Source organism: Gilvimarinus polysaccharolyticus (assembly GCF_001187555.1).
GTDB lineage: Bacteria > Pseudomonadota > Gammaproteobacteria > Pseudomonadales > Cellvibrionaceae > Gilvimarinus > Gilvimarinus polysaccharolyticus.
In genome coordinates, this window is record NZ_LFIJ01000001.1 from 232983 (window position 1) to 289755 (window position 56773).

Sequence of the window (56773 nt, forward strand, 5' to 3'; positions counted from 1 at the left end):
CAATTGATGGTGAAACTTACGAGAAAGAACTGTTGGAATTGGCTAAAAAACACACCACTGGTCGTGGTGAAGGCAATATCTCTAAAGATGAGGTGTTGGATTTAGTCAAGTCGGCCAAAGACGGTCCGGGTGTGACCGAAACTGAGTTAAGAACACTGCATTATATCCGAGCTAATTTTCCGTTTACGGATGCTGCTGCGGCTTTATTTGAACAAGAAATTGCAAATCTTTAAAAAACGGAGAAATAAAGTACATGAGCTTATTAAATATGGCAGCCGAGCTGTTTTTAAGCCAGTTAGGAAGTAAGGGTAATGGCGTTGGTCTGCAACAGGTAATGGGCGGACTAAAGTCGTTATTACCTACCGAAGGCGGCGAACTGGACGTCCAGTCACTGCTTAAAATGGTGACTCAAAATGGTGGCGGTATAGCCGCGATGGCGCAATCTTGGTTGGGTGATGGCGAGAATAAATCGCTCAGTGGCTTGGATATTAAAAGCCTGTTTGGCACCGATCAAGTCTCTGAGTTTAGTGATCAGGTAGGTGTCGATACGGATACCGCTGCGGAAGGTTTGGCAGGTATGTTACCTAAGCTGCTTGATAAAAGCAGTGAAGGTGGCAATTTGCTGGGCAGTGTGATGTCTTCGGGTGCCGGCTCGTTGTTAAAAGGGTTATTTTAACCCAATAAAACCCATGCAGGGCGGCAACTTTATGGTTGTCTAGCTGCATGGGTTTGTATCTTTAATCCCCTCGTACGTACCGCTGGCCCCAGCGAGTTAATACCACAGTGGCGATTCCCGCCAACAACCACATTGGCGAGAGCAAAACAGCCAAGGCAACTCCATCTATAAGCCCCATCCCTGCAATCATCCATGGAATCACGGCAAACCCGTAACCTTTGGGGTAGCGGCTCTCGAGTCGTGCAACCACGGTGACCAGCAAGGTATAACCACACTGAATCAGTCCCAGCAGGATAACCGTTTGGCTTGCGCTGCCAGTAAGAGCAAGCGCCGCAACGATATAAACCCCTAAACGGGTGGAGGCCATTAGCAGTACAGTTGCCCAGTGGCGCTTATGCCATAAATCGTAGGCGATGATTAAGGCCAGTAAGCCGGTGGCGCCCAGCACCCCACGGCTGTTGGGCGCCAACCATAACACCACCAAACCGCTGGCAAACAACGCCAAGCTTAAGGTTAATACCGCTCGGGCGTTAATCGCACCTGCGGGAATAGGCCTAAAAGGTTGTCGCTCTGCGTCCCAGTGGCGGTCGCAGTAATCGTTAAAACACATGCCGCCGGCGTAAAAGCACGACAGCGCAATAATGATCAGTAAGCTTGTGGCTAACGGAAATCCTAAACCTAAAGCCGCGCTGGTTAACGCCAGGCTGGCTATGACATTCATCCATACAGTAGGTAAGTTGCTTACCCGCCCCAGTTTAAGGGCTGTGTTTATACCGGGGCTAAGCTTCAGGGGCATGCTGCGGCTCCTCGTGCTGTGGATCGCAAGCAGTCGGTTGCGGATCGTTAAAAATATGCTGCAAAATTAAATCGCAGACATCGGTGGCCGATACCTGATGCTCGGGCAATAGCTGCGGCGCGGTACTCATAAGTACCGGGGTGGAGTAATCGCTACCATCGTAAATACCGTGGGAGCCTTTTACTTGGGTCGGATCGGTGGAGATGACATCTAACACATAGCGCATTCCCATTTTCTTTTGTGCTAAGCGACGGGCAACTTTGAGCATGGGGAATTTTAAGCGAGGGTCAAGAAACAGCTCGCAGGGGTCAAAGCCCGGTTTGCGATGAATCTCGACTTGGTGGGCAAAGTCCGGCGCGCGGGCTTCGTCACGCCAATAATAGTAGGTAAACCAACTGTCAGGTTCGGCGAGTAGTATCAGCTCGCCGGAGCGCTCGTGATCCAGCCCGTACTCGGCTCGCTCGGCCCCTACCAGCACTTTCGCCACGCCAGCGGTGTTGCTAAAGAGTGCTTTAAGCTCGGCAATATCCTCGCTGGCCTGGACGTAAATATGGGCAATTTGGTGATCGCTCAGGGCAAAGGCGCGGCAGGTGTCGTAGTCTAAATACTCGCGGCCTAGGTCGACTTTAATCGAGAGCTTACCTGCATCGCGTAAAATGCGATTGGGGTGCACGGGGCGCGAGACGGGGACAATGCCGTATTCGGATAACAGCATGACCTGACAGTCGCGGGCGGTAAAGTAATCCAGTAGTTCGCCTACTAAATCGTCGATCTCGGTTAAGTCTTTGGCAATGTCGCCATCGGGCCCAACTTTTTGTAAGCAATAATCTAAGTGTGGCAAGTACACCAATTGCAGGGTGGGTTGGTGCTCGGCCTCTATGTGCATGGCGGCATCGGCAATCCAGCGGGTGGATTTAATACTAGTTGCCGGCCCCCAAAAATTAAATAGCGGAAAGTTGCCAAACTTTTCACTGAGGGTGTCGCGCAGCTCTAACGGATAGGTGTAGCAGTCGGGCAGTTTGCGGCCGTCGGCGCAATACAATGGCCGTGGCGTTAAGGTGTAGTCAGCATCGGTAGCCATGGCGTACCACCAAAAAGTGTTGCTGCAGGTAAAATCTTTATTGCGCGCCCGTGCCATATGCCAAATCTTTGGGGCTTGAATCAGTTTATTGCTTTGACGCCAAAGCCACACTTCGTTTTGTTCGCGAAAGTACCAGCCGTTAGCGACAATGCCGTGCTCGCTGGGTAGCTTGCCGGTTAAATAAGTTGCTTGGGCCGAGCAGGTGACGGCGGGGGTAACAGGTTTAATGGTGGTGCTGCGGCCTGCAAGCGCATTGATATTGGGGGTGTGTTCACCCAGCAGCGCGCGGGTCAGGCCGACCACATTGAGCACGACGGTTCTTTGCATTTTAGGCCTCGTATGGACAATGGGTATGACGGTTGGATGTTAAATGGTGGCGAGTTAATCGAGTGGTGCGCCTTAGTTATTTAGTAGTGCTTTAACCCATGATAGTTCGCGCGCAATACTTTCACTGACCCTGTCGGTACGTAGATGTTTAGGGATAGCCGCGAAGCTGTATGTTTCAACTTCTAGAGGGATATCTTGGTTTAGCCGCGGTAACAAGTCACGTAAAAAATCCTGTGTAGTGCCACACTCGCCGAGATGCTCGAGAAAAATAGGCACATGAAAATGCACTCGACACTCATCAAAGTACTGGCCTTGTTGCAGTGCTGTTTTAAAATCGGATAGGTCAGTAAAGCGGTATAAACTATTAGTGTGTTGGCACTGCGCAACGGCTTGATGTAAGTATACGGGCTCATCAAAATTAAGCAGGTTATACATTTCACTGCCGCTTGCTTTAAGTGCACTAGATACTTGGACTTTCCCGATAGGGATATTGGCGTCGGTTAATCGCTGTAAGCAATCTTGAGCATCTTCAAACTCTACCGCCTGATGACAGCAGTCAAAGCATAGTCCAACATGTTTGTGTAGTCGCTCGGGTAAGCCCAGGCGTTTAAAAAAGCTGATGGCTTCATCAGTGGTTTCAAGCACGCACATAGGCTCGGGCTCAAGTGCGAGCACAAGTAAAATACCGGTTTGTTGCTGCAGTTGGTAATAGTGCTCGGCAACCTCGCGGATGTTTGTGCAGACGACGTCCCACTCCTCATCGATGGCGCTATTAAAGGCGGGCTTAAACGCAATAGGAACCGTCGAAATAGAAATACGTTTAGTGCTCGGCTCAAGTTTTACCGCCAGATCCCCCAAACGTTTGCTGTAATCGACTCGTTCGCGGGTGCGCCAGTCGGGCAAATAGACTTGTTCTTTTACTCGACTATTGTGAAACGTGCCGTAGGGAAACCCATTGATGGTCAGCAGGTAACAATTGTGTTGTTCGCACCAAGCGCGAAATTCGGCAATGGCGTTGTCGTCAGCCTCTAGTGCCGCTTGCTGGGCAATGCGTAGCCCCAGTGGGAATGGGGCGTTGGAGTTAAGACGTTGTTTTACCTCTAGGGCGTGGCTGTCCAAGTTGTGCATGACATCAAGCCAGTGCTCACCGGGGTGAATGTTGCTGCAGTAGGTCAGCTCGGCCATGTGCCCCCCAGCAAGTATTGGCGGCAACGCTCCATAAGCTTGTGATCAATAGTATCGACCTCTTGCGCTGCGCCTTCGCGGGTGAGCAAGGTAATGCACAATCGGCCACCTAAGTGCTCACGAAAATCTTGCAGAGCTTTGTTAATGTCCAGCGATTCAAGTGCGCTATGGGTTAAGGTAAAACCAACGCCCTCTAGGGTGGTGCGAATACGATTGAGGCTGTCGAGTTCGATCATGCCGTTGAGGTACGAATAGAGCGAGTCGAGCGCAATGCCGATGGCGACGGCCTCGCCGTGACGCAATTCACTGGCCGAGATTTCCTCTAGCCGGTGCGCGCACCAGTGGCCAAAATCCAATGGCCGGGCGCTGCCTTGTTCAAACGGATCGCCGCTGGTGCGAATATGGTTTAAGTGTAACTCGGCGCAGCGGGTAATCATGTATTCGGTGGGTTTGGGGTTAAATGCGGCCAAACCTTGGCGATTGTCGTGCAGCCAGCTAAAAAACTCGCCGTCGCGTATTAGTGCGACTTTAATGGCCTCGGCAATACCTGATACTCGATCGCGCGGCGGCAGCGTGGTTAAAAAATCAAAATCGTTAATGACGGCAAAAGGTGCGGCAAAGGTGCCTAAATAGTTTTTTCGGCCGCGATAGTTGATGGCGTTTTTTACCCCAATACCGGCATCGTTTTGTGCCAGTACCGTGGTGGGCATACGAATTAGGCGAATACCGCGATGGGCGGTGGCCGCGGCATAACCGATGGCGTCGACTACGGCGCCGCCGCCAATCACCAAGGCAAAACTGTGCCGATCGATATTTTGGCTTTGGGTGCGTTGATAAAACTCGTCCACCTCGACCGGATCCGATTTGCTGATTTCGCCACCGCGCACAATCAGAGGGGGCTCGATCAACTCCACTGTTGCACCGTGGGAGTTAGCATACAGCTGTAAGCGGTCGATGATATCGGGGTGTGCCGTCAACACGTTTTGGTCAATAACCGGCAGTACCCGATGCGGGCCGTCGCCGGCGCGCTGCAAAATGTCCCGAAGCAATGGGTTTTCGGGGGCGAGTGTATTCCGGTCAAAACAGACCGGAAACTGATACGTCATGGCAAAGCTTTGATCAATCTGCAACACGGAACACGCTCTTGTCATTAATTTTTAACAGGCTCATCGACACGCGGCTGTTGGCCACGCAGTACGGAGTTGTCGCTGTAGGATTGTGATTGGTCGATGACGGCATCTTGCATAAGTGCCTCGACATCGATTTGCCCCGATTGCGCATAAGCCGCAAGTGCGTTACCCCAGCAGGTTAGCTCAATGGCGGCGGGGTCGATGCCGCGCTCTTTCATTAAGTGGGCGGTTTTGGGGACCGACAGCGGATCGCTTACGCCCCAATCGGCCGAGCTGTCGACAATAATGCGCTCGGGGCCGTACTGGCGAACGATTTCGGTCATGCGCTCGGAGCCCATTTTGGTGTTGGGATAAATAGTAAAAGCGGCCCAAGCACCGGCATCTAACACGCTTTGCACGGTTTCTTCGTTATTGTGGTCGATTACCAACTTGTGGGGCGGAACACCCATTTCGAGGGCGACATCAATACTGCGAATAACGCCGTTCTTTTTGTCACGGTGAGGTGAGTGTACCATCACCACCATATCGTGCTCGACGGCAAATTTAAGCTGTGCTTGGTAGATAAATTCTTCGGCTGGCGTGATTTCGTCGTAGCCAATCTCGCCGATGGCAACAACGCCTTCTTTCAGTGCAAAGTTGGGTAAAATCTCTAAAACCTCGCGGGCAAGCCCTTCGTTATTGGCCTCTTTAGAGTTAATGCCAATGGCGCAATAGTGGGCAATGCCAAACTGCGACGCGCGAAAACGCTCCCAGCCGACTAGGCTTGAAAAATAATCGACAAAACTACCCACGTTAGTGCGCGGCTGGCCCAGCCAAAACGCGGGCTCGATGACGGCGCGAATACCCGCGGCGGCCATGTTTTGGTAGTCATCAGTGGTGCGGCTGACCATATGAATATGCGGGTCAAAGAATTTCATAGCTCACTCTCGCTGTTGTCGGTTACTAAATGGGCAAATTGAGTTTGATTAAGTTGACCACCCAAAGCCGCATCAATAGCGTGTGCGACTTGAATGTCTGACTCGGTTTCGGCTAGCTGTTGTACCGCCGTGTACTGCTCGGCGCGGGCTAAGCCGAGCACGATCGCGGAGCGGCTGCTGGCATCGGCGGTAGGCCATAGACACTCAGCTAAGGCACGGCTGCGCTCGGCGTGGCTGGATTCAAGGCATAACCATAAATCGTGGCTAATCACGCGGCCAGCACTGGCTCGCTCATCGGCTAGATCAAGTGCAATACGGGTTAGTTCGGCGCTACGGCGCTCGTCTAACCCGATAACGCGATGCAGTGGCAGCTCTAAGAAAAGTGCCTTAATGACCAGCTGGTTCCAGCCGGTGGCGTCAAAATGTTTAACAGGGTAGGGGTTATCCAACGCCATCGCGCTAAATACGCTCACCATATTGCTGCGGCAGCCTTCACCCGCGCGCCAAACAAATCGTTCGGCAGCCGGCAGTAGCGCTAACGCACGATACAGCGCACAGGTTTCGCCCTCGTCGGCATACACAAATAAAGACTCAAAGCTCTCTGTGAAGCTCGGCTCGGTTAAATCGTTGCGGGCACAGATCAGTGCCACCCGTAGCAGCTCCAGCAAATTCCAATGCTGTGGCGCCCAATCGGGGGCGGCGTTTTTGCAGGCTGCCAGCTCGGGCTCGCTAAGCGTAAGTGGTACTCGTTTGGCGTGGCGGCTAGCCATGGAGATAAGCGCGCTAAAGCGCGAGTGTTCGGCGCCGGCGGCTATCTCGCGTTGTGACTTTTGCCAAAAATCGAGGGCCGCGTCGCTAAGCCGTGGTTCTAGTAATTGCGCAAGTAGTATTATTGTTTGATCGGTCATAGAATTTCGCTACTTTGGTGAAGCGTCGATTATACGTAATCGCCCGAGGGTTATCGAGCTACGCGAGCAAATGCATGTTCTGTATGTGGTAACGGAGCCTGCACTGTAAAGATATGTGGCTCAGATGTTAACGTCACGGAGTTCATCGGTGTTTGCTTAATAATGGTAAGCTTGCGCTTTATTAGCAATCTTATAGTCGAGGACTGCATGATCGGTAAGATAATGGGTGGCATATTGGGTTTTGTGGTTGGCGGGCCGTTACTGGCTATGCTGGGTGTGTTTATTGGCCATATGTTTGATAAAGGCTACCGCAATCAAGCTCAAATGGCTTCCCCTGAACAGCAGGCGATCATCCGCCAGTGTTTCTTTGAGACGACTTTTACGCTGCTAGGGTATCTCGCTAAAGCCGACGGGCGAGTGAGTGAGGCCGAAGTCGAGAAAACCGAGCAATTGATGACGCAAATGGGCTTGCCTCCCGAGCAGCGCCGTGTGGCAATTAACCTCTTTAAAGAGGGCTCAGATGCCGCGTTTAGCCCAGAGGCAGTTTTGTCGGCGTTTCGCACGCGCTGTGGCAATAATCGCAATTTGGTGAATGCGCTGCTGTCGTATTTGGTGAACTTGGCGCTAGCCGATGGCCAGTTTGATGCCGCCGAAGAGCGAGTTTTGCGAGAAGTTGCGGCAGCATTGGGTATTAACGGCTTTGCCTTTGAGCAGATGTTGCGCATGATTAAAGCGCAGCATTCGTTTTCGGCCGGTGGTGGCTATCAGTCGGCCGGTGGTGGCCAGCCCCGTGGCGGCGATTTGGCGAATGCCTATGCGGCCCTCGGGGTTGATGCAAGCGCGTCAGACTCCGAGTTAAAAAAAGCTTACCGTAAATTAATGAGCCAAAATCACCCCGATAAACTTGCAGGTCAAGGCTTGCCCGAAGACGCAATTAGGGCGGCCACCGAGCGCTCGCAAGAGATTCAGGTGGCGTACGATATGGTAAAAAAATCTCGGCAGTAGGATACACTTGAAACCTGTAATCTGTGAGCGGTAATCAACGGTGCATCACCGCTCATTTTTACGTGCCGATATGCTCAATTAATTCGACTAAATCATCGGCGTGCTCTTCTTCTTGCGCTAATAAATCCTCTAAAATTCGTCGTGTAGTAGGATCTTTTTCAGCAACAAAGTTAATCATCTCACGATAACTGCTTATCGCGATTCGCTCGGCCACCAGATCTTCTTGTAGCATTTCTAGGGTGGTTCCCCCCGAGTGATAATCGCTGTGAGAGCGGTTTGATAATTCATCTGGATTCATTTTGGGTACACCGCCGAGCTGAGCAATACGTTCGGCCAATTTATCGGCGTGTTGCTGCTCCTCTTGCGCATGCTCCCAAAATTCGGCCGATGCCACTTTAGCACCGCGTCCATGGGCTGTGTAGTAATGCGCTTTGTAGCGCAATACACAGATTAATTCGGTGGCTAAGGCCTCGTTTAAAAGCTCGATGATTTGATCTTTGTCTTGCGTGAAATCTTCGGTGACGGCGCCGTTCATCATATGTTTACGTGCTAGCGCGCGGCGGTTATCCAAGTCTTTGATAAATGCGCTGTGTGTCATGTGATTACCTCTCGCTAATTGATTGATGAAAGATTTTCCGGGCATTAATGTTCAATGGTTAAGTGGTTATGAACTCTAGCGATATCGGGGTGCTTAGTGACTATTGCTTCAGCCAGTTTGCTCTGAGCTTCGTGGACTACTGAGCCCGACAGCGTGACTTCATTAAGATGGGTGTCTACATTGATGCCAATGGCGTCAATGTTAGACGATGAAAGCAGCTCGGTTTTGATCGCGGCGGTGGTCGACATGTCGGAAATATATTCCACAAAATTCCGACCTGGCTCTCGGTTCTCGTTATCCACCTGCTCTTCATCAATAGTAATTTTATTGTCGACCTCGGCAATACCATCAATCCCCATAACAATGTTTGTTGCCAGTTCCTTGTCAATTTGATGGGCGACAGCACCTGTTAATGTTGCGGTTGACGAGGATACTGTGGCGCTAATGTTGAACGGGTTTAGGTGCTCGTTTAATGCCAGTACAGCGCTTAAGCGTCCCTCTAACCAGCCATCACGATACGCTGCTTGATCGGACTCCCAGCTCTGTCCTTGATCTTGGCTGAAGGCTTGCCAAAACTCAGCGGGGCTGGGTTTGTCGGCGTAAGGGCTTTTAGTGTTGGCGCCGATAGCCGTTGATACCGAAAATGCTGTGACTAACGCGGCAGAGGTTACGGGCACGATCATTTGAATAAATGAATTGGTATTAGGGCTGTGCATGAGATTTGCTCCACGGTGAAGTCTATGGTTTGTCGTAAGACAAAGTTCAAAATAAGTTGGTGACCTGTTATGCGTAAATCGTGCCAGCGACCTCCCAGTGTTTATTTCCAGTCGTGTGCTGGCCAGGGAGGTGCAGTCTCTACGCCGGCTGAAGCGATGTGGCTGTAGTCATGGCGGTGCTATTTAGCTCGGCTGTTGAATTTATTCTTGTCTTACGTTTTTACCGAGGTAAGGCGTTATGTGCAATTTTGTGAAAAATATACAGAAATAGAGCGTTGCGCCTAGCTGTTATTTAATGAACAGTCTTTTGCTTTGGTGTTATTTACGTATTTTTGAGCTGGTACGGTTTTCGCAACAGAGTGCCCTTTGTCTGGCCACCCTGTAGTTAGTGGCTATTTTTCCGAGATAGCCATAATGGCAAACACCTGAGGCACAAACAGTATGTCTACATCAAGCAAGCTTCCCGCAGCTACAGAAGAGTTTAATACGAGTGTTGTGGCCAATAGCGTCCGGTTAGCGCTTAAGTCGTTATCGGTTTTGGCGATACTCTACACCTTGTATTTTTCCCAGACATTATTGATTCCTATTTTTGTAGCGGCATTTATAGCACTTTTCTCAAGCCCAATAGTTAGGTTGTTGGGTGCTATATACATTCCCAAACCTGCAGCTGCATTGCTGGTGATAGGTGCTTTAATTGGCGGTCTTGGTTATCTGTTTAGCTTGCTGGTCGCGCCTGCCACACGTTGGCTGCAAGTGCTGCCAACATTGGCGGACAAAATTGCTAATGAAATGGGCGAGATGGGGGAGTCCTTCTCGGCAATTAAAAAAAGCGTGATGTCAGGGTCGACTAACGATGGCGATTCAATCGAAAAGGCTGTCGACTCGACTCTGCATTCAGTGGTCTCGGTGCTGGCTGAGACTACCGCTGCGTTTGCTGTCCAGGTGGGGGCGGTGGTGGTGATTACTTATTTCTTTCTGGTGTTTGGTGAGGAGCTTATGCGTCATGTCGTCAAAGCTCGCCGAACATTCAGTGCTAAAAAATCAACGGTCGTGGTGTTTCAGGCGGTACAAACCGATATCTCTCACTATGTTCTGGTGATTTCTCTTATTAATGTTGGTTTAGGCTTGGCGACAGCAGGTGCTATGTATCTGTTGGGGGTAGAAGATGCGCTGCTGTGGGGGGCGCTGGCGACGCTACTAAACTTTGCCCCTTATGTCGGGCCAATGTTGCTGGTAATTATTTTAACGGGGGTGGGCTTTATGGAGTTCACAAACTGGACGAGTGTGGTATTGGTTCCAGGTGCTTTTTTATTGCTTAATTTTATAGAGTGTCAGTTGGTAACGCCTACTCTATTAGGGCGTCGTTTTAATATGAACCCGCTTTTGGTTGTACTTTGGATGTTTGCTTGGGGTTGGTTGTGGGGTGCTGTGGGAATGTTAATTGCCATTCCGCTACTGGTTTTTAGCCGTATTCTAGCCTCTCACCTCGACTTGATGGGCGCGTGGGTTGGGGTGCTTGATGGCGGTTATGATGAGCCCTCTAGTAATGGGCAGAGTACCTCTGCATGCGCACCGGCTGTGTCCAGCACTGCAGAAAGTGAGCCGGTAGAGTCGTAATGCTGGTCGTGGGGTTGCGTGAATATTTATGTGTAAAAACTGCTGCGTTATGTGCAGATGTTGCAAGTAATTTAGCCTGCGATCAAAGCGGAGGCCTTTTAATTTCCAGTGTTCTCTCTGCAGGCCAATGTAATCAAGGGGTTTACAAGTTGGCACGTTGTTTGAGTTATAAACACTGTAAGCTGCTAAAAACGATCTTTGGTAACGCAGCATTAACCGTAAAGGAGAATAGCTATGTTAGGTTACGCAATTTTATTTTTTGTTATCGCACTTGTGGCCGCGGTGTTTGGCTTTGGTGGCATAGCCGGTGCCGCTACCGGTATTGCACAAATATTATTTGTCATCTTTTTAGTGCTGTTTATTCTGTCACTTATTTTCGGTCGCCGTCGCAAGCTTTAGTATTTTAATCTATGACGGCGTAGTGAGTTATTGGCAGTGAGGGGCGTTGCCCAATCAGTAATGATCCCGCTGCCGTAAAGTTCGCAAGATCAAGAGGAATTTGAAATGGCTACACAAACCAGTAAGTCGAGAAAATCTAGTAACAGCCACGCAGAGGAGGTCACTATGTCTGAAGCAATTGATCAAATTAAAGATGCGACATCAAGTGTTTACGACGCGGTAGGTTCAATCGGGTCGGCCGGCGCTGCCGGTGCTCGAGTCAAGGTCGAAGAGGGTAAAGTACGGGCGCGTGAATACGGTGATCGCGCCGAAGACTTTGTCCGTGAGAGTCCTTTGGTAACCGTCGGTGTTGCCTTTGCCGCAGGTTGGTTGGTGTCTCGTTTATTAAAATCCTCCAGTAAAGAGTAGTGCCTTATGGCACATCAAAGCGTTAATGATAAGAGCGGGGCCAGTAAGCCCCGCTCAGTTGATTCTGAATCGTGCTCGAAGCCTACAGAACCGTCCAGTGATGCAGCCGGTAATCGTATAGCGCAAGAGTTTCAGCAGGCGATCGCTATAGGTGATGAGCTGATAGGAAGCTTAAAAGCCTACACTGAGTTACTTGGCCTAGAAGCTTTGTTGGCGTTTAAGAGTATTCCTGCCTTGTTGGCCAGTTGGTTATTGTTGTTGCCTGCAATGCTGTTAACTTGGTTGTCTTTTTCCGCCTTATTGGCTTGGGTAGGTTTCAGTGTTAGCGGGATTCCGGTTGTTGGCTTTGGTGTATTTTTTGTTATGCAGCTGCTTTCGCTGTTGGTATTGTGGTTTTGTGTAAAACGTTATCGTCGACGCCTGAGCTTGCCTGAGTCTCGGCAGCAGTTAAAAACCTTTATTCAGGGAGTGCGCCATGAGTTTAGTCAATCGAATCCAGAGCAAAAGTCTAGAGCTCAACCACCGGAAAGCTAAATTGGCTGAGATGATCAGTGTTGAGTATGGCGATGTTGATCGCCGTTCATTATTTTGGGGTGCCGTAGGTGGGGCGGTAGTGGCCGGTTTTCTTGCCGAGCGTCTAGCGCCTAGCAAAAACCTACCCCGCACACTTTTACGTTATAGCGGTTTGAGTTTAAGCCCCTGGCATTGGTTAGGTTAGCTTGCGTTAGGTCTCGTTAGTCTACCCACTTAAGCTTAGCCCAGCCAGTTTATACGCGGTCTAAGCGGTACAGTGCAGTTGCACTGTGTATCGTCAATAGTCCAGCGCGACTGTGCCAGAGGCGAGTAATTGACCTGTGAGGGTTTCGCTCTGTGAAGCAAGACCAAGATAAAGTATCTAATCAGAGTTTATAGATGCAAATGTCTGCGCAAGGAAAGAGAAAAGGTGTAGCATTAGCCGTTGGAGCAGCGAGCTTAGACGCTGGATTAAAAATTACGAGGATGACAGTGTGGCGCAAATTTTACTGGTTGACGATGATTTAGGCTTTTTAGAGGCGACTACTGAGCTTTTGGAGCTTCTTGAGCATACTGTGGTATCGGCCAGTACCGTCGCCCAAGCGCAGCAAGCCGCAGCGGGGCGCTCTTTTGACCACGTCATACTCGATTTGATTATGCCTGATGGCAGTGGTTTGCATGTTCTGGACTCTATAAAGAATCGTGATCAAACCAGTGTGACATTAGTGACTGGTCATCCATCGGTAAAGTCTATTGTCAAAGACCTTTATGGCCCGAATATATCGTATTTAATCAAGCCCATAGATCTGGCGCAGCTGCAATCGTTATTTGCCACTGATGATAGTGATCATGAGTTAGACACAGCATTGCATTTTGGTCACTTAGTGGGTGAATCCGCTCCGATGCAAAAACTGTATCAGATGATCGAGCGAGTCTCAAAAACCCAAGCTAATGTCTTGTTAATGGGTGAAAGCGGTGTCGGTAAAGAGGTGGTAGCCTCGGCCATTCATGCCGCGACTAATCCTAAAGGCGGCTTTGTGCCTGCTAACTGTGGTGCGTTTACTCGAGACCTGATTAGCAGTGAGCTGTTTGGTCATGAAAAAGGCGCATTTACCGGAGCCACTCACCGCAAAGCGGGCTTGTTTGAGCTGGCCGATAAAGGCACCTTGTTTTTGGATGAGATCACCGAGATGCCGATTGATCAGCAGCCCAATTTATTGCGGGTGCTAGAAACTCATAAAGTGACGCGCTTAGGGGCTACCAGCTCGATTGACGTTGATTGTCGAGTTGTCTCGGCTACTAACCGTAGCGAAATGGATATCGCTGAGCAGGGCTGTTTACGCGAAGATTTGTATTTTCGGTTGGCGGTGTTCCCAGTACATATTCCGCCATTACGCCAACGTGTCGACGATATTCCACTCTTGATTGAGTATTTTTTGGCGGCGTTTAATCGTCAGTATAAGGCTAGCGCTAAAATAGACCCTAAGGATATGGCGCGTTTACAGGCATACGATTGGCCCGGTAATATCCGAGAATTGCGTCACGCAGTACACCGCGCATTTATTATGGCTGACCCCGACACCCAGCTGTTGGTGTTACCCGATGATTTGTCGTCGCCTTTTTCTAAGGTGGGTGATCAAAAACATGCCGGGATCACTGTGGGGAAAACAGTTGAAGACGTAGAGCGAGAGCTGATCGAATCAACTTTAGAGCATTTAGACGGTGACAAGAAAAAGGCCGCTGAAATGCTGGGCGTAAGTTTAAAAACGCTCTACAACCGTTTAAATAGCTACGCTGAAGAATAATACAAAATACAATATAACCATGGCGAGGACTCTTATGAGTAGTGACACACAGCGTTTATTCCACGATGTGCGAAACCCGCTCAATAATATTTCGGTTAATGCCGAGCTTGGAAAATTAACGCTAGAGCGTACAAATGATACTGAAAAAGCCGTTGTTATTTTCGAGCGTATATTGCAAGAGTGTCGCCGTTGCGACGAGGTTCTTACTGAGCTTCGTGATCAATTAGTATCCGGCGAGCAACCATCTGCGGTATCCAGCACTCATCCTGGAGATGACACTTGATCGGTTTTTTTCATGAAGGCCAGAAACTCTCTGGTCGATCGTGGTTGCTGGTATTGCTCGCATTGGTGATATTTTTTATTGTTAGTATGAGCACGGCTTATCGCTCGATAGGTGTGATGCATGAAAACAATAAAAGTGTTACTAATACCCTAGAAGTGTTAGCGCTGATTAAAGAATTAAAAGTTGAGTTGATCAATGCCGAGAGCGGTCAGCGTGGGTATTTGTTGACCAGTGATGGCCAGTATCTTAAACCCTACCATGATGCTTTGGGTAAAACGGATGAATTACTCGCATCGTTGTCTGCTGCGACGACGGAACTTCCGGTGCAGCAAACTCGCTTTAAAAACGTGTTCTCTATGATCAATAAAAAAATTGATCATATGCAGGAAACGGTATCTTTGGTTCACGCCGGCGAGCGCCAGCAGGCGGTAGATCGAATTCGCTCCGATGTGGGCGTGGGCTTAATGCGCGAACTTAGTGAGTTAATAGATGCAATGGAGGCCGATGAGCTGTTGCTGCTATATAAACATCGCGGTGAGTCTCAGCAGGATCGTCAATTTATTTTACAATCGTTGTTTGCGACTAATATTTTAGGGCTAGTATTATCGCTCGTGATTTTTTTAGCAGTTTATCGCAGCTCACGACGAGTCAGCACCCTTTATGCACAGATTGAACAAGCCAATAGCCGGTTAGAGGATAAGGTTGAGGAGCGTACCTTTGCTCTACAGCAATACTCTGACGAGCTGCAACGCAGTAATCGCGAGCTAGAGGAGTTTGCGTTTGTGGCATCGCACGACTTGCAGGAGCCTTTGCGTAAAATTCGTGCTTTTGGTGATAGGTTGCTTAAAAAGTACAGCAGTGAATTGGGTGATTCTGGGGCTGATTATATTGCCAGGATGCATGCCGCGTCTGAACGTATGTCCCATCTGATTGATGACTTGCTTAGTTTCTCTCGGGTAACCACGCAACAAAAACCGTTTGAGCCGGTTGCTTTAAATTCAATCTTAAAGAGTGTGCTGGACGATCTTGAGTACGCGATTGATGATACTGAGGCTGTAGTTGAGGTGGGCGATTTACCCGAAATAGACGCCGATAAAACTCAGATAAGCCAAGTTTTTTTGAATTTGCTGGGCAATAGTCTTAAGTTTCGCCGTCCTGATGTTGCACCCATTGTTAATGTGTATTGTGAAGCTCTGGATGCAGAGAGTGTGCCGGATGAAGATGGATCTGAGCCTCGCGATTGGATTCGTTTAGTGGTTAGTGATAATGGCATAGGCTTTGACACGCAATATAATGATCGGGTTTTTAGCTTGTTTCAGCGGCTGCATGGCCGTGATCAATACAGTGGCACGGGTATTGGCTTGGCATTGTGCCGTAAGATTGTTGAGCGCCATGGCGGCACTATTGTCGCCGAAAGTGAGGTGGGGGTAGGGACCCAATTTATTATTACAATGCCAACCAGTCAATATGAACTGATAGCCGTAGGGGAAGACCTTTCATGAATATAGAAAAGAAACCGTTAGTTATTTTGATGGCTGACGACGATGCTGATGACCGATTATTAACCGAAGAAGCATTGGTAGAAAGTCGTGTGCTTAATGAGTTGCATTTTGCCGAAGATGGCGTTCAGCTTATTGAGTATCTAAAAGGTGAGGGTGAATTCTCCGATCGCAGTAAATACCCTATGCCGGGCTTGATTTTGCTCGATTTAAATATGCCGAAAAAAGATGGCCGAGAAGCGTTGGCCGAGATTAAAGGTGACCCAGCTCTACGGCGTATTCCGGTCGTTATTTTGACAACATCTAAGGCCGAAGAAGACATGATAAAAGGCTACGATTTGGGCGCAGCGTCTTATATTTCTAAGCCGGTAACGTTTGACGCACTGGTCGATTTGATGCGCACCCTAGGTAAATACTGGGTGGAATTTGTCGAGCTACCATAGAGGCCTTGCATAGTTTTTATGAAAGACGTAAAGCTGCTTATTGTCGATGATGATGAAGATGATTTTTTACTCGCCCGTGACTTGCTAGATGAAATAACAACGGGGCCTTATTTTCTTGATTGGGCCTCAAGCTACGAAGAGGGCCGCGAGCACCTGCGTAGTAATGTTCATGATTTATGCTTGATGGATTATAAACTTGGTGCTCGAGACGGCATCGAGCTGTTGGGCGAGGCGCAATCGTTGGGCTTTACTGGCCCGATCATTTTGCTCACAGGGATGCATCAGGGCGAAGTCGATATGCAAGCGCTGCAAGCGGGCGCGGTAGATTATCTGGTGAAGGCCAGCCTTAGTGCCGAGCAGCTGGCTCGAGCCATCCGCTATGCGTTGGCACGCCGGGAGATGGAGCGTGAACGAGTAGAGCGATTAAAGGCGGAGTCGGAGAATCGTTCAAAAAGTGAATTTTTAGCCCATCTAAGTCATGAACTTCGCACACCGCTCTCGGCGATACTTGGTTTTACCGAGCTGTTGTTAAATACTAATAAAGACGTCGAATCGGCCGGCCACTTGCGAGTAGTGCACCGCAATGGTCAACATCTACTCGGATTGTTAAACGATATACTCGATTTATCAAAAATTGAGGCTGGTAAGCTTGAGTTGGAGCCTCAGCAGGTTTATCTGTCGTCTTTTTTAACTGATATTTATTTCTTAATGCGCGGCGCGGCCATCGATAAAAATCTCGATTTGTTTATGGAAACCCCATCACCGCTGCCACGCCGAATTGTCACAGATCCTACGCGCTTGCGCCAAGTGTTGTTAAATTTAATTGGCAACGCGATTAAATTCACCAATCATGGACAGGTCATTGTCAGAGTCGAAATGGCCACTAACGATGACGTGGAGCAATTGCACTTTTGGGTCATTGACTCCGGTGTGGGGATTACGCCCAAATCTCAAATGGCAATATTTCAACCGTTTGTTCAGGCAAAAGATTCTTATGCACCATCTCAAGCCGGTACTGGGTTGGGGTTGGCCATTAGTCGTCAACTGGTCGAGCGTTTGGGTGGGGCTATTGAGGTAACCAGTGAGCCAGGCACGGGGAGTACTTTTAGTTTTTATATTGCGACGGGTGAGGTGCCTCTTGCTGATCGTGAAATGTTTACCCTCGAATTTGATATTGAGCGCGGCCCGTTAAGTGAAGCGCCCAGTTTAAGTGGGCGAGTTTTAGTGGTCGATGATTTGCGTGATTTGCGGATGTTGATTGGTCACTTCGTAAAAATAACCGGCGCAGAGGTTAGTTTTGCACACAATGGTGTAGAGGCGCTGGACCGAATTAAATCGAGCAAAATGCAAGCGGCCCCCTACGATTTAGTGTTAATGGATATTCATATGCCGGTTATGGGGGGGCATGAAGCGGCGCAAAATTTGCGTTTGAGCGATCAAACTACACCGCTTGTAGCCCTAACTGCTGCGCATATGAAAGGCGATATGGACGCTTGCTTAGAGTCCGGTTTTAATGGCTACTTAAGCAAGCCTGTTGATCAAACCCAGCTGCATGGTTTATTGCAGCGTTACCTGAAGATGGCGGTGGCTTTACCTGCGGCCGATGCGGAGCCCGCAAGCGCTACCTCTAAGGGGAAAAATCAGCCAGTTATTATGGTGGTCGAAGACAATCCCGATGCATTACTGGCAACCACCGGTTTGCTGGAGCTACTGCATTGGCGAGTATTGGGTGCTGGGTGCGGCGAAGAAGCGCTGGCATTATTGGAGAATGAATTGCCCAGTATTATCTTACTGGACGCTAATCTACCGGATATGGACGGTTATCAATTGGCGCAATCTTGCCAGTTACGGGCTCCATCCGCGCGCTTGATTTTAGCCAGTGGCGAGCCGTTAGACGAGGTGCGAGCGAAACAATCGGGAATAGAGTTTGGCCTGTTAAAGCCATTGTCATTGGCAGCGCTGGAGCAGGTGCTTAATTAACCGTATGTTTTTTTGGGTGTGACTATGGTTATTTGTAAGCCGTCGTTTTAGCCGTGTAAAAGTTGCAAAAATACCGCTTAACAAGCATGAAATGATGCGTTTAACCCGCTTAATACGGTTAAATAATAGTTGGCACGCTTCGCGCATATAGTAAAACACGTAACGCTAGCTATGGGGCTGATAGGCACCGCGCCGTGTAGTTAGAACGAAAAGCGAACTGCCAATACCTAGGAGCAAAAAATGAAAGTAATTAAAAATTTGTTGTTAATGATGTTGATTTCCGCCCCATTGATGGCTTGCGACACAAACGATGGTGGTGCTGAAAAATTGGGTGAAAAGCTAGATAACGCCGCAGAAAGCACGAAAGATGCGGTGCAAGATACCGCTGATAAAGTTGGTGATGGCGTTGAAGATGCTTGTGAAGAAGTATCGGGCGAAAACTGCTAATTCTGCACAATTTGGTATGTAATAAATAATACCAAAATAGTGTGGCGCAGTATAAACGGTGGTGTACTCTATAGTGCATCACCGTTTTTTTATGTCTTAATCTATTGATTTTGACCGATTCCAAAAGAGTTAATTTTATGACACCTCGTCGTTACGTGATCGGCCGTTTGATGTTGGTATTTTTGTGTGGGCTTTCATTCAGTTCAGCCGTAATGGCTGTGCCGAGTCTAAATGTTGGCTTTGGCGACAGCTCTGCTGCCTCAAGTATGCAGTCGTCAAGCGCGAGCTCTAAATCCGGCGCTTGTGATGATGGTTCCTGTGAAGACAAATCAGAGTCTCCCCACTCACTGTCGGTCGATATTAATAACGTTATTGATGTTGATAAGGTAACCGACAGTTGGGAGGGTAGTGTCGAGTCGGCACTTAAGCGATTGGGTTTTGAATCGACGGTGTCTGGGCGGGGTTTAGCCACAGGGGTAATCGTTTTAATTGCTGTGGCTGTTGTTGTTTTTTGTCGCTGGGTGTTAAGGAATATATTTTCTCGCTTGCGTGCAGCCCGCAAGCGTTTTCGTTTTAATCACCGGCGTTTAAAGTTTTACCAGGGTCTAATAAATATTATCGTTATTTTGTTTGTTTTTTTGTTTGCGGGTATGGCGATATTGGTGGTGGGCTGGGGCGGTGTTGCAGAGTTAACCGTTAATGACGCGGTTATGGCATGGTTTGAAAGCCTGTTTAGTTTTTTAATTGCACTTATTATTGCCGTTATTTTATTTGAGTTGCTATCGGCTGCGGTAGAGCATTATTTTTATCGATTAGAAAAGCGAGGCAGCTCTCGGGTTAATACTCTTGTGCCAATTGCACGTAATACACTTTATGGTGTTGTGTTAGTCATATTTGGCATTACGGTTATCTCCGAGTTAGGCATTGATGTAACCCCCATTTTGGCCGGTGCAGGGGTTATAGGTATCGCAGTAGGGTTTGGTGCTCAAGCATTAATTAAAGACGTTTTGAATGGCTTTATTGTTATTTTAGAGGACTTAATTCAAGTAGGCGATATTGCCTGTGTGGGTGAGCGAACAGGTTTGGTCGAAAAGATAACGCTACGTAAAGTCCAGCTTCGAGATTTAGATGGCCGCGTCTATACCGTGCCTTTTAGTGAGATTACTGTTATTGAAAACTACACCAAACACTTTAGTTACTATTTGTTCAGTGTTGGCATTGCCTATCGCGAAAGCCCTGATGAGGTGATAGACGTGTTGACCGCTGTAGGCGCTGAGCTGCAAGCAGATGAGGCTTTTAAAGATCTTATCTTAGAGCCACTAGAGGTGCTGGGGGTTGATGCGTTTGCCGATAGCGCCATTATGATCAAAGCTAGAATCAAAACACTGCCGATTCAGCAGTGGAAGGTAGGGCGAGAGTTTAACCGGCGAATGAAATATGCTTTTGATGCGCATAATATTGAGATTCCCTTTCCACATCAAACGCTGTATTTTGGTGAAGATAAAAATGGCCACGCACCCGCTGCGCGAATTATGGTCGAGCGTATGACCGCCGCAGATGACGAGGCCGGAGCCGAGCTAAATGCTAAGGCCGAGGGTGATTCAGACGATCGGCAGGCTAAAACGTCCGCCACCACCCAGGCCAAATCATCAGTCACCGCGCAAGGCGCGCAACAACATTCATCGAATGATGTGGTTGATTCTGACGGTGCTCGTACAGAGTCTTAGCTAGGCCATAAGCTTGAGAGCTGGGTTAAAATTAAAGAGGGCGTATATTATGGACTCACAATAATCCGCTTTTTCAGCCGCTATACGATTGGTATTGTGACGCTGTGTTGTACTGCTGTATTGCGTTAGATCAGTTTTAGATAAATTTTGGAGAGTTACTTGTCGTTTATATGCAGTTTTAAACGTTATGTCAAAGCAGTATTGCGTTTGTGTGTCACTTTGTTTTTGTTTGCTGCCATTACGGCTCAGGCGCAAGTGTTGGTACGCTTAGCTGAAAAAAATGTTCAAGTACCGGCGATACTTCCTGCTCTTACCTCGGTGGCGCAAGCAGGTTTTGTCTATGAGCCGGTATTTAACAGCAGGATGTACCTCGTTGAGGCCGGAGTAGGTCACAGCGAAACGGTTATTTTAGTGCATGGCTTGGGTGAAAACGGCTACCGAGATTGGCGTGCGGTTATTCCCGCGTTGGCACAGCGTTATCATGTGTTAGCGATGGATTTACCGGGTTTTGGTTTGTCTCAAAAGCCCAGTGGCCGGTATTCACCTACTCAATACGCGCGAGTTATACAGTGGTTGGTCAGTCAAACCGGGCAAGAGCGTGTCTACTTAGTGGGGCATTCTATGGGAGGCGCGGTAAGCTTGCGTTACGCCGCGAGTTTCCCCGAGACGTTACATCGGGTTGTACTGGTTAGCGTAGCGGGGGTGTTACAGCGCGCTGCCTTTTTAAGCCATTCAAGCGCGCTGCCGATAGTAAGCGACGGGGTTCCGTACATCAATAAGCTACCCACTCCAATAAAGGATATGGCCGGCGAGCAGTTGCGAGACTGGGGTAGCCGGTTATTAAGCTATGCCGAACGTTTGCCTGACCCTATGGCCGTGTTGCACGCCAGCGATACGGCTTGGTCGGGATTGTTGGGGGATCAGCCCAATGCCAATGCAGCGTTGGCCTTAGTCGGAGAAGATTTCACCCAGGCCTTTGATCAAGTTGCTATGCCCGCATTGATTGTTTGGGGTGATCAAGACCCTATAGCACCGCCGCGCACAGGAGTACTGCTGGAAGGCCAGCTGCCAAATGCTAAGCGTGTAGTGTTTAACAACACTGGACATGTACCTATGTCGCAGGCCGATAAATTTAATACATTGCTGCTCGACTTTTTAACCGCCCCTATCGAACCTACCCAACAAGATAAACGACCTTTGTCGAGTGGTGACTTAACCTGCCATAACTTGCGCGATCAACATTACACTGGGGTTTTTAATGCGATAGATTTACGTGGCTGCAACGGCGCGGTGCTTGATACGGTTCAGGCCACCTCAATTTATATTGCCGATTCCGATGTCGAGCTGCGCAATGTAAAAGTGCTATCGCAACAAGTGGCTTTAACGGTAAATCAATCGCAAGTTACTATGACTAACGGCGAATTGATCGGTCGCAAGGGTATTGTTGTCAGTGCCAGTCAGTTGGATCTAGCGGGTGTCACGGTGCGGGGCAGCGAGTCGGCGGTGAGCGCTACCGAGCCATCAACTGTTATATTCTCGGTCAGTAATATTCATGGCCCGACGATCAATCGTGCGGTACACGGTGTGTTTGAGTTGGGCTCAGAATAGCTGAGCTAATTTACTAGAAATAAAGTGTCGCTCAGAATTGTAGTGAGGCTTTTCAGGGAGCGATGTAAAGTACCTGCAATTCTTCTTGACCGTTAGGTACCATCTAGTTTCAGCGCTGCTTACCAGTACTCTTCCTTTTTTTGCTGGGGGTGGACGGTATTCTTGGCGCTAATCGACGCCAGTTTCTTATCTCATTGTTATATCTGACTAGCAATAATCTATAGCTTACCTTTATTGGGGAATGACCATTCATTTGAGGTTTTATCAGTGAAATTGGTTGTTTTTTTAAAAATACACTTGTAATCGGTTACATTATAGGGAAGAATTGCGTGACGATACAGCTGGTGTCGTATAAAACAGATAAAGGCCAGGCTCCATATGTAGCTGCTAACTTTCTTGCCACGCGCACGTAGAGACAAGGCCAAAAATAAATGAGGCTAGTCCATGATAAGAACACTCCCCCAAAAACGAATTCTGTCCACTTGGATTTCAGCGTTGTCCCTCGCGGCGACAGCCAGTGCAGTCCAGGCTCAGCAAGGCTCATATGATGAGGAACTGCTCGAAGAGGTTGTGGTGCGTGGCATTCGCAGCTCTCAGCAGGCCGCTGTGGATGTAAAGCGCGACTCTAAAGTCATCGTAGACTCGATTGTGGCAGATGATATCGGCAAGCTGCCGGATGTCACTATTGCCGACTCTCTTCAGCGTGTAACGGGTGTGCAAATTCAGCGCACTGCAGGCGAAGGTACCAGTTTAAACGTGCGCGGTATGCCACAGGTGCTGACCACCTTGAACGGCGAGCAATTCTTAAGCCCTTGGTCTATCACCGATGTAGGTGCCAATTATGGCGATATCCCCGCCTCGATGATCGCGGGTGTGGATGTGTATAAATCGCAAAGCGCGAGCCTCTCGGCAGGCGGTATTTCTGGTGTTATTAATTTAAAAACTCGTCGTCCGCGTGACTTAGAGCAAGGCTGGACGGCTGTTGGTAGTGCAGAAGTATCACAAGGCTCGATTACCGAAGACGACAATTACAACACTAATGCGTTTGTGGGTTATAACGGCGACCGCTTCGGTTTTACTCTTGGTGCTTTTAAATCTAACTCTAACGCAGCCAACTACCAGATTTGGGAAGACGTCCGTTTAGGGTTTGTTAATGCCGGCGGTGATCCCCTGGATCTGAACGGTAATGGCGATTTAAGTGATCGTTATTTGGTGCCCGGTGGGTACGGTGTTAGTGCCTTTGTTATGGAGCGCGAGCGCGAAGGTTTTGCCGGCTCCTTGCAGTTTGATATTACCGATGCGTTGCAGCTAACTGCGGATGTGTTCTACACCAAGATGGATCAGTATGACCGTGGCGTGCGCACGCAGTTTAACGGCAGTAACAGCGATAACTACGACGTATTGCGTCCAGGTACGCAAACTCAGTTTGCAACAGTTGTCCCGGCAGAGGGCGATACCCCTGAGCGTGTGATCAACTCGTTGCAAGTGGCAGTGGTCGAAGCGCCTGATTTTCAAGCCACCACGCAGAGTAGACAAAATCACACAGACGCCCTTAATGCTAACGTAGAGTTAAGCTTTGACAACGGCGGTCCGTTTACCGGTTCGGTTCGCTATATTCACGCCGAAGCTGAAAAAGATTATGCCAACGCCAGTTTTCAGCAGGGCACCCCCGAATGGTACTGGGTCGATGAAGATGAGGATGGTCAGGATGATCCGGTCGAGCCGTTTTGGGTTACGGTGGATTACACCGAAGAGTATCCAACCTTCCAGTTTGAAGATGACTTATCCAGCACCGATCGTTTAAACCTGTTTCAAGCGTTTGCCGATGGTACCCATGATGATGCGACACTTGACGCTTTACGTGCTGACGGCTCTTACGACTTCGAGTTCTCGGGTTTTACATCGATAGATTTCGGGGTTCGTTACGGTCGTCGCGACGTTGATCACACTCGATTTATTTACATGACTCCAACGGGTTATTACTCTACATGGGCCGATTCAAATGTGCCCGAAGAGTTGTGGTATGAGCCGTTGCCGGGTGATTTTATTTGGCAGCAATACCCAGATTGGAACGACTTTAAAGGCAATGCTGATTTAGGCCTCGCCCCCTATGAAGAGTTGCGTGATCAGTTGATCTCTTACAATGATTTCGGTCCTTTTGAAGGCTGGGGCAGCGGGGTCGCCGCACTAGATCCCAAAAGTCTGGACGATCTGAGCGGTTTTATGAACTTCGTCTACCCCGGCGCACAAGAGTTTGCCGATCCATCGCGCGCGTACTCGGTGGTGGAGGAAGAGACGTCGGGTTATGTACAGCTTAATTTTGAAAACCTAGATGGTCTGTTTGGTGTGCCGTTTGACGGCAATATTGGTGTGCGCGTCGTTGAAACCAATCGTGAAGTTGTAAACAGTGTTTACGACCAAGGCGCGGTACCGACAGAAGGTACTTACTATGGTGGCGGTTACTCTGCCACGTACGGTCAGCCGCAAGGTTGGCAGGTAATGTACAAAACCTTGGGCACCGAAACCACCGAGACATCATTTACCGATGTGCTGCCCTCAGCCAATATTAACTTTTATCCGCGCGAAGATTTAATTGTGCGCTTGGGTTATAGCGAGACGATGTCACGCAACGACCTGATGAATGTGGGTGAGGGTGAGTCGCTGTGGTATCAGGAGTATCGCGTGTACACGCCAGATGGCAATCAATTGGACGAGAACGGCGAAGCTTACAAAGTGGTCACCAGCCCAGGCGGCGGTAACGATCAAGGCAACCCGTATATCGATCCTTGGCGTGCCAACAATTACAACCTTTCAACCGAGTGGTATTTTGGTGAAGGTGGTATTTTGGGCGCGGGCGTGTTCTTGATTGAGGTTGAAAGCGCGGCGCAAACACTGCAAGAACAGCGTCAATACCCAGATTCAGACGGTGTAATTCGCCGTTCTGCCAACATCTGGACGACACAAAACGTTCCTGCCTCCGACCTTAAAGGTTTCGAAGTGGGGTATAAGCAAGCGCTGACTTTCTTGCCTGGTATTTTGTCTGATACCGGTATCGAGGCCAACTATACCTATTCAGATAACGACTCTGGCAGTGTTGACCTTGAGGGTAACAGCTTTCCGCTTAACTCCAACTCAGAGCATCAAGCCAACTTGGTGTTGTGGTATCAGGGTGACAAGTTAAGTTCGCGGATCGCCTACAACTGGCGCAGTGAAATTTTTCAGGGACAGGTAGGTTTAAACACCAACGAGGCACCTATCAGTTTGGGCAACTGGTCTGAGTCGGCCGGTTACTTGGATGCCTCGATTAACTACGACATCAACGATAATATCGCGGTCTACTTACAAGGCACTAACCTGACCGAGACCGATTATCGCAACTATGCGCAGTTTGAAGGTCAGTTCCGATCTTTGAATGTGCAAGAGCGTCGTGTGGCACTGGGTATCCGCGCGCGTTTGTAAGCTCTCCTACCCCAAAACTTGTAGGGCAAGTGCATAGCTTTGTGGGAGTCGGGAAACCGGCTCCCACTTTTTTTGTTTATTATATTTAAAGTGATTTAACGCGGCAGTAGGTTACCTGTTAAGTCCGCGATATAGTAAGCAGACAATAAAGCATAGAGTGGAGTGATGTGATGATAATGAAATCTTTAATAGCGGCTTTGACGCTATGGTTAGCAACCGCTTGCGCAGCGGCGCCTTCTGAGCAATTGCAGCCCCGGGTGTTAAATACCAACACCGTGTTGAGCGCTGATTCCGTACGCTTGATCGGGCGATTCGATACCCGCGTGTCCGGTCAGGCCGCCTTTACCTGGCCTGGTTCGGCAGTCGAGTTTCGCTTTGCCGGCTCAACGGCGACTATTCGATTGGCCAGCAGCGCCGATATTCGTTTTTTACTGGAAGTTGACGGTCAGCCATCAGAGTTATGGGTTAAGGCCGGCGAAGCGGATTACTCGCTGGCTTCTGGTTTGGCAAATGCCACACACAGCGTACGGCTGACGCGCTTGGCCGAATCGTTCTCGGGGGTGACTCGTATCGTCTCTAACCCCGTGACTGATGGGAAATTGCTGCCGCCACCTGCCGCCCCTAAACGTCGCTTGCTGGTTTTAGGTGACTCAATTACAGCCGGTTACGGCGTCGAGGGAGCAAGTAAAAGTTGTAGCTACTCACAGGCCACCAGCTCACCGGTACTAGCTTACGCTGGTGTGGCGGCCCGACAACTAAACGCCGATCTGCACAGCATTGCGTGGTCTGGCATTGGTGTGTGGCGCTCTTACGGCGAGCAGGAGCCTGCAAACCCGACGATAGGCGAGCGGCGTCAATTAACGCTTGGCGATGACTTTAACAGTCCTTGGGCGGTAACACGCTACCGCCCTGATGCGGTGGTTATCGCCATTGGCACCAACGATTTTTGGCAGGGCAGTGCCGCAGGGTATCGCGCGGCCATGACGCAATTAGTATCACAACTGCAAACCGATTACCCCCAGCGGCCCATCTATTTAATGGTCAGTCCGATGCTTACGGGCGACGCTCGCGCGGCGCAGCAAGCTGACCTTGATGCGATTGCTTCAGGTCTGGTTGAGGTGATTGATTTGGGCAAAATTGAGCCGGCAGATGGTTACGGCTGTGATTATCATCCTAATGTAATAACTCAACAGCGGTTGGGTGAAGCGTTGGCCCAAAAGCTGGAAAATGATTTGGATTGGTAGGTTTGGTTGATGCTCTAACCTGCGAGACTAAAGTCCAATAAAAAAGCCGCTACCTAAAAAGATAGCGGCTTTTTGTATGGTGGGCCTTCCCAGACTCGAACTGGGGACTTGCCCCGACGTTAATGAAAAAGTGAGTCGGATGCTCTAATCAACTGAGCTAAAAGCTAATAAAAAAGCCGCTACCTAAAAAGATAGCGGCTTTTTATATGGTGGGCCTTCCCAGACTCGAACTGGGGACCTGCCGATTATGAGTCGGATGCTCTAACCAACTGAGCTAAAGGCCCTTAACTTGTCTTTTTACTCTCTGGGGGCGTCGCGTCCTCGCTTCAGGCGGTCACGTACTTAATGTACGCTCCCTTCTTCAGCTCCGGTGCTTCTACCCAGAAAGCAAAAACCCTGCGTTAAGCAGAGTTGTCTTGATTTCTGCAGTACTCGGTGCAGTACATCTAGTCGATCTTTTGCGGCCCGCATTATAGTGCGGGCCGCAACTAAATTAAAACCCTATTCGTCTAAAAAGCTGCGCAGGTGATCGGAGCGCGAAGGATGACGCAATTTGCGTAAGGCTTTGGCTTCGATCTGACGGATACGCTCACGAGTAACGTCGAACTGTTTGCCCACTTCCTCAAGGGTGTGGTCGGTGTTCATGTCGATACCAAAGCGCATGCGCAGTACTTTTGCTTCGCGAGCGGTAAGGCCCGAGAGCACTTCACGAGTAGACTCGGTTAAGCCAACACTGGTGGCAGACTCTACTGGTGAGACGATGGTGCTGTCTTCAATAAAGTCGCCCAAGTGCGAGTCTTCATCGTCACCGATAGGTGTTTCCATCGATATAGGTTCTTTGGCGATTTTCAGCACCTTGCGAACTTTATCTTCTGGCATTTCCATGCGCTCGCCCAACTCTTCGGGGGTGGGTTCGCGGCCCATTTCCTGAAGCATCTGGCGCGATACACGATTGAGTTTGTTGATAGTCTCGATCATGTGCACGGGGATACGAATGGTGCGAGCCTGATCCGCAATCGAGCGGGTGATGGCCTGACGAATCCACCAGGTGGCGTAGGTCGAGAATTTGTAACCACGACGGTATTCAAACTTATCAACGGCTTTCATTAGGCCGATGTTGCCTTCTTGGATTAGATCCAAGAACTGCAGGCCGCGGTTGGTGTACTTTTTCGCAATAGAAATTACCAAGCGCAGGTTGGCTTCAACCATTTCTTTCTTGGCGCGACGTGCCCGGGCTTCGCCGATGGACATGCGACGGTTAATTTCTTTAATGGTGCTAAGCGGTAAGCCGCTTTCGACTTCTACTTGATTTAATTTGCGTTGGGCGCGAGCGATTTCTGGCTCGTAGGTTTTTAAGGCCTCAGAGTAATCGCGCTTTTTGGCAATAATTTCGCTGATCCACTGGTCGTTAGACTCGTTGCCAGGAAACTCTTTAATAAAGGTTTTACGCGGCATTTTGGCTCTGCGAATACACAGTTCCATAATAGCGCGTTCTTCGCGGCGAGCGCGGTCAAGAATGTTGCGCACGTTAACGTAAACGGGTTCAAACTGGCGTGGCGGAAGCTTAAAGAACTTGAAGATTTCGCCTAGGGCGTCGAGTTCTTTATCGGCTTGTTTGCTGTCACGACCATTTTTCTCGATAACCTTTTCGGCTTTGGCCAACTGTTTTTTCAGTGCGCCAAAACGCTCTTTTGCCTCATCGGGATCAACGCCCGTAGGTGTTTCGTCCTCTTCGTCGCCATCCTCTTTTTTTGCCGCGGCGGGTGCGCCGGCGGTGGGGATCTCGTCCGAGGGGTCGAGCCAACCGATGATGACGTCAGCCAGGCGGCGCTCTTCTTTTTCGACCATTTCGTATTCGGTTAAAATGGCCTGAACAGATCCTGGCCAGTAGGCGATGGCGTGCATCAGCTCGCGCACACCCTCTTCGATACGTTTGGCAATGGCAATTTCGCCTTCCCGGGTTAGCAGCTCAACGGTGCCCATTTCGCGCATATACATGCGCACTGGGTCGGTGGTGCGACCGGCTTCGGTTTCAACCGCGGCGAGTGCTGCCGCAGCTTCTGCCGCAGCGATTTCATCGGCAGAGGAATCGCCATCCGCCATCAACAGGTCATCGGCATTGGGGGCTTGTTCAAACACCCGAATACCCATGTCGTTGATCATTTGAATGATGTCTTCGACCTGATCTGGATCGGAGATGTCCTCTGGTAGGTGATCGTTCACCTCGGAATAGGTTAAATAACCTTGTTCCTTACCTCGGGCGATAAGCTCTTTGATTCGAGACTGTTGCTGTTTAGCGTCGTCAGCCATTATGGACCCTGTAAAACGTAGCGGTTAAAAAAGCAAGCGCGGGATTATACCGTAAAGCATGAGTTAGATGCTAGGTGAACGGTGAAAATGCGCGGATATTAACGCGATTTGGTGCGGTAATGGTGCGTAGGTTTAGGCTTGGTGAGTTTAGTGTAGTTTTTGTCCGAGCGCTTCGGCGACCAGTGCCTCTTTTTCGGCGCGACTCAGTTTGCGGCAGTCGCTGCTGCGTAATTTGGCTAGGGCGCGTTCGCGACTGGGTTCGTGCAGTAAGTTGCGGGCTTTTTCTAGACAGTGGGAAAAGGCGGCGCTTAGGTCGTATTCGATGACTTCGCTGCGCTCATCCTTTGGCCGGCTTAGGTGCGCTGCGGCGCGCAGCATGTCGTGTCCGGCAATGGCGGCGAGCTTTTCAGTCTCGTCCGGCCCGTAGTTGGCGCGCCAGTGCCCCAGAATATGAGACAGCTGATAATGGCTGCGCTCGTGCAGCAATTTAAGTAGGCGACCTAGTTGGCGTAGTTCGCCGTTGTTTTGGCTTAGCCATGCATCGTGGTCGGGGGCCTCGGCTGCCAGTGTAGGGTGGGCCAGTAATAAAGCGATGGCTTTTGTGTGGGCTTGCATCAAATATTGACTGCTGCGTTTGGCGCTAACACTGCTGGTTGGCTCGTTATCGAGTTTAGGCTCGGGTATATCGTCGTAAGCGCTAGCCGGCAGTGATTCAAAATCGTCGTAGTCGACGGGGATGTCATGTTCGTGATAGCTGGGCGGCTCACTTTGGGTGTCGTCAGGCCAGTATTCTGGGGCGGCATCGTGCGTTGGTGATTCGCGGGTTAAACGCTCGGGCTGGATACTGGGTTCTTGCCGGGCGGGGTGGCTTTGTGGCTCGGGCTCTTGTTGTGATGGCAGCGGCTCGGGGGTGTCTACTAGCTCCTCGAGGGTGGTGCGGTTTAAGCCGGTGCGTGTGGCCAGCGCCTCAAACATTAATTCGCGAAACACGCCTTTAGGTAGCTTGGCCAGTAGTGGCGCGGCGCGTTTACTTAAGTGAGCGCGGCCCTCCATGGTGCGAATATTGATGCCTTCGGCGGCGGCGTCAAATAAGTAATCTTCTAGGGGCACGCCCATGTCGATCAGGTTTTCAAATTTCTCTGGGCCGATTTGACGCACTAGGGTGTCTGGATCTTCGCCGTCGGGCAAAAACAAAAACTTCACCTGGCGTCCGTCGGTCATGGCCGGCAGTGATGCTTCAAGGGCTCGGGTGGCCGCTCGACGGCCGGCGTTATCGCCGTCAAAACAAAAAACGACTTCGCTGGTGTAGCGAAACGCTCGCTCTAGGTGTTCTTCTCCGCAAGCGGTGCCAAGTGTCGCGACGCCGTAGCGAATGCCAAATTGCGCCAGTGCGACCACGTCCATATAGCCTTCGACTACCAGTAGGCGGGGCAGGTTGCGGTAGGCTTGGCGTGCTTCGTGTAGTCCGTAAAGCTCACGGCCTTTATGAAACACTGGGGTTTCGGGCGAGTTGAGGTATTTGGGTTTGCTGTCGTCCAGTACTCGCCCGCCAAAGCCGATGACTCGTCCGCGAGTGTCGCGAATTGGGAACATAATACGATGGCGGAATCGATCGTATAGTCGGTCAGAGTCTTCGGGTTGAATCAGCATTCCGGCCGTTAGTAAGCCGTCGCGATTATCGCCATTGGTGCCCAGAGCTTTGAGTAGGTTGTCCCAGCCGGGTGGGGCATAGCCGACACCGTAGTCGCGGGCGATTTGACCGTCTAGGCCGCGACCTTTGAGGTAGTCGATGGCTTTGCTTTTGCCGGGGTGTTGGCGCAGTTGCTCTTGGTAGAAATCGTTGGATTTCTCTAGCAGCTCGTAGAGTCGCTTGCGCAGTCGTTCTTGACGCGTGGCCTCGGGCTTTTGCTCTTCGCGGGGAACTTCCATGCCGCACAGGTGGGCGAGTTGTTCAACCGCCTCGGGAAACCCGGTGCGCTCATAATCCATTAAAAAGCCCACCGCATTACCGCTGGCGCCGCAGCCAAAACAGTAAAAAAACTGTTTGTCGGGGCTTACGGTAAACGAGGGGTTTTTTTCGTCGTGAAATGGGCAGCAGGCGCTGTAGTTTTTGCCGGTCTTTCTTAGTTTGACGCGGTGATCTACCACCTCGACGATGTCGACGCGGTCTAACAGTTCGTCAATAAAAGACTGGGGGATGCGGCTCATAGAGGGATTTTAGCCGCTTTATGATCGGCGGCGATAGCCTTATTAGCCTAGGCTCGCTTTAATTCGGCGGCTGACATCGCCCATGTCGGCACGACCTTGCACCTGCGGCTTGATCAGGCCCATAACTTTACCCATATCGCGCATTTCACTGGCGCCAGATTGGCTAACGGCTTTGGTAATAATGTCGTCGAGTTCGGCGGCACTTAAAGGCTGAGGCATAAACTCTTGGATGATTACAATCTCGGAGCGTTCTTGGTCGGCCAGCTCAGTGCGTCCGGCGTCGTCAAACTGAGCAATAGAGTCGCGACGCTGTTTTAGCATTTTATCTAAAACGACAAGTATGCGAGCGTCATCAAGCTCGACGCGTTCATCGACCTCGATTCGTTTGAATTCTGACATCACCAGACGCAAAACAGCCACGCGCGCCTTTTCTTTGGCTCGCATGGCGGTTTTCAGCTCGTCATTGATGCGGGTTTTCATTGCAGATGCTGCCATAAATAGACCCTATCTTTTAGTGAGCTTGCAGCCGAAGCTGGCTATTGCTAAGCCGGTTACGGCTTAGCAATAGGCGCCATTAATACAGGCGCTGAAACTTACGTGATTCGCGCTGTACTTTTTTGGCGTGACGTTTAACGGCAGCGGCCATGTTGCGCTTACGAACAGCTGTGGGCTTCTCGTAAAATTCGCGGCTGCGAACTTCTGCCAAAACACCTGCTTTTTCGCAAGAACGCTTGAAGCGACGTAGAGCAACGTCAAACGGCTCGTTTTCTTTAAGTTTTACTGAAGGCATGTCTTTACCTTTGGTTAATAAAGGCCCGCGGCCCTATAAATGACTCGAGTTCTAAGGGGCGCAGATTCTAACGACTAATCTATCGGCCTGCAAGCGCCCGACGCGATTTTTTGTTTAATTGCGTGAGTTTTTGTGTCGCTTGCTGGCCCCAGTTGCGCGCGGTCTATATGATAGCGACCCAAATGTCCTGTGCGACACTAATTTATTGACGACTACTGAGAATCTGTTGTGAGCAAACCCATGTTGGTTTTGGGCATAGAAACCTCTTGCGATGAAACGGGCTTAGCCCTTTACCACACCGAGCGCGGGCTTTTGGCCCACGATTTATACTCGCAGGTGGCTGTGCACGCCGAATACGGTGGTGTAGTGCCGGAACTCGCCTCGCGCGATCACGTGCGTAAAATACTGCCTCTGATTCGCCAAGTGCTGGCCGATGCCGATTGTGCTGCCGAGGAGATCGATGGTATTGCTTACACCACCGGCCCAGGCTTGGTGGGGGCGTTAATGGTGGGTGCTAGCGTTGGCCGTGCGTTGGCCTTTGCTTGGGATGTGCCGGCGGTGGGTGTGCATCATATGGAGGGCCACCTGTTGGCGCCTATGCTAGAGGATAATCCACCGGAGTTTCCGTTTGTGGCGTTGCTGGTCTCTGGTGGCCATACGCAACTGGTCAAAGTCGAAGGCATCGGCCACTACCAATTATTGGGCGAGTCGCTCGATGATGCCGCCGGCGAAGCATTTGATAAAGCCGCTAAAATGCTCGATTTAGATTACCCCGGTGGGCCGCAAATTGCGCGCTTGGCCGAGCGTGGCACTGCTGGCCGCTTTACTTTTCCGCGCCCGATGGTCGATCGCCCCGGGCTTGATTTTAGTTTTAGTGGCTTAAAAACCTACACTTTAAATACCGTGGCCGCGCACGCCACTGCCGATGGTTTGCCGGATGACCAAACCTCGGCGGATATTGCCTATGCGTTTCAAGAGGCCGTTGTCTCAACCTTGGTTATTAAATGTCGTCGCGCGTTACAGGCGCACAATTTAAAGCGTTTGGTGATCGCCGGCGGCGTGTCGGCCAATACTCAGTTGCGCGTCGAGCTGGAAGCGGCGTTAGCCAAAATGAGCGCCGAAGTGTTTTATGCGCGTCACGAATTCTGTACCGACAATGGCGCGATGATTGCCTACGCCGGTGCCCAACGTTTGGCTGCTGGGCAGTGTGAGCCGTTGGCGGTGAATGTGCGTCCGCGCTGGCCGCTGGACACCTTGCCGCCACTTGATGCCCCCGCCGCAGACAACCGCTAATAAAGAGGCCACCATGGACATTGTTTATATTCGCGACCTTGAGATTCAAACCATTATTGGGATTTACGACTGGGAGCGCCAAGTGCGTCAAACCGTGAGTCTTGATATTGAGATGGCGAGCGATATCCGCCGAGCAGCCAAAACCGATGACATTGCCTACGCGCTAAATTATAAAGCGGTTTCAAAGCGGATTATCGCTTACGTTGAGCAACGCGATGCACTATTGGTGGAGTCGCTTGCCGAAGAGATTGCCGCGTTAGTGCAGGAAGAGTTTGCTGTGCCTTGGTTGCGTTTGCGCTTGAGTAAGCCGGGTGCATTGCGCGGCGCACGGGATGTGGGCTTGATTATTGAGCGTGGAGATAAGCCGGCATGAAGCCTGTGTACTTAAGTTTGGGCAGTAATATCGAGCGTTATCGACACATTACCGCGGCGCTGGAAGCGTTGGCCGATGAGTTTGGTGGGTTGGATGTGTCTACTGTTTATGAGAGTGAATCGGTGGGCTTTGAAGGCAGTCACTTTTTAAATTTAGTGGTGGGAGTTTACAGCGGGTTAAATATTACCGAGTTGTCTGCGCGGCTCAAGCAAATTGAGGACGACAATGATCGCAACCGCGACGGTCCTAAATTTAGTCCGCGTACCTTAGATATTGATATTTTGCTTTACGGTGATTTTGTTGGCACCACGGCGGGTATAGAGCTGCCGCGAGACGAAATTAACAAAAACGCCTTTGTGTTACAGCCTTTGGCTGAGCTTGCCCCTGAGCTGAAACACCCACAACTTGGCAAAACCTATGCCGAGCTGTGGCACGCTTACGATAAAACACGACAAAAACTGTGGCCAGTTGATTTTAACTGGCGTGATATGGCGCTGCCTTGCAGTTATTGATGGCATAACTTTGGCTCTAAGGCTTGTGGTCAGTCTTAGAGCTGTGTGCCCCTACCAAATACGCTCAAAACCTGCGTTTATAGCCAGCGCAGCTTTCTAAATACCCCAAGCAATACTGCGCCCATCGTTGCCATTAACCCCATCGCAATAAAATAACCGTAGCGAAACTGCAGTTCGGGAATGTACTCGAAGTTCATGCCGTAAATGCCGGCAATAAACGTTAACGGCACAAATATCGCGGTAATAACCGTTAATACTCGCATGGTGTTATTTAGGGTATGCGATGAAAGAGATAAATAACCTTCGATTAAGTCGCCACAAATTTCGTAGTACATTGCGGTTAAGCTGTTGACTCGCTCGCTGCGGTCAAACAAGTCTTGCAGCGCGTGTCCGGTGTCGGGTGATTGCTGAATAAATATATCTGGGGTCTCGTGCAGCAAACTTGCAGCTACTCGCTCGTGGTAATTGAAGGTACGTTTTAGTTTACGCAAGCGCGATTTAAAGGCGATTAAGGTGCGCATTAGCTCGTCGTTAGGGCGCTCTTGCATTAAGTCTTCTAGGTCATTAATGCGCGCTTCAAAGGTGAGTACAACATCTAGGTAGCGCCCCACCGAGTAATGCATAACACGTACCGCCAGCATTGCCGGTTTACGCAGTAGTGCTATCTCGGGATTGGCCCAGTTTTTTTCGACACTGACAGAGCGTCCTTGGTGAATGCTAATTAAACAGCGCGGCTCAACAAAAAGCGCAATAGGGACTTGGTTGATGTTCAGGTCTTCGTCAAAATCGGTAATGCCGCTGTAGCGAATCAGCACATGGTTGTCGAAGGTTTCGGTCTTAGGTGGGTGACGTTTACGCTGCGCGTCCTCAATAGCCAGTGGGTGGCAGCCTTGCTCCAGTAGCAGGTCTTTCTCATCGTCGACATCTTCGCTTTCGATATCAATCCACAAATAAGTGTTGTCGTCCTTGCGCCACAGGTCTATTTGCTCGATACCGCCGCGCTGCACTTGTCCATCGTCTGTTAATAAAAGTGTTTTTATCATGCTGATTTCCTTTGCGTAGCTGAGGGCGCGTTAGTTACTGAGAGTGCGGCCGCCGTCTACGGCGAGAATTTGGCCGGTAATGTAGGGCGCATCGGTTAATAAAAAATCAATGGTGCGGGCGATATCATCGGCTGCGCCGGCGCGTTTTAGGGCAATTTTATCGACAATAGCGGCTTTGGCGTCGGCATCTAGTGTTGCGTTATCTTCAGGCCATAAAATAGCCCCTGGTGCGACGCCGTTGACGCGTACATCTGGGGCCAGCTCGCGGGCTAACGATTTAGTCAGCATGACGTTGCCGGCTTTGGCAAGGCAGTACAAAGTGTGTTGCTTAAGCGGGCGGTCGGCATGAATGTCGGCTATGTTGATAATCGCTCCAGAGGTTTTTTTGAGTGCGTAGGCTAAGTGCTGCGCCAAAAAGAACGGCGCTTTTAAATTGCTGCCCATAAGGTCGTCCCATTGTTGCTCGGTAGCGCTGCCGATGGGCGTTGGATAAAAGGTAGAGGCGTTGTTGATTAGGGCATCTAGGCGCCCCCAGTGATGACTTGCCGAGTGCGCTAACGCCTCGAGCTCGCTGGGTTGGGTTAAATCGGCCGCTAACGTTAAGGCCGATTCGGCTCGCAGCGCATTAAGCTCGGCGGCCAGTTGTTTGGCCTCTGCGCTGGATGAGCGGTAATGCACCAGCACTCGCCAACCTTTAGCGTGTAAGCGACGTGCGGTTGCGGCGCCTATACGGCGGGCTCCGCCGGTAATCAATACTACGGGTGCGCTCATTGGGTTTGATCCTTACGCTGTTGTTGCTGTAGCTCTTTAAGTCGTTGCAGGCGTTCGGCATCTATCGCTGCGCCCAACTCAAGCCCCTGTAAGCCGCTGGCAACTAACGTTTTAACATCTACCTGTTGGCACAGCTCAAGGGCGCGCAGTAGGTATTGTGGTTGCGAATAGTCACACTGCTCAAAGCCGGTGCGCCCACGAGAGTCCGCTTCGCAGGCTAGCAGCAATTGTGCAAACCGCTCGGGGCGGCGCAGGGCATCGGTTTGTTTGATGAGTTTGAGTAGGGTGTCTGGGCGCAACTCAAAAGCGCGATGGACATGGGTGTGGAATTGCGCTGCCAGCAGGCCGAGGTCGCGACACTCATTGGGTACCGCGAGTCTTTTGCACAAGGCTTTAATTACTGGCAAACCTAACTGCTCGTGATTGATATGGCGAGGCCAGTTGTCAGCTGGGGTTTTGCCTTTGCCTAGGTCGTGCACCAGAGCGGCAAAGCGTACGCAGGTGTCGTCTGATAATAAGCAAGCTTGTTGCAGCACCATTAAACTGTGTACGCCCGTGTCGATTTCAGGGTGATGTTGGGGCGGTTGCGGAATGCCAAATAACTGATCGAGTTCGGGTAAAATTTTTGCTAAAGCGCCGCAAGCTCGCAACACCTGAAAAAACACCTCGGGGTTGCGCTCGCCTAACGCGCGAGACATTTCTTTCCATGCGCGCTCGGCGACTAAATGATCGGCTTCACCGGCCTCGACCATCGAGCGCATTAAATCGGTGGTAGTTTTGGCAACGGTAAACCCTAAGTGATGGTAGCGTGCGGCAAACCGAGCGATGCGCAAGATGCGCACAGGATCTTCGCTAAAAGCGTCGGAGACATGGCGCAGTTTTTTATCGCGAATATCCTGTGCGCCATTAAAGGGGTCAAACAACTGGCCTTGTTCGTCCTCGGCGATAGCGTTGATAGTCAGGTCGCGACGGATTAGGTCCTCTTCGAGGCTGACATCGGGGCTGGCATGAAACGCAAAGCCGGTATAGCCCGGAGCGGTTTTGCGCTCGGTGCGGGCGAGGGCGTATTCCTCTTTTGTGGTGGGGTGTAAAAATACCGGAAAGTCTTTGCCTACCGGGGTAAATCCTTTGGCCAGCAGCGCCTCGGGGGTGGCACCTACCACCACCCAGTCGCGCTCGTGATAGGGATAACCCAACAGTTTATCGCGTACCGCGCCGCCCACTAAATACACTTGCATGAGATTACGTGCCCATTGTTTTTTTATAGAGGCTCCATGTTAGACAATTTCTTTATTAAATGCGCGTATTATGCTTGTTTGCCATACGCCTTAAGGGTAGAGTTAAGCACTTAATCTATTGATGAAACTTTTTATGTTACTTCTGTTAATCGCAATGTTTGTCCGCACTGCACCGCGCCGAGTTTGGCTGGCGGTGGCGGCAGTTTGTTGCGCTAAGAAGCGGGTAGCTAAGTGTTAAATTGATTCATTAATAACACACTGACTCTTAAAGGCCGCAGCATTTCACTGCGGCCTTTTTTGTTTAAGGCTTTTGGTGGCAGTGCAGCGGCGAATCGCTCCTACGTATGGGGCGACTGGCTGCTATGAGGAAAAATCCATGCCGGTGTTAATTGCTTATGTTTTTGTCGTGCTTATTTGGGGTACTACACCACTCGCGATCGTTTGGAGTAATGGTACAGGCCATTTTACGGTGGCGGTATTGTCACGCATGTTGTTGGCGCTGCTTGTCGCATTAATGATTAACGCGGTTTTAGGGCGGCGTTTGTTTGATCGGCCTGGAGCCAGCCACGTTTATTTTATCGCCTCGATCGGGCTATTTCCCAATATGCCACTGGTGTATTACTCGGCGCAGTTTATTCCCTCGGGTTTGATAGCCGTGCTGTTTGCGCTGTCGCCTTTTGTGACTGGGGTGTTGTCGATGATTATTCTTAAAGATAACCCATTTAATCGGCGGCGTTTATGTGCCTTGGTGTTGGCGGTGTTGGGTTTGGCGGTGATTTTCCGTAGCCAATTGGCGTTAGACAGTGATGCGGCTATTGGCATTGTGGGAATCTTAGGCTCTTGCGTATTGTTTTCCAGCAGTAGTGTATTGCTTAAAGCGCGGCGCACGAGTGTGGATGCGTTTAATCAAACCACCGGTGCGTTGTTGTTTGCGATGCCTGGGCTTATAACGTTTTGGTGGCTGGCCGGCGCCCCCATGCCGCAGCTGCCCACTCAGGCGGTGGCGGCGGTGGTTTATTTGGCGCTGTGCGGCTCGTTATTAGGGTTTACATTGTTCTTCTTTGTGTTGTCGCGGTTATCGCCCTCGGTGGTGTCTTTGATTACGTTAATGACACCGATACTCGCGCTTGGTAGTGGTGCTTTATTGGCGGGGGAGCGTTTGAGTGTAGAGGCTGCAGTTGGCACTGTTTTGGTGTTTTTAGCGCTGATCATGTATCTCGATGTGGTTGCATTTTTGCGCCGCCCAAAACTGACTTGAGGTTACTGCGCTAGATTGGTGCTAAGTGCTTGCAAGGCTCTAATCACTGCACAAGCGTGGTGCTCTTGAGTTTATTTTGATTTTGCTTTTTCTTCTTCATTTTATCTTAACCTATTGTTTTTTAATGGTATTTACAAGTTGGCTCGGTCTTCGCTATTAGTCCGATAAGCTTGTTCGGTAAGCCATCGACAGCTACGGGACTCCAACACAAGAATCGGGAGCCACCTTAAAAACAGTTGCCATTAGAAACTAGAGGAAGATTCCATGAAAATGATTAACAAAAAATTACTGGCTAGTGCTGTCGCAGCGTCAGCTATCGCGTTGAGCGCATTTGCACCGGTTGCCAATGCTGAAGTATCGGCATCAGTAGGTGCTGCAAACATGTACTACTGGCGCGGTCTTGATTTGGGCAATGGCGATCCGGCCATTTCTGGCGACATTAGTGTTAGCAGCGGTGGATTCTACGGCGGTGTTTGGGGATCATCTGGTGATGCGTCTGCGGGAACTGAGTACGATTTGTTTGTAGGCTATGGTGGTGAGGCCGGTAGCTTTACTTATGACGTAAGCTTGTGGAACTACAACTATCCTAGCGCTCCTAACAATGTTGACGGCTCTGATGGTTCACCTGATCTGGGTGACTTAACCGAGGCGGTTGTCTCGCTTGGTTATGGTCCGGTTGCAGTGACTTATTATCACGGTCTGGAAGATCTGGATGATTACTGGTACACCACTGTTGGCGCAACTTTTGATAAGTTTAGTGTGACTTACGGTTTGCATGAAGATGATTTGTCTCACGTTGATTTGGGCTATGCTTTTAACGACAACTTGAGCTTTACCATTGGTAAAGTAGTTGACGATGTAGATGGCTCGTACGATGACGACGTGAAATTTATAGTTTCTCTGAGCCTGCCTATTGAGTTCTAAGGCGGCCAGAAAAAAGAATCTGTTTCGCTAACAGGTATGACAGCGATATGATGCTGTAGGGGCAAACTTCGGTTTGCCCCTTTTTTTCGTCTGTTACTTTCTGCTTTTCTTTGCGGTCAATATGCCATAATCCCTTTCATTTGGTCTGGCTACGGAGTGTGGGCATGTCTTATGTGGGGGCGGAGATTTTAGTGACCGGCGGCGCCGGTTATATTGGTAGCCATGTGTGTGTGGCGCTGATCGAGGCGGGATTGTCCCCGATTATTGTCGATAATTTTTGCAACAGTAAACCGTAGGTTGTGGATCGGATCGCTGAGTTGGCCGGTACGCGCCCCGCGCTGTATCAACTGGATATAAATGACCGAGCAGGATTGGCGGATGTATTTGGCCGACATAAAATCCAAGCAGTGATGCATTTTGCTGGGTTAAAAGCGGTGGGTGAGTCTACTCAAATCCCTCTGAGCTACTACCGAGACAACGTAGCTGGCGCCTTAACTTTATGCGAGGCGATGGCGGCGGCTGAGGTATGGAATTTAATTTTTAGCTCATCGGCCACTGTGTATGGCGATCCTGCTAGCGTGCCTATCAATGAGCGTTTTCCGCGCAGTGCGACCAACCCTTACGGGCGTAGCAAATTAATGATTGAGCAAATGTTGGAGGACGCGTGCGCTGCGCCCGAGTCACGCTGGAAGGTTTCGTTGTTGCGTTACTTTAACCCTGTGGGAGCGCATGAGAGTGGTCGCATTGGGGAAGACCCGGCGGGGATACCGAATAATTTAGTACCTTACGTGGCGCAGGTGGCGGTGGGTAAACGGCCATTTTTACAGGTGTTTGGCGACGATTACCCCACGCCAGACGGCACTGGCGTGCGGGATTATATTCATGTGGTAGATCTGGCCGCAGGCCATGTGGCGGCGCTGACCACCTCTTTGCCACAGGCGGCGGGCTGTCGCGCTTACAACTTAGGTACGGGTATTGGTTATTCGGTGCTGGATGTACTGCGGGCGTTTGAGCAGGCCTGCGGTAAACCCCTTGCCTACAAGCTGATGCCCCGCCGACCGGGTGATATTGCTATTTGCTTTGCTGACTCGAGCTACGCGAGCGTGGCGCTAGGGTGGCAGGCCAAGCGCGATTTAACGCAAATGATGCAAGATAGTTGGCGCTGGCAGAGCAATAATCCCGATGGGTATCTGTAGTGTGGTTATACGATGACGGCGCCGGGCAGTGCTAGCTCAAAGCGCGCGCCGCCCAGCGGCGAGTGGTCAATAGTGAGCTTGCCGCCATAATTGCAGGCAATGTCAGCGCATACGGCTAAACCAATCCCTTGGCCTGGCATTGCAGTGTCGAGCCGTTGGCCGCGCTCGAGTGAACTGCTGCGTGCGGTGGCGGCAATGCCGGGGCCATTATCGTCTACTTGCATGGTGAGTAGCTGCTGGTTTAAACGCGCGGTAACGGTAACGGTGCCTTTGCCGTATTTGCAGGCGTTGTCTAATAAGTTGCCTGCTAGCTCCATTAAGTCTTCTTCATCTCCCACAAACGCAATATTCTCAGGTACGTCGAGATTTATGCTTAGGCCTTTATCTCGATAGATTTTTTTGAGCGACTCGGTTAACCGCTCTAGCGTGTGACGCAGTGGTATTTGTGTACCGCTACCGGCATGTTCGCTAACTGCCTTTTGCAGTTGGTATCGGACGACTTTTTCCATGCGTTCTACCTGCTCGTTGATGTGTTGTTGGTAGTCTTCTCTATCGCTGGTGGCTTTTAGGACCGCCAGTGGGGTTTTAAGACTGTGTGCTAAATCGTTAACTCGGTTGCGATAGCGGCTACGCAGTTGAGTTTCACGCATTAATACTTCGTTAAGTCGGTCTATTACTTGTTGGATTTCATGTGGGTAGTTGCCAATCAAGGTTTGACTAACGCCGCTGCGCATCAGTCCTAAAGACTGCGCTAAGCGCGCTAAAGGTGCAAGTGCCCAGCCGGTGAGTAATATTTGAGTGGCCAGCAATACCAGCGCGACCAACCCTAAACCTTGCCAAAGCTGAGTGCGATAAGCAACTAGCGCTAGCTGAAAACTTTTAGTGTCGTGCAGTAGGGCAAATCGAAACGGGTGCGTGGCGCTGTGCTCGTCCTCCCATAACGTGTCAAATTGTGCGAAAAAGTAGTGCTCATTGCCGATTTTACTGCGCTGAAAGTGCATTTGCCCAGGGCGCCACTGGGGTGAGAAATCTGCAAAGCTTGGTGCGGGGCTGAGTAGCTGGCTGGAGTTAGAGCGCCAGACTAAGCTGCCTTGGGTGTTGTACACAAACGCGGCAATGCCCGAGGTGTTTTGTTCAAGGTCGGGCTCTATTAGGGTGCCAGGCAGTTGCAGGCGTGCACCGGTAGGGTTGGAGCTGAGCTCGGCAAGGCTAAACAGTAAATAAAAGTAACGCTCTAGCCGCACTTGCTCGGAGGCTTCTAGGCTGTGGCGGTAGGCGCGGTCGAGTGCGGCTCCGGCAATCATAAGCACGATCGGCAACACCAGCAGTGAGCCGATCAATAAGCGCGACTTAAGTGTGGCACGCGCCATGTTATTGAGGCTGAGCAGGGCTGGGGGGGAGGTTAAAGCGATACCCCAGACCACGCAGGGTGCTGATGGGGGCGAGACTGCCGTCAGGGTCGAGTTTTTTGCGCAGCCGGCCGATAAATACCTCGATCACATTGCTGTCGCGATCGTAATCTTGAGCGTATAGATGCTCGGTTAGCTCGGTTTTGGATAATGTTTTACCGGCGTTGAGCGCTAAGTACAGCAGCGTATTGTATTCGTAGCTGGTGAGCTCGATAGGCTGCTCTTTAAGGGTCACCGTTTTGGCGTCGGTATCGATGACTAAGGGGGCAAATTCTAGTCGGTTTTGAGCGGCGCCGTGGGCGCGGCGTAGCAGTGCTTGGATGCGTGCGCGTAACTCTTGGGGGTGAAACGGTTTGGTGAGATAGTCATCGGCGCCGGCCTCTAAGCCTTTGACTTTGTCTTGCCATGCGTCGCGAGCGGTTAACACTAAAATAGGCGCGTCACGGCCGCTTTTACGCAGTTGGGTAATTAAGCTTATGCCGTCAATTTGAGGTAGGCCGAGATCGATAATCGCGAGATCGTAGGCGTACTCGTTTGCCATAAATAAGCCATCGCGGCCATCCGCTGCACTGTCTACCGCGTAACCTTCGGCGGTTAGTTGGCGGACCAGTTCGGTGCGCAGTGCGGTGTCATCCTCGACGATCAATAAGCGCATAAATTCTCTTTACCTACTTGTGTGGCTAGATTGGCGACTACTTGAGCGGTTGGCCGCTGTTGGCATCTATAAGTACTGAGTGAATACGGCCGTTGGGCTGTAGGAGCTTGACCCGAAACGCTGTGCGTCCTCGAGCGATTACCTGTTTTACACCAATCACTTTACCGCCGTACAAGCGGCTTGCGATCTGGCCCGCTTTGGCTGCGGCAATGGCGCACTGTGAGCCGCTTACTACTGTGGCACCGTGTGCGTAGGGCTTATGTGCGGCGGCGGCCGGTAATGCGGTGCCGAGTAATAAGCCGGCGATGATGCAGTAGAGTCGTGTCATAATTTGAGGTCAAAGCCGTGAGTTTGAGGAGCTATTGTACTGTGCATTACCCTTACACCGAAAGCTCGCAAAATGATGCCAGCTTTCGACTGTGTTGTGGCGGTCAAGCTAGGGGCTGACCGTTAAGAATCAGGTGTAAGCATAACTTGGCGAGTCTGAACCCGTGCTGAAAATAACACCACTGGTGTGTCTAATGTGGCAATTATGCGGCGACAGATCACTCGGCGGTGTAAAAGGTGTATGTAATTATGCTTGGTTTGCAGCAAAACCCGCAAAACCCGTGTGTAAACAGGTATAATCGCCGCTATTTTGCAGCATATTTAAAGAGATAGGTTTACGCCATGGTGGATACGGTTTCGGTAGCAGAGTATATGGTCCAGGTTGGACGCCAAGCGCGCGCCGCCTCGAGAGTGTTGGTCGCCGCGAGTACCAAGGTTAAAAATGACGCATTGCACGCAATGGCGCATGAGCTAGACACTGCTCGTGAGGCCCTGGCGGCTGAAAATGCTAAAGATTTAGCGGCCGGTCGTGCCAATGGTCTAGATGCCGCACTGCTCGATCGTTTGGCGCTTAAGCCGGCCACCATAGATGGCATGATCGAAGGCTTGCAGCAGGTGGCGGCATTGCCAGATCCTTGCGGTGAGATCACCGATATGAGCTACCGCCCGAGTGGCATACAAGTGGGTAAAATGCGTATGCCATTGGGCGTGGTCGGTATTATTTACGAGTCGCGCCCCAATGTCACCATCGATGCGGCAAGCCTGTGTCTCAAATCTGGCAACGCTGCTATTTTGCGAGGCGGCAGCGAGGCGATTCACTCTAATCGGGCTATTGCTGATTGTATTGCTCGTGGTTTAAGCGCTGTTGGTTTGCCTGAAACTTGTGTGCAAGTGGTGCAAACCACCGATCGTGCGGCGGTAGGCGCACTGATTACTATGCCTGAGTTTGTCGATGTGATTGTACCGCGTGGCGGCAAAGGCTTGATCGAACGTATCTCAAGTGAAGCTTCGGTGCCGGTTATTAAACACTTAGATGGTATTTGCCACGTCTACATCGATGCCAAGGCCGATCTCGATAAAGCTTTCGCGATTGCATTAAACGCCAAGACTCATCGCTATGGTGTGTGTAATGCCATGGAGACCTTGCTGGTAGATGCCGCAGTAGCCAAGGCCATCTTACCGCGCTTAGCTGACGCTTTTAGCGCCGAGGGCGTGGAATTGCGCGGCTGCGACAAAACCTGTGCGATTATTAGTGCTACAGCTGCCAGCGACGAGGACTGGGCGACTGAGTATCTGGCACCAGTGCTGTCTATTAAAGTGGTCGAGTCACTGGAGGAGGCGATGGATCATATTGCCCGCTATAGCTCGCAGCACACAGAGGCTATCGTTACCGAAGATTACAGCCGCGGTCGTCGTTTTATTACCGAGGTGGATTCCAGCTCTGTAATGATTAATGCCTCGACCCGCTTTGCCGATGGGTTTGAATATGGCTTGGGTGCCGAAATTGGTATTTCGACCGATAAAATTCACGCCCGAGGTCCGGTTGGGTTGGAAGGGTTAACTTCGCAAAAATGGATTGTATTTGGCGATGGCCAGATTCGTCACTAGCGTGAGCGTAATGTTTGGGCTTTGGCGGCGGAATAGCTTCTTGTGAGAAAAAAAATCGCCATTTTGGGCGGCACCTTTAATCCGGTGCATAACGGTCATTTGCGTTTGGCGCTGGATTTAGTGCAGCAGGTCGGGTTTGATGAAATGCGGCTGGTGCCGTGTCATATCCCCACGCACCGCGCCACACCTGATGTGGATAGTGTGTGTCGGGCGAAAATGGTCGAGTTGGGAATTGCCGGCAACCCCAGCTTACAAATGGATGATCGCGAGTTGGTGCGCGGCAGTACATCTTACTCGGTCGACACTTTGATTCAGTTGCGCGATGAATATGGCGCTGACTGCTCACTGAGTTTGGTGATGGGGTTAGATGCCTATCTCGGGTTAACCCGTTGGCACCGCTGGCGCGAGCTTTTACAGTTGGCGCATTTGTTGGTGATCGACCGACCTGGTTATCAATTGCCAGCAGTCGGCGAGCTGGCCGAGTTTGATGCTCGGCACCGAGCTGATGTCGAGGTTTTGGCTTTGGCACCTGCGGGCGCGGTGACACACCTTAATATTCGGGCGCTCGATATTAGCGCCACAGAAATTCGCGCGCTGACGGCGGCGGGGCAGTCTACCCGCTATTTATTGCCAGAGTCGGTGCGCCGTTATATTGCTGAACAGCAACTATACAGAGCGCGAGATTGATCGTTAGGTCGCGCGCTTTTTTTGGGTTTTTACAACACGTAATTTACGAAACATAAATAGGTAACCAATGTCAGATTCAATCCATGCGCTTATCCTTGAAGCGTTAGACGATTTAAAAGCACGCGATGTTACAGAAGTCGATGTGCGTGGTAAGAGCGATGTGATGGACACCATGATTATCGCTACCGGCACCTCAAGCCGTCATATTCGCTCGATGGCCGTGCATGTAATCGAAGAGTCGAAAAAGGCCAATAAAGCACCGTTAGGCGCGGAAGGCTTAGAGGGGAGCGATTGGGTACTGGTGGATTACGGCGATACCGTGCTGCACGTTATGCTGCCAGAGGCGCGCGAGTTTTACGATTTAGAAAAGCTGTGGTCGGTATCACCGGCTAATCGTACAGAAGATTAGTCTCGCGGTGCGGGTTAGATTAATTGCGGTGGGCAGTAAAATGCCCAGTTGGGTGCAAGATGGCTATAACGAATACGTTAAGCGCTTGCCCCGTGGCGACCTTGAATTAGAGTTGGTTGAATTGCCGTTAGCGCCGCGAGGTAAAAATAGCGATATTCAGCGCGCCATGGAGCGTGAATCTGAAGCGATTCGGGCCGCCATTGGCAAGGGCGACCGAGTCGTTGCGCTGGATGTATTAGGTAAAAGTTGGAGCACTGAGCAGTTGGCCGAGCAATTGGCGGGTTGGCGTATGGATGGCCGGCATGTCAGCTTGCTGATTGGTGGGCCAGACGGATTGGCACCCACTGCGCTGGCACTGGCCGAACAGCGTTGGTCGCTGTCGGCGCTAACCTTGCCACACCCACTGGTGCGGATTGTACTTGCCGAGCAGTTGTATCGAGCGTGGACTATTTTGCATAACCATCCTTATCACAAATAATACCAAGGCGCCGAGAGTGCTGAGTAGGATCTGACCCATCTATGTCCGAAGCAAGCCACTTTAAAGATCACCACCGTGAGGCGCGTTTGTTTTTTTCGCGCGCGCTGGTTGCCGGTGGCGTAATTGTGCTGTTAACGGGCATTTTGGTGCTGCGTTTTTTTTCGTTGCAGGTAGATCATCACGAAGATTATGTTACTCAGTCAGATCGCAATCGCGTGCATGTATTACCCATCCCGCCTACTCGCGGCTTAATTTACGACCGCAACGGTAAGCTGTTGGCCGAAAATCGTGCCAGTTACACATTATCAATTGTTCACGAGCGAGTGTCTGATTTAGCCGAAACGCTAGAATTTCTTGCTACGTTGGTTGATATTTCTGCTAACGATATTGAAAAGTTTAACGACCAACTGCGTCAGCGTCGCCGCCCATTTGATGCCGTTCCATTGCGTTTTGGTTTGACCGAGGTCGAGCTTGCGCGGCTGGCGGTTAATGAGTTCCGTCTAGATGGTGTTGAGGTGCACGCACAGCTGGTACGTCACTATCCAGAGGGCGATTTGTTTGCTCATTCAATAGGTTATGTTGGCCGTATTAATGAACAAGAGCTATCGGAATTTGACCCCGATGAATACCAGCGTTATAGCGGTACACACTCGATTGGCAAGATAGGTCTAGAGCGCTTTTATGAGCCTGAATTATTAGGTGAGGTGGGCTACCAAAACGTAGAAACCAATGCTCGCGGCCGAGTATTGCGTGTTTTAGACAGCGGCGACCCTAAGCCCGGCAGTGATCTTATTCTGCACGCTGATATTGAGCTGCAAAAAGAGGCGATGGCTGCTCTTGATGGGCATCGCGGGGCGGTGGTGGCCATCGATGTAGCAACCGGCGGTGTGTTGGCGGCGGTCAGTGCACCAAGCTTTGACGCTAATTTATTTGTTACCGGTATCAGTTTTAAAGACTATCGCCAGCTCAACCAATCTAAAGATTTGCCCTTGTTTAATCGTTTCTTGCAGGGCCAGTATCCACCGGGTTCGACGATAAAGCCGGTGGTCGCTATGGCGGGCCTACATTATAAAGTCATCACCTCCGAGACAACGGTACACGATCCAGGTTTTTACAAACTTAAAGACAGTAGCCGTCTCTATCGTGATTGGAAGCGTTGGGGGCATGGCCCCAACGTAGATTTAAAACAGGCGATAGCCGAGTCTTGTGATGTCTATTTTTACGATCTCGGTTTTAATCTGGGGATTGATAAAATGCATAGCTTTGGCGATCAGTTTGGTTTGGGTGAAAAAACCAATATTGATTTGCCCAGCGAGCGCCGAGGGTTGTGGCCTTCTCGGGATTGGAAGCGCGGTGCTCGCGGAGAGTCTTGGTATCCGGGTGACAGCTTGAATGTCTCTATCGGTCAGGGAGATGTCTTAGCAACGCCGTTGCAGTTGGCTTCGATGGTGTCGACCATCGCTCATCATGGGGTGCGTTTGAGACCGCAAATAGTAGCATCAATAGCTGGCGAGCCGCGCCCGCCTATCGTCGATCAGAATGTCGATGTCGAAGAGTCAATTATGGCACTTGGTATCGAGGCGATGGCTGAGGTGGTGCATGGTAAACACGGCACCGCGCAACGTATTGCCCAGGGCGCTAAGTATAAAATGGCAGGCAAAACCGGTACCGCACAAGTGGTGGCGATTGCACAAAACGCTGAGTATGACTCGGATGCACTGAGTGAGCGCAACCGAGATCACGCGTTATTTGTAGGTTTTGCACCACTGGATAACCCTAAAATTGCAGTAGCCGTGTTGCTCGAAAATGCCGAGTCCGGTTCGGGGGCCGCAGCACCTATTGCCCGGCGTGTATTTGATGCGTGGCTCTTAAACGAGCACGGCGAGTTACGGGAGTAACCCACACAGTGCCCAGCCAAGATTTTTTACGTCGTCTTCCCGAGTCGGATCGCACCCTGAGAAAACGTGACCGATTGCAGCAGCGCTTGCATGTTGATTTTTGGTTGCTGCTGCTGCTGATTATTATTTCTAGCGGCGGGTTGGTGGTGCTGTTTAGCGCTAGCGATCAATCTTTGGCGACCATAAAGCGTCAGGGGGTGTATTTTTTATTGGCCTATTTCGCCATGCTGGTAACCGCTCAAGTACCTGTGCATTTTATGCGGCGTATGGCGCCCTGGGCTTACGCTTTGGGGGTGGTGTTACTGGTGCTGGTGGTGCTGCATGGGGTGGGTGCTAAAGGCGCGCAGCGCTGGTTAAGTCTAGGCGGTTTTCGTTTTCAGCCCTCAGAGGTGATGAAGTTGGCAATGCCTGTGACGATTGCCGCTTATCTTGGCCAGCGGCACTTGCCCCCAGTGTTTAAACATGTATTTTGGACGCTTGCATTGGTGGCGGTTCCGACAGTACTTATTATTAAACAACCGGATCTAGGAACCTCTATTTTGGTGGCCGCCTCGGGGTTGATGGTGTTATTTTTTGCTGGACTATCATGGCGCTATATCTTGGCCGCAGTAACGCTATTAATGGCGAGCTTGTGGCCACTGTGGCACTTTGTATTGCATGATTATCAAAAAAAGCGCGTGTTAACACTCCTTAATCCTGAGGATGATCGGTTAGGTGCGGGTTGGAATATTATTCAATCCAAAACGGCTATTGGCTCTGGCGGGGTGCCGGGTAAGGGCTGGTTACATGGCACTCAATCACATCTAAATTTTTTACCTGAAGGGCATACCGATTTTATCATTGCTGTGTTGGCCGAAGAGTTTGGCTTGATTGGGGTGTTAATTTTGCTGAGTCTTTATATGTTGGTGGTGTTGCGAGGTATGACGATAGCCGTACGTGCGCAAGATAGCTTTGGACGTTTGCTGGCCGCGAGCATTACTTTAACGTTTTTTGTTTATGTGTTTGTTAATATCGGCATGGTTTCAGGACTGCTGCCAGTGGTGGGGGTGCCTTTGCCGCTAGTGAGTCAGGGCGGCACATCAATCGTTACCTTATTGGCGGGTTTCGGTATTTTAATGGCAATTGCTACCGAGCCGCGCAAGGTGATTCGGTAATGATGTTGTCTAATTCTTTTGTTGATTACATGAGTTTTCGGGAGGCACTTTGTTTTTGAGTTGTCGTAAGTCGGTTGTGGGTGTGACGTGTCGCAGGCTGCCAATACTATTATTGCTTTTAACGAGCACAGTACGAGCTGATTATACCTCGAGCCCAAAGGCGCAAGTGTTCATTGATCGCATGGTGACTGAGCATCAATTTTCGCGCGAATCATTACAAGCGTTATTTTATCACGCTAACAAGCGTCAGACGATTCTCGATGCGATCTCTCGCCCAGCCGAAAAAACCAAAAGCTGGGCTGATTACCGTAATATTTTTATAAAAGACGCACGCATTAAAAGTGGCGTAAAGTTTTGGCTGGATAATGCCGATGCGCTGGCGCGCGCCGAACAAGAGTTTGGCGTGCCGGCCGAATATATTGTTGCCATTATTGGTGTCGAGACACTTTACGGGCGTGTTACAGGTAGTTATCGGGTGATTGATGCCTTGAGCACTTTGGCGTTTGATTATCCGCCGCGCAGTGATTTTTTTACCCGCGAGCTTGAGCAATATTTATTGTTGACCCGCGAGCATCAACAAGACCCTCTGAGCCATAAAGGCTCTTACGCCGGGGCAATGGGTTACGGTCAGTTTATGCCTTCTAGTTACCGCCATTATGCGGTAGATTTTGATGGAGATGATTTGCCCGATATTTGGAATAATTTACCCGATGCCATTGGCAGTGTGGCAAATTACTTTAAAAGCCATGGTTGGCAGCCCGGTAAACAAGTGGTGCTACGCGCGCGGCCTGAGGATACCCTAGATAGTACTATTGTTTATAATCAAATAGTGCCGCCGGAACACAGTATTGGCGGGTGGATGAAAGCAGGCTTAAAGCCTATCAGCGCTGTTCCATCTGAGACTCTTGCGCTGGCAATTAAACTTGATGGCGCACTGGGAGACGAATACTGGTTAGGCTTTAACAACTTTTATGTCATTACACGTTACAATCGCAGCCATATGTACGCCATGGCGGTACATCAGTTAGCGCAAGCGATTGTTCTTGGGTATCAAGCCGATGGACGCGACCATGAATAAAATAGGGTGGTTGATCTTATGTGCCGTAGTGTCGGTTGCCGGCTGTTCTAGTCAGAGCAGTAAACCGCCTAGCCGCTATCATATCGATCAAGATGTTGGCCCGAGCGGCGAGATCGATTTATCTCATGTGCCAGATGCGATACCCAAAACCGAGCCGCGTACTCGTGCTGGCAATAAAAACCCTTATACCGTGTTGGGTAAAACCTATTACCTTATTGAGGATGAAACGAGCTATAAAGAGCGCGGCAACGCCTCTTGGTACGGCAAAAAGTTTCATGGGCATAAAACTTCTAACGGTGAGATTTATGATATGTACGCTATGACGGCGGCTCATAAAACCCTGCCAATTCCCTCTTATGTTCGAGTAACACATTTAAACAATGGCCGTAGTGTGGTTGTTAGGGTGAACGATCGTGGGCCGTTTCATCAAGGCCGTATTATTGATTTAAGCTACGCTGCTGCGCAGCGATTGGGTATTTCTAAAACGGGCACTGGCCCAGTCGAAGTTGAGATTATCGTGCCGGGCGATACACCGCCGCCGCCATTAAAACCCGATGATCGCCCCGCCAGCCATGCAGGTGGCTTTTACCTGCAGGTGGGAGCTTTTGCTAGCGCTGCGGCGGCAAACCGTCTGCGTGATAAAACAGCTGCGGCTACTGAGGCGCGGGTGTTTATTAGTGAGATTAACGCCGCTCAGCCGCTCTACCGTGTCAAGATAGGTCCGTTGGCCGATCAGCAAGAGGTTGCGCGGGTGCGAGAACAACTGCCGGCTGTGGGTGTTTATAATAGCCATCTAGTGAAAGATTAAGAAAATCTTTACGGCTTTACGTTACACTTTACAGATTAAACTTTGCGACCATATTGATTCACTGACTTAAAAAGACTGGATATTCATGTTTGTTAAAACCTTAGCCGCTTGCGGCCTATTGACCCTTACTTTGGTAGCTAATGCGCAACAGGTATTGATTCCCGCCGCGCCGCAACTGGCCTCATCGGCCTACATTTTGCTTGATGCCGACACCGGTAAAGTTATCGTTGAAGAAAACGCCGATGAACAATTACCGCCGGCGAGTTTAACCAAAATGATGACGAGCTACATTGTGACGTCGGAACTGGAAGACAACCGATTAAACGAAAACGACATGGTCAACATTAGCGTTGCGGCCTGGAAAATGGGCGGTTCGAAAATGTTTGTCCGCGAGGGTACCGAGGTGTCGGTCATCGATTTGCTGCGCGGTATTATTGTTCAGTCGGGCAACGATGCAAGTGTGGCTTTGGCGGAGCATATTGCCGGCGGTGAAGGTGCATTTGCCGATGTTATGAATCAAACGGCTAGTTTACTGGGGATGACTGGCAGTCATTTTGTTAACGCCACCGGCTGGCCGGCCGAAGGGCACCTAACCACCGCGCGCGATTTATCGCTGTTGGCACGGGCCATTATTAATGATCACCCAGAATACTACGACCTTTATAAAGAGAAGTATTTTTCTTACAACGGCATTAATCAGCCAAACCGTAACCGTTTGTTGTTTCGTGATAATTCGGTTGATGGCTTAAAAACGGGTCATACTGAGGCGGCAGGTTACTGCTTGGTAGCTTCGGCGAAACGGGGTGATATGCGTTTGGTGTCTGTGGTTATGGGGACCAATACAGAGGAAGCCCGCGCCGTCGAGACGCAAAAGCTACTGGCTTATGGTTTTCGTTATTTTGAAAATCAAACCCTCTATCGCGCGGGTGAAACACTGGAAAGTACGCGAATTTGGTACGGCGAAACTGATCGCCTGACGCTGACGGTGGCCGCCGATGTGGTAGAAACCATCCCTCGTGGTAGCCGTGATGATATTAAAGTTGAATTACAGATTCCTGATATTATTAAAGCCCCCATTGAAAAAGGCCAGCAAGTCGGCACTTTAACGTTGACACTTAACGGTGAAACCATCGCCGAAGTGCCTGCCGTAGCACAAGCCGCCGTCCCTAAGGCGGGATTTTTTGCCCGCATTATGGATGCGATCAAGCTGTTTGTTACCGGTTTGTTGAGCTAGCTGAATTGTTATGATGATCGCGCGTGTTGGCTGGGATTGATTGTCCTGCCAGCACCCGCATTTTTTGCTACAATCGCCCGCTATGCTATAGCGAGGTGAGCCTGTGCAAGAACCCCCAAAAATTGAATTTCCCTGTCCTGACTACCCCATCAAAGTATTGGGCGATGCCGGTGAAACACTCTATTCGCTTGTAATGACGGTAATGGATGAGCACGCGCCGGGTTTTGATCGCGAGCGCACCACTGTCAGAGATAGCGGCAAAGGCCGCTTTCAGTCGGTAACAGTTTTTATTACAGCGACTGGCATAGAGCAGCTCGAAACGATTCATCAGGCGCTGCGGGCAAGCCCGGTAACTAAAGTCGTTTTTTGATCATGCCGCTCGATCAGCTAGATGTTCACGATTTGGGCACGCGCGATTACCTGAGTACCTGGCAGGCAATGTCGGCTTTTACCAGCGCACGCGCTTCTGACGCGGCCGATCAGCTTTGGTTAGTGGAGCATCCTGCGGTGTTTACTCAGGGCCAAGCGGGCAAGCCCGAGCACTTGTTAGCGGTTGAGGGTATCGAGCTGGTGCAAAGCGACCGTGGCGGGCAGGTGACCTATCACGGGCCCGGTCAGTTAGTGGCTTATCCATTATTGGATCTACGTCGCCGTAAGTTAGGCGTGCGTCAGCTTGTTAGTCTTATCGAACAGGTTATTATTGCGGTATTGCACGGTTATGATATTGACGCGTATGCCCGCCCAGACGCTCCCGGTGTGTATGTGGCGGGAGATAAGATCGCCTCGCTGGGCTTACGGGTGCGACGCGGCTGCAGTTTTCACGGTTTGGCATTAAACGTCGATATGGATCTATCGCCATTTGAGCAGATTAACCCCTGCGGTTATGCGGGCTTAAAAATGACCGATATGGCGCGTTTAAGGGCTGTTCCCGTGGCTATGAGTGCGGTCAAAAACGCATTGATCGATCAGTTTGTACAGAAGTTGGACTACAAAACCGCTATAATATCCGCCGCTTAATGACTGGCGCGCTTTACTTGATGCGTACCCACTCTCAAATTTTTGTATTAATGGCCTCGGGCCCGAATGAGTTTGACTATGACGATTGAAATACCCGATATCCAGCCCGTAAAACGCACGCGCCGTCATAAGCAAGGTGAAAAACTGCGCGATGCGGATAAGGTTGAGCGAATTCCGGTAAAAGTCATTGCCACCGATGCGGTCGAGGTGCCCCGTAAGCCTGATTGGATTCGGGTTCGAGTACCTGCCTCGCCCGAGGTGGATAGAATTAAAAAGCTATTGCGTAAAAATAACTTGTCGTCTGTGTGCGAAGAGGCAAATTGCCCCAACTTGGGTGAGTGCTTTAGCGGTGGCACCGCCACTTTTATGATTATGGGTGATATCTGTACCCGTCGTTGCCCATTTTGCGATGTGGGCCATGGCAAACCCAATGCATTGGATGAGCAAGAGCCTATTAAATTGGCAGAAGCCATTGCTGAGTTGCGCTTGAAGTATGTGGTTATCACCTCTGTTGATCGGGATGATTTGCGCGATGGCGGTGCTGGCCACTTTGCCGATTGTATTCGCGAGTCTCGTGCGCGTTTGCCGAATTTACAGGTTGAAATTCTCACCCCCGATTTCCGTGGGCGTATGGAGCCGGCGCTGGATATTTTAGAGCGTGAAGCCCCCGACGTGTTTAACCACAATCTCGAAACTGTGCCGCGTTTGTATCGTCAGTCACGCCCAGGCGCTAACTACGAATGGAGCCTAACGCTGTTGTCTGAGTTTAAAAAGCGTCGCCCCGATGTGTTAACTAAATCGGGTTTGATGGTGGGTTTGGGGGAGACCAAAGAAGAAATATTCCAGGTGATGCGCGATATGCGCGAGCATAACATTGATATGCTGACCATCGGCCAATACCTACAGCCGTCAAAAGATCATTTGCCGGTCGAGCGTTATGTACACCCCGATGAATTTGCCGAGTACACCGCACTGGCTAAAGAGCTAGGTTTTAGCCGTGCTGCATGTGGCCCGCTGGTGCGTTCGAGCTACCACGCCGACAAGCAAGTGCAGGGAGATGACGTACAGCAATGGTCGGGTGTTGAGCGTTAATTGAGAGTGTTAACAATGTGCGAGCCCGCATGGCGTCGGGTTCGTCTTGCCGATCATCCGCGTTATCTTGATCAGGTTGCAATCTGGCATCACCGTGAGTGTTTGCGTCAAGGGCTGCAAAGCCGTCAGCAGACGCGACGCGAGCGTTTGCTCAAGCATTTAAATCACCTTACTTCAGTACCACAAACATGGTTGGCGCTAAAGCCAAGCAGCGCTGAGCTAATCGGCTGCGTCAGTGTTGTAAGTTATCATCTTGGTGCTCAGCCCGGCACGCCCCAAGCCGATACACCACTGTGGTTAAGCAACCTTTATGTTGCCCCCGAATGGCGCCAGCAGGGCGTTGCCAGCGGTTTGATTACCGGAGTTAAGCAGTTTGCTCGCGAGCTATCTATGCCCGAGTTGTGGCTAACTGCGACGGACCAGTCGGATTTTTATAGCCGACGTGGTTGGCGCTTAGTGCGCCAAGCTAAGTTGGGTGGTCGCTGGGTGAGTGTTATGAGTCATAGTCTTGTTGATGCGCCATAAAACTCTCGACTTGATCGGTAAACACCGCATCGACGCCTAATTTATTTAAGTATTGCCACTCGTCCGAGTAATTGGCGGTATACACCCAGTGTTTTAAGCCTCGGCGCTGAATATCACTGCTAAGCTCAGCGCTGGTGGTAACCAGTGCGGTATTGCATGAGTATGCCGCTAGCTGCTCTGCGCAGGCAGCGTAGTCCAGCGGATCACTGGCGAGCAAAACACCGCGCTTGAGTTGTGGCAATAATTGTTTGGCGCGAAACAGCTCGTGGTGGTTAAAACTCGATAGTAATATGTGCTCTAAGTTACCACCGAGGGCTGCGCGCTGCGCTTGCAGCGCTTGGATGACGTTGTCGGTGGCGCCGGCATTTTTAATCTCGATATTCAGTAAGCACTGCTCCCCGACTAATTCTAATACCTGTTGTAAGGTGAGAATCGGTTCGCCATTTTCAAGCCGCGCCGCATCTAATTGTTCGCGGCTGCAAGTCCACAGCGCGCCGTTGCCGTTGGTGACCCGGCCCAAGCGGTGGTCGTGAATAATGTACAGTTCGCCGTGCAGCTGCCATACATCTATCTCGATGCCGGCACAGCCGAGGGTTAAAGCCCGCGTTATCGCCGCGAGCGAGTTTTCGGGTAAGTCATGGCCGGGGCCGCCGCGATGAGCGATGCACTGCATAGTCATAAGTGTTTAATCCTATCGTTACGTGAGTGATAATGACGCGGGCTCGGTAAGGTCGTTATTGAGTATCACTCTATTTAAAATTACGCTTGCTGGAAAGGAATTTTAATGTGTTAAAGATGTTACTGCTCAGCGGTTGTATTGTGGTGTCTTTGTTGTTGGCGCGATTGATGGACAAAGTAGTCCGAGATCTGGCAATCAAGCGCTCAGTCAGTCTATATCGGGTTGAGTACATTAATAAAGTTACGCATTTTGCCTTGTTATTTTGCACGGTGGTGGCTATCTGCTTAGTGCTGGGGCTGGGCTACGGTGATGTCACCCTATTTTTGTCGTCAATCTTTGCCGTGGTGGGTATTGCGTTGTTTGCTCAGTGGTCGATATTAAGCAATATCACCGCCAGTGTGATTATATTCTTCGGTTTTCCTTATCGAGTGGGAGATCGTATTCAGGTGCTCGACCCCGATTTTGAAATGATCGGGGTCATCAGTGAGATTACGATGTTTCATGTTATCGTCCGGCTCGATGATGGCAATACTGTGACTTATCCCAACTCGATGATGTTACAGCGAGCGGTATTGAAAGTTAGCAGCAATACGCAATTACTGTCGCCCGACGAAAGCTAATTTATTAGGTTTCTACCCGCTTGGGCGCACTCCCTTGCGCCCTGTAACGTCTTTAGCTGTTATTGATCGTGATTACAACTTTAGGCGTTTATCAATACGTCCAGCTTTGGGCCAAGTAATTGTCCCTGCTTAGCCGGTCGCGCTATAAAAGATTGCTTTAACTCAGTACTTTACCAATTGCTTGGCTTAAATAATCAAGATTGGCATTGCTAACGCCAGCAATATTGACTCGGCTGTTATCGGTCATATACACGCTAAACTCACTTTTCAATTGTGTAACTTGCGCCGTACTTAAGCCTAAAAAGCTGAACATGCCGCGCTGTTGGGCGATAAAACTAAAATCGATTTGTTGTTGCGTACTATTAAGTGCACTGACCAGTTGCTCGCGTAAACCACTGATGCGCTCGC

At 50.4% G+C, this 56773-nt stretch carries 57 protein-coding genes, 1 tRNA gene and 1 pseudogene (2 of these 59 only partly in view); 38 read left to right on the top strand and 21 right to left on the bottom strand.

Features of this window, described 5'->3' with window-relative positions; all coding sequences use genetic code 11:
* Positions 1–233: the 3' portion of a hypothetical protein gene (locus GILYN3_RS00940; protein ID WP_049721116.1), read on the top strand. 13 nt of this gene lie to the left of the window's left edge; only the last 233 of its 246 coding nucleotides appear in the window; the start codon falls outside the window, past its left edge; its stop codon occupies positions 231–233.
* A 20-nt stretch (positions 234–253) separates the two neighbouring features.
* Positions 254–676 carry a YidB family protein gene (locus GILYN3_RS00945; RefSeq protein ID WP_049721117.1) on the top strand — a complete coding sequence of 141 codons (423 nt, stop codon included), beginning with the start codon at positions 254–256 and terminating at the stop codon, positions 674–676.
* Between the two features lie 61 nt (positions 677–737).
* On the opposite strand, the gene GILYN3_RS00950 is transcribed toward GILYN3_RS00945, so the two are convergent.
* The 6 genes from GILYN3_RS00950 to GILYN3_RS00975 all read right to left on the bottom strand — a co-directional run bounded on the left by GILYN3_RS00950 (position 738) and on the right by GILYN3_RS00975 (position 7020).
* Positions 738–1472: a UbiA family prenyltransferase gene (locus tag GILYN3_RS00950; protein ID WP_049721118.1), complete on the bottom strand. Its 735-nt coding sequence runs from the start codon at positions 1470–1472 to the stop codon at positions 738–740.
* Entirely contained in the window at positions 1456–2880 is a 1425-nt protein-coding gene (locus tag GILYN3_RS00955) for an alkaline phosphatase family protein (protein WP_049721119.1), read from the bottom strand. The genes GILYN3_RS00950 and GILYN3_RS00955 overlap by 17 nt, the downstream gene beginning before the upstream one ends.
* A 72-nt stretch (positions 2881–2952) precedes the next feature.
* Positions 2953–4065 carry a metabolite traffic protein EboE gene (gene eboE, locus GILYN3_RS00960; protein WP_049721120.1) on the bottom strand — a complete coding sequence of 371 codons (1113 nt, stop codon included), beginning with the start codon at positions 4063–4065 and terminating at the stop codon, positions 2953–2955.
* Positions 4053–5198, bottom strand: coding sequence for a 3-dehydroquinate synthase (locus GILYN3_RS00965; protein ID WP_198147254.1), 1146 nt, complete (start codon positions 5196–5198; stop codon positions 4053–4055). Before GILYN3_RS00965 ends, eboE begins: the two co-directional genes overlap by 13 nt.
* 17 nt (positions 5199–5215) lie before the next feature.
* Entirely contained in the window at positions 5216–6112 is an 897-nt protein-coding gene (locus GILYN3_RS00970) for a TatD family hydrolase (RefSeq protein ID WP_049721122.1), read from the bottom strand.
* Positions 6109–7020, bottom strand: coding sequence for an EboA domain-containing protein (locus tag GILYN3_RS00975; protein WP_049721123.1), 912 nt, complete (start codon positions 7018–7020; stop codon positions 6109–6111). The genes GILYN3_RS00970 and GILYN3_RS00975 overlap by 4 nt, the downstream gene beginning before the upstream one ends.
* 207 nt (positions 7021–7227) lie before the next feature.
* On the opposite strand from GILYN3_RS00975, the gene djlA reads away from it, so the two are divergent.
* Complete coding sequence (gene djlA / locus GILYN3_RS00980; RefSeq protein ID WP_049722499.1) at positions 7228–8025, top strand: co-chaperone DjlA; 798 nt, start codon at positions 7228–7230, stop codon at positions 8023–8025.
* A 58-nt stretch (positions 8026–8083) separates the two neighbouring features.
* On the opposite strand, the gene GILYN3_RS00985 is transcribed toward djlA, so the two are convergent.
* Positions 8084–8623: a ferritin-like domain-containing protein gene (locus GILYN3_RS00985; RefSeq protein ID WP_049721124.1), complete on the bottom strand. Its 540-nt coding sequence runs from the start codon at positions 8621–8623 to the stop codon at positions 8084–8086.
* 44 nt (positions 8624–8667) lie between these two features.
* A complete protein-coding gene (locus GILYN3_RS00990; RefSeq protein ID WP_049721125.1) occupies positions 8668–9339 on the bottom strand; it encodes a BON domain-containing protein in 672 nt (223 codons plus the stop codon).
* Positions 9340–9780: 441 nt separating this feature from the next.
* Between GILYN3_RS00990 and GILYN3_RS00995 the strand changes: the two genes are divergently transcribed.
* From GILYN3_RS00995 to GILYN3_RS01060, 15 genes are all read left to right on the top strand, one after another.
* On the top strand, positions 9781–10956 hold the full coding sequence (locus tag GILYN3_RS00995) for an AI-2E family transporter (protein ID WP_084004993.1): 1176 nt from the start codon (positions 9781–9783) through the stop codon (positions 10954–10956).
* A gap of 234 nt (positions 10957–11190) precedes the next feature.
* Positions 11191–11355 carry a DUF1328 domain-containing protein gene (locus GILYN3_RS16415; protein ID WP_084004995.1) on the top strand — a complete coding sequence of 55 codons (165 nt, stop codon included), beginning with the start codon at positions 11191–11193 and terminating at the stop codon, positions 11353–11355.
* 165 nt (positions 11356–11520) lie between these two features.
* Positions 11521–11763 carry a hypothetical protein gene (locus GILYN3_RS01000; RefSeq protein WP_232305486.1) on the top strand — a complete coding sequence of 81 codons (243 nt, stop codon included), beginning with the start codon at positions 11521–11523 and terminating at the stop codon, positions 11761–11763.
* A 6-nt stretch (positions 11764–11769) separates the two neighbouring features.
* The gene (locus tag GILYN3_RS01005) at positions 11770–12297 is read left to right on the top strand and encodes a hypothetical protein (RefSeq protein ID WP_049721127.1); all 528 of its coding nucleotides are present in this window, start codon (positions 11770–11772) and stop codon (positions 12295–12297) included.
* Between the two features lies 1 nt (position 12298).
* Entirely contained in the window at positions 12299–12481 is a 183-nt protein-coding gene (locus GILYN3_RS01010; RefSeq protein WP_049721128.1) for a hypothetical protein, read from the top strand.
* Positions 12482–12770: 289 nt separating this feature from the next.
* Positions 12771–14081: a sigma-54-dependent transcriptional regulator gene (locus GILYN3_RS01015; RefSeq protein WP_049721129.1), complete on the top strand. Its 1311-nt coding sequence runs from the start codon at positions 12771–12773 to the stop codon at positions 14079–14081.
* 34 nt (positions 14082–14115) lie between these two features.
* A complete protein-coding gene (locus tag GILYN3_RS01020) occupies positions 14116–14364 on the top strand; it encodes a histidine kinase dimerization/phospho-acceptor domain-containing protein (RefSeq protein ID WP_157484824.1) in 249 nt (82 codons plus the stop codon).
* A complete protein-coding gene (locus tag GILYN3_RS01025) occupies positions 14361–15866 on the top strand; it encodes a sensor histidine kinase (protein WP_049721130.1) in 1506 nt (501 codons plus the stop codon). The genes GILYN3_RS01020 and GILYN3_RS01025 overlap by 4 nt, the downstream gene beginning before the upstream one ends.
* Positions 15863–16306, top strand: coding sequence for a response regulator (locus tag GILYN3_RS01030; protein ID WP_049721131.1), 444 nt, complete (start codon positions 15863–15865; stop codon positions 16304–16306). The genes GILYN3_RS01025 and GILYN3_RS01030 overlap by 4 nt, the downstream gene beginning before the upstream one ends.
* 18 nt (positions 16307–16324) lie before the next feature.
* Positions 16325–18286, top strand: a complete 1962-nt coding sequence (locus tag GILYN3_RS01035; protein ID WP_049721132.1) for a response regulator — start codon at positions 16325–16327, stop codon at positions 18284–18286.
* A 240-nt stretch (positions 18287–18526) separates the two neighbouring features.
* On the top strand, positions 18527–18733 hold the full coding sequence (locus GILYN3_RS01040) for a hypothetical protein (RefSeq protein ID WP_049721133.1): 207 nt from the start codon (positions 18527–18529) through the stop codon (positions 18731–18733).
* 137 nt (positions 18734–18870) lie between these two features.
* Positions 18871–20460 carry a mechanosensitive ion channel family protein gene (locus GILYN3_RS01045; RefSeq protein ID WP_049721134.1) on the top strand — a complete coding sequence of 530 codons (1590 nt, stop codon included), beginning with the start codon at positions 18871–18873 and terminating at the stop codon, positions 20458–20460.
* A 159-nt stretch (positions 20461–20619) separates the two neighbouring features.
* Entirely contained in the window at positions 20620–22068 is a 1449-nt protein-coding gene (locus tag GILYN3_RS01050) for an alpha/beta fold hydrolase (RefSeq protein ID WP_049721135.1), read from the top strand.
* 444 nt (positions 22069–22512) lie between these two features.
* The gene (locus GILYN3_RS01055; RefSeq protein ID WP_049721136.1) at positions 22513–25527 is read left to right on the top strand and encodes a TonB-dependent receptor; all 3015 of its coding nucleotides are present in this window, start codon (positions 22513–22515) and stop codon (positions 25525–25527) included.
* Between the two features lie 176 nt (positions 25528–25703).
* Entirely contained in the window at positions 25704–26771 is a 1068-nt protein-coding gene (locus GILYN3_RS01060; RefSeq protein ID WP_198147255.1) for an SGNH/GDSL hydrolase family protein, read from the top strand.
* 207 nt (positions 26772–26978) lie between these two features.
* On the opposite strand, the gene GILYN3_RS01070 is transcribed toward GILYN3_RS01060, so the two are convergent.
* The 5 genes from GILYN3_RS01070 to rpsU form a co-directional block, all read right to left on the bottom strand.
* A tRNA-Ile gene (locus GILYN3_RS01070) sits at positions 26979–27055 on the bottom strand.
* Positions 27056–27272: 217 nt separating this feature from the next.
* The gene (rpoD, locus tag GILYN3_RS01075) at positions 27273–29081 is read right to left on the bottom strand and encodes an RNA polymerase sigma factor RpoD (RefSeq protein ID WP_049721138.1); all 1809 of its coding nucleotides are present in this window, start codon (positions 29079–29081) and stop codon (positions 27273–27275) included.
* 147 nt (positions 29082–29228) lie between these two features.
* A complete protein-coding gene (gene dnaG / locus GILYN3_RS01080) occupies positions 29229–31289 on the bottom strand; it encodes a DNA primase (protein ID WP_049721139.1) in 2061 nt (686 codons plus the stop codon).
* A gap of 42 nt (positions 31290–31331) precedes the next feature.
* Positions 31332–31784 (bottom strand): GatB/YqeY domain-containing protein, encoded by a 453-nt coding sequence (locus tag GILYN3_RS01085; RefSeq protein WP_049721140.1) that lies wholly within the window; start codon positions 31782–31784, stop codon positions 31332–31334.
* Between the two features lie 79 nt (positions 31785–31863).
* Entirely contained in the window at positions 31864–32079 is a 216-nt protein-coding gene (rpsU, locus tag GILYN3_RS01090; RefSeq protein WP_049721141.1) for a 30S ribosomal protein S21, read from the bottom strand.
* Positions 32080–32319: 240 nt separating this feature from the next.
* Here rpsU and tsaD point away from each other — a divergent pair, with 240 nt between their 5' ends.
* Genes tsaD through folK form a run of 3 tightly spaced genes read left to right on the top strand, consistent with a single transcriptional unit; the run spans position 32320 to position 34257 of the window.
* Entirely contained in the window at positions 32320–33372 is a 1053-nt protein-coding gene (tsaD, locus tag GILYN3_RS01095; protein WP_049721142.1) for a tRNA (adenosine(37)-N6)-threonylcarbamoyltransferase complex transferase subunit TsaD, read from the top strand.
* Between the two features lie 13 nt (positions 33373–33385).
* Positions 33386–33745, top strand: coding sequence for a dihydroneopterin aldolase (gene folB, locus GILYN3_RS01100; protein ID WP_049722500.1), 360 nt, complete (start codon positions 33386–33388; stop codon positions 33743–33745).
* Positions 33742–34257, top strand: coding sequence for a 2-amino-4-hydroxy-6-hydroxymethyldihydropteridine diphosphokinase (gene folK, locus GILYN3_RS01105; protein WP_049721143.1), 516 nt, complete (start codon positions 33742–33744; stop codon positions 34255–34257). The genes folB and folK overlap by 4 nt, the downstream gene beginning before the upstream one ends.
* Before the next feature lie 77 nt (positions 34258–34334).
* On the opposite strand, the gene GILYN3_RS01110 is transcribed toward folK, so the two are convergent.
* From GILYN3_RS01110 to GILYN3_RS01120, 3 genes are read right to left on the bottom strand one after another with little or no spacing between them, the layout of a single operon-like run.
* Positions 34335–35300: a magnesium transporter CorA family protein gene (locus GILYN3_RS01110; protein WP_049721144.1), complete on the bottom strand. Its 966-nt coding sequence runs from the start codon at positions 35298–35300 to the stop codon at positions 34335–34337.
* Between the two features lie 30 nt (positions 35301–35330).
* On the bottom strand, positions 35331–36071 hold the full coding sequence (locus GILYN3_RS01115) for a pteridine reductase (protein ID WP_049721145.1): 741 nt from the start codon (positions 36069–36071) through the stop codon (positions 35331–35333).
* Positions 36068–37309 carry a multifunctional CCA addition/repair protein gene (locus GILYN3_RS01120; RefSeq protein ID WP_049721146.1) on the bottom strand — a complete coding sequence of 414 codons (1242 nt, stop codon included), beginning with the start codon at positions 37307–37309 and terminating at the stop codon, positions 36068–36070. Before GILYN3_RS01120 ends, GILYN3_RS01115 begins: the two co-directional genes overlap by 4 nt.
* Before the next feature lie 376 nt (positions 37310–37685).
* Here GILYN3_RS01120 and GILYN3_RS01125 point away from each other — a divergent pair, with 376 nt between their 5' ends.
* The 3 genes and pseudogenes from GILYN3_RS01125 (at position 37686) to galE (ending at position 40687) form a co-directional block, all read left to right on the top strand.
* Entirely contained in the window at positions 37686–38567 is an 882-nt protein-coding gene (locus GILYN3_RS01125; protein WP_049721147.1) for a DMT family transporter, read from the top strand.
* Positions 38568–38831: 264 nt separating this feature from the next.
* Positions 38832–39491 (top strand): TorF family putative porin, encoded by a 660-nt coding sequence (locus tag GILYN3_RS01130; RefSeq protein ID WP_049721148.1) that lies wholly within the window; start codon positions 38832–38834, stop codon positions 39489–39491.
* Positions 39492–39655: 164 nt separating this feature from the next.
* A pseudogene (gene galE / locus GILYN3_RS01135) lies at positions 39656–40687 on the top strand (UDP-glucose 4-epimerase GalE).
* A gap of 5 nt (positions 40688–40692) precedes the next feature.
* Here galE and GILYN3_RS01140 read toward each other — a convergent pair.
* Genes GILYN3_RS01140 through GILYN3_RS01150 form a run of 3 tightly spaced genes read right to left on the bottom strand, consistent with a single transcriptional unit; the run spans position 40693 to position 43079 of the window.
* A complete protein-coding gene (locus GILYN3_RS01140; protein ID WP_049721149.1) occupies positions 40693–42057 on the bottom strand; it encodes an ATP-binding protein in 1365 nt (454 codons plus the stop codon).
* A 1-nt stretch (position 42058) separates the two neighbouring features.
* Positions 42059–42751 (bottom strand): response regulator transcription factor, encoded by a 693-nt coding sequence (locus tag GILYN3_RS01145; protein ID WP_049721150.1) that lies wholly within the window; start codon positions 42749–42751, stop codon positions 42059–42061.
* 37 nt (positions 42752–42788) lie between these two features.
* Entirely contained in the window at positions 42789–43079 is a 291-nt protein-coding gene (locus tag GILYN3_RS01150) for a PepSY domain-containing protein (RefSeq protein WP_049721151.1), read from the bottom strand.
* A 341-nt stretch (positions 43080–43420) separates the two neighbouring features.
* On the opposite strand from GILYN3_RS01150, the gene GILYN3_RS01155 reads away from it, so the two are divergent.
* The 13 genes from GILYN3_RS01155 (at position 43421) to GILYN3_RS01215 (ending at position 55066) form a co-directional block, all read left to right on the top strand.
* A complete protein-coding gene (locus tag GILYN3_RS01155) occupies positions 43421–44686 on the top strand; it encodes a glutamate-5-semialdehyde dehydrogenase (RefSeq protein WP_049721152.1) in 1266 nt (421 codons plus the stop codon).
* Positions 44687–44728: 42 nt separating this feature from the next.
* The gene (gene nadD / locus GILYN3_RS01160; RefSeq protein WP_049721153.1) at positions 44729–45373 is read left to right on the top strand and encodes a nicotinate-nucleotide adenylyltransferase; all 645 of its coding nucleotides are present in this window, start codon (positions 44729–44731) and stop codon (positions 45371–45373) included.
* Positions 45374–45440: 67 nt separating this feature from the next.
* The gene (rsfS, locus tag GILYN3_RS01165; RefSeq protein ID WP_049721154.1) at positions 45441–45782 is read left to right on the top strand and encodes a ribosome silencing factor; all 342 of its coding nucleotides are present in this window, start codon (positions 45441–45443) and stop codon (positions 45780–45782) included.
* Positions 45783–45789: 7 nt separating this feature from the next.
* The gene (rlmH, locus tag GILYN3_RS01170) at positions 45790–46260 is read left to right on the top strand and encodes a 23S rRNA (pseudouridine(1915)-N(3))-methyltransferase RlmH (protein WP_049721155.1); all 471 of its coding nucleotides are present in this window, start codon (positions 45790–45792) and stop codon (positions 46258–46260) included.
* 41 nt (positions 46261–46301) lie between these two features.
* The gene (mrdA, locus tag GILYN3_RS01175) at positions 46302–48158 is read left to right on the top strand and encodes a penicillin-binding protein 2 (protein WP_049721156.1); all 1857 of its coding nucleotides are present in this window, start codon (positions 46302–46304) and stop codon (positions 48156–48158) included.
* 8 nt (positions 48159–48166) lie between these two features.
* Positions 48167–49312, top strand: a complete 1146-nt coding sequence (rodA, locus tag GILYN3_RS01180; protein WP_049721157.1) for a rod shape-determining protein RodA — start codon at positions 48167–48169, stop codon at positions 49310–49312.
* Between the two features lie 166 nt (positions 49313–49478).
* On the top strand, positions 49479–50390 hold the full coding sequence (mltB, locus tag GILYN3_RS01185) for a lytic murein transglycosylase B (RefSeq protein ID WP_232305487.1): 912 nt from the start codon (positions 49479–49481) through the stop codon (positions 50388–50390).
* Positions 50383–51198 carry a septal ring lytic transglycosylase RlpA family protein gene (locus tag GILYN3_RS01190; protein WP_232305488.1) on the top strand — a complete coding sequence of 272 codons (816 nt, stop codon included), beginning with the start codon at positions 50383–50385 and terminating at the stop codon, positions 51196–51198. The genes mltB and GILYN3_RS01190 overlap by 8 nt, the downstream gene beginning before the upstream one ends.
* 85 nt (positions 51199–51283) lie before the next feature.
* On the top strand, positions 51284–52432 hold the full coding sequence (locus GILYN3_RS01195) for a D-alanyl-D-alanine carboxypeptidase family protein (RefSeq protein ID WP_049721160.1): 1149 nt from the start codon (positions 51284–51286) through the stop codon (positions 52430–52432).
* Positions 52433–52535: 103 nt separating this feature from the next.
* The gene (locus GILYN3_RS01200) at positions 52536–52802 is read left to right on the top strand and encodes a YbeD family protein (protein ID WP_049721161.1); all 267 of its coding nucleotides are present in this window, start codon (positions 52536–52538) and stop codon (positions 52800–52802) included.
* Positions 52803–52804: 2 nt separating this feature from the next.
* The gene (gene lipB / locus GILYN3_RS01205) at positions 52805–53449 is read left to right on the top strand and encodes a lipoyl(octanoyl) transferase LipB (protein WP_049722501.1); all 645 of its coding nucleotides are present in this window, start codon (positions 52805–52807) and stop codon (positions 53447–53449) included.
* A 78-nt stretch (positions 53450–53527) separates the two neighbouring features.
* Positions 53528–54541, top strand: coding sequence for a lipoyl synthase (gene lipA, locus GILYN3_RS01210; protein ID WP_049721162.1), 1014 nt, complete (start codon positions 53528–53530; stop codon positions 54539–54541).
* 15 nt (positions 54542–54556) lie between these two features.
* A complete protein-coding gene (locus GILYN3_RS01215; RefSeq protein WP_049721163.1) occupies positions 54557–55066 on the top strand; it encodes a GNAT family N-acetyltransferase in 510 nt (169 codons plus the stop codon).
* On the opposite strand, the gene GILYN3_RS01220 is transcribed toward GILYN3_RS01215, so the two are convergent.
* The gene (locus GILYN3_RS01220; RefSeq protein ID WP_049721164.1) at positions 55035–55745 is read right to left on the bottom strand and encodes a glycerophosphodiester phosphodiesterase; all 711 of its coding nucleotides are present in this window, start codon (positions 55743–55745) and stop codon (positions 55035–55037) included. The two genes, GILYN3_RS01215 and GILYN3_RS01220, sit on opposite strands and share 32 nt — an antisense overlap.
* Before the next feature lie 116 nt (positions 55746–55861).
* Here GILYN3_RS01220 and GILYN3_RS01225 point away from each other — a divergent pair, with 116 nt between their 5' ends.
* Complete coding sequence (locus GILYN3_RS01225; protein ID WP_049722502.1) at positions 55862–56365, top strand: mechanosensitive ion channel domain-containing protein; 504 nt, start codon at positions 55862–55864, stop codon at positions 56363–56365.
* A gap of 157 nt (positions 56366–56522) precedes the next feature.
* Here the strand turns inward: GILYN3_RS01225 and GILYN3_RS01230 are convergent, their stop codons facing one another.
* Positions 56523–56773, bottom strand: partial view of an amino acid aminotransferase gene (locus GILYN3_RS01230; protein WP_049721165.1) — the final stretch only. 943 nt of this gene lie beyond the right edge of the window; the window shows 251 of its 1194 coding nt (coding positions 944–1194); its start codon lies beyond the right edge, outside the window; the stop codon is at positions 56523–56525.

What these genes read in the sequence shown, in the direction of transcription:
- GILYN3_RS01130 (WP_049721148.1), top strand. Translation starts at nt 38,832, where the DNA reads ATGAAAATGATTAACAAAAAATTACTGGCTAGTGCTGTCGCAGCGTCA.
- GILYN3_RS01140 (WP_049721149.1), bottom strand. Translation starts at nt 42,057, where the DNA reads ATGGCGCGTGCCACACTTAAGTCGCGCTTATTGATCGGCTCACTGCTG.
- lipA (WP_049721162.1), top strand. Translation starts at nt 53,528, where the DNA reads ATGACGATTGAAATACCCGATATCCAGCCCGTAAAACGCACGCGCCGT.
- GILYN3_RS00955 (WP_049721119.1), bottom strand. Translation starts at nt 2,880, where the DNA reads ATGCAAAGAACCGTCGTGCTCAATGTGGTCGGCCTGACCCGCGCGCTG.
- GILYN3_RS00950 (WP_049721118.1), bottom strand. Translation starts at nt 1,472, where the DNA reads ATGCCCCTGAAGCTTAGCCCCGGTATAAACACAGCCCTTAAACTGGGG.
- GILYN3_RS01060 (WP_198147255.1), top strand. Translation starts at nt 25,704, where the DNA reads ATGAAATCTTTAATAGCGGCTTTGACGCTATGGTTAGCAACCGCTTGC.
- GILYN3_RS01115 (WP_049721145.1), bottom strand. Translation starts at nt 36,071, where the DNA reads ATGAGCGCACCCGTAGTATTGATTACCGGCGGAGCCCGCCGTATAGGC.
- GILYN3_RS00985 (WP_049721124.1), bottom strand. Translation starts at nt 8,623, where the DNA reads ATGACACACAGCGCATTTATCAAAGACTTGGATAACCGCCGCGCGCTA.
- tsaD (WP_049721142.1), top strand. Translation starts at nt 32,320, where the DNA reads ATGTTGGTTTTGGGCATAGAAACCTCTTGCGATGAAACGGGCTTAGCC.
- folB (WP_049722500.1), top strand. Translation starts at nt 33,386, where the DNA reads ATGGACATTGTTTATATTCGCGACCTTGAGATTCAAACCATTATTGGG.
- GILYN3_RS01145 (WP_049721150.1), bottom strand. Translation starts at nt 42,751, where the DNA reads ATGCGCTTATTGATCGTCGAGGATGACACCGCACTGCGCACCGAACTG.
- GILYN3_RS01020 (WP_157484824.1), top strand. Translation starts at nt 14,116, where the DNA reads ATGAGTAGTGACACACAGCGTTTATTCCACGATGTGCGAAACCCGCTC.
- GILYN3_RS01125 (WP_049721147.1), top strand. Translation starts at nt 37,686, where the DNA reads ATGCCGGTGTTAATTGCTTATGTTTTTGTCGTGCTTATTTGGGGTACT.
- GILYN3_RS01195 (WP_049721160.1), top strand. Translation starts at nt 51,284, where the DNA reads ATGTTTGTTAAAACCTTAGCCGCTTGCGGCCTATTGACCCTTACTTTG.
- GILYN3_RS01035 (WP_049721132.1), top strand. Translation starts at nt 16,325, where the DNA reads ATGAAAGACGTAAAGCTGCTTATTGTCGATGATGATGAAGATGATTTT.
- GILYN3_RS00970 (WP_049721122.1), bottom strand. Translation starts at nt 6,112, where the DNA reads ATGAAATTCTTTGACCCGCATATTCATATGGTCAGCCGCACCACTGAT.
- GILYN3_RS01040 (WP_049721133.1), top strand. Translation starts at nt 18,527, where the DNA reads ATGAAAGTAATTAAAAATTTGTTGTTAATGATGTTGATTTCCGCCCCA.
- GILYN3_RS01225 (WP_049722502.1), top strand. Translation starts at nt 55,862, where the DNA reads ATGTTACTGCTCAGCGGTTGTATTGTGGTGTCTTTGTTGTTGGCGCGA.
- mrdA (WP_049721156.1), top strand. Translation starts at nt 46,302, where the DNA reads ATGTCCGAAGCAAGCCACTTTAAAGATCACCACCGTGAGGCGCGTTTG.
- GILYN3_RS00945 (WP_049721117.1), top strand. Translation starts at nt 254, where the DNA reads ATGAGCTTATTAAATATGGCAGCCGAGCTGTTTTTAAGCCAGTTAGGA.
- GILYN3_RS01155 (WP_049721152.1), top strand. Translation starts at nt 43,421, where the DNA reads ATGGTGGATACGGTTTCGGTAGCAGAGTATATGGTCCAGGTTGGACGC.
- GILYN3_RS01110 (WP_049721144.1), bottom strand. Translation starts at nt 35,300, where the DNA reads ATGATAAAAACACTTTTATTAACAGACGATGGACAAGTGCAGCGCGGC.
- eboE (WP_049721120.1), bottom strand. Translation starts at nt 4,065, where the DNA reads ATGGCCGAGCTGACCTACTGCAGCAACATTCACCCCGGTGAGCACTGG.
- GILYN3_RS01030 (WP_049721131.1), top strand. Translation starts at nt 15,863, where the DNA reads ATGAATATAGAAAAGAAACCGTTAGTTATTTTGATGGCTGACGACGAT.
- GILYN3_RS00995 (WP_084004993.1), top strand. Translation starts at nt 9,781, where the DNA reads ATGTCTACATCAAGCAAGCTTCCCGCAGCTACAGAAGAGTTTAATACG.
- GILYN3_RS01190 (WP_232305488.1), top strand. Translation starts at nt 50,383, where the DNA reads ATGAATAAAATAGGGTGGTTGATCTTATGTGCCGTAGTGTCGGTTGCC.
- rsfS (WP_049721154.1), top strand. Translation starts at nt 45,441, where the DNA reads ATGTCAGATTCAATCCATGCGCTTATCCTTGAAGCGTTAGACGATTTA.
- rpoD (WP_049721138.1), bottom strand. Translation starts at nt 29,081, where the DNA reads ATGGCTGACGACGCTAAACAGCAACAGTCTCGAATCAAAGAGCTTATC.
- GILYN3_RS00990 (WP_049721125.1), bottom strand. Translation starts at nt 9,339, where the DNA reads ATGCACAGCCCTAATACCAATTCATTTATTCAAATGATCGTGCCCGTA.
- GILYN3_RS01005 (WP_049721127.1), top strand. Translation starts at nt 11,770, where the DNA reads ATGGCACATCAAAGCGTTAATGATAAGAGCGGGGCCAGTAAGCCCCGC.
- lipB (WP_049722501.1), top strand. Translation starts at nt 52,805, where the DNA reads ATGCCGCTCGATCAGCTAGATGTTCACGATTTGGGCACGCGCGATTAC.
- folK (WP_049721143.1), top strand. Translation starts at nt 33,742, where the DNA reads ATGAAGCCTGTGTACTTAAGTTTGGGCAGTAATATCGAGCGTTATCGA.
- GILYN3_RS16415 (WP_084004995.1), top strand. Translation starts at nt 11,191, where the DNA reads ATGTTAGGTTACGCAATTTTATTTTTTGTTATCGCACTTGTGGCCGCG.
- GILYN3_RS01220 (WP_049721164.1), bottom strand. Translation starts at nt 55,745, where the DNA reads ATGACTATGCAGTGCATCGCTCATCGCGGCGGCCCCGGCCATGACTTA.
- dnaG (WP_049721139.1), bottom strand. Translation starts at nt 31,289, where the DNA reads ATGAGCCGCATCCCCCAGTCTTTTATTGACGAACTGTTAGACCGCGTC.
- GILYN3_RS01045 (WP_049721134.1), top strand. Translation starts at nt 18,871, where the DNA reads ATGACACCTCGTCGTTACGTGATCGGCCGTTTGATGTTGGTATTTTTG.
- GILYN3_RS01150 (WP_049721151.1), bottom strand. Translation starts at nt 43,079, where the DNA reads ATGACACGACTCTACTGCATCATCGCCGGCTTATTACTCGGCACCGCA.
- GILYN3_RS01000 (WP_232305486.1), top strand. Translation starts at nt 11,521, where the DNA reads ATGTCTGAAGCAATTGATCAAATTAAAGATGCGACATCAAGTGTTTAC.
- GILYN3_RS01085 (WP_049721140.1), bottom strand. Translation starts at nt 31,784, where the DNA reads ATGGCAGCATCTGCAATGAAAACCCGCATCAATGACGAGCTGAAAACC.
- GILYN3_RS00975 (WP_049721123.1), bottom strand. Translation starts at nt 7,020, where the DNA reads ATGACCGATCAAACAATAATACTACTTGCGCAATTACTAGAACCACGG.
- rpsU (WP_049721141.1), bottom strand. Translation starts at nt 32,079, where the DNA reads ATGCCTTCAGTAAAACTTAAAGAAAACGAGCCGTTTGACGTTGCTCTA.
- GILYN3_RS01215 (WP_049721163.1), top strand. Translation starts at nt 54,557, where the DNA reads ATGTGCGAGCCCGCATGGCGTCGGGTTCGTCTTGCCGATCATCCGCGT.
- GILYN3_RS01055 (WP_049721136.1), top strand. Translation starts at nt 22,513, where the DNA reads ATGATAAGAACACTCCCCCAAAAACGAATTCTGTCCACTTGGATTTCA.
- GILYN3_RS01120 (WP_049721146.1), bottom strand. Translation starts at nt 37,309, where the DNA reads ATGCAAGTGTATTTAGTGGGCGGCGCGGTACGCGATAAACTGTTGGGT.
- djlA (WP_049722499.1), top strand. Translation starts at nt 7,228, where the DNA reads ATGATCGGTAAGATAATGGGTGGCATATTGGGTTTTGTGGTTGGCGGG.